We start from the raw sequence: 56,365 nt of genomic DNA on the forward strand, positions 1-56,365 counted from the left end.
CGGCGAGCGAGTACCCCGCGGACACCCCCCCGCGGGGCCCGGCCGCGCGCAGTTAGGCCCGGTCCGCGCCCGGGCGGCGGGGGGCCAGCCACTCCGGGTGCGCCAGCCCGACGACCAGGCCGGCCGCCGGGTCGTCGGGGACGACCCGGCCGGCCGGGACGTCCGGGACCGCTCGCGCCAGCCGATCGGCCTCGTCCCGCCACCGGCCGGCGGGGCCGCCGCGGGCACCGCGCAGCGCGCGCCACTCCGCGACCAGGTCGTCCGAGCGGGGTGCGACGTCGGCCGACAGCAGCGCCACCACCTCCGCGGCCCGGCGCCGGCCCACCAGCGGCGCGCCGTCGAGCAGTGCACGGGCCAGCCGGGGGTGCGCGCCGATCGCGGTGAGCGCGCGGCCGCGGGCGGTGACCCGGCCGGCGTCGTCGACCGCGCCCAGCTCGCGCAGCGCCGCCCGGGCCACCGTGAACGCGGCCTCGGGGGGCGCGTCGGGCAGCGCGAGCCCGGTGGCGTCGGGGGAGCCCCAGCAGGCCAGCTCGAGGGCGAAGCCGGTGAGGTCCCCGACGGCGATCTCCGGCTCGGCGGCGGCCGGCAGCCGGTCGTGCTCGGCGGCCGACCACAGCCGGTACACCCGCCCGGGCGCCTCCCGCCCGGCGCGGCCGGCGCGCTGCACCGCCGCGGCGCGGGAGACCCGCACCGTTCCCAGTGCGCCGAGGCCCCGGGCGACGTCGAAGCGGGGCACCCGGGCCAACCCGGCGTCGACGACCACGCGCACGCCGGGCACGGTCAAGCTGGTCTCGGCGACGTCGGTGGCCAGCACCACCCGCCGGCGCGGCCCCGGGGTGAGGGCGGCGTCCTGGTCGGCGGCCGGCAGCCGGCCGTGCAGCGGGCGGACGTCGGCATCGACCCCGGAGAGTCGGCCGGCCACCCCACCGATCTCCGCGGCGCCGGGCAGGAAGACCAGGACGTCGCCCGCGGTCTCGGCCAGCGCGCGCCGCACCGTGCCGGCGACCGCGTCGAGCAGCCGGGGGTCGACCCGGGTGCCGTGCGGGGGTGCCACCGCCGGCTCCGGCGGGCACCAGACGGTCTCGACGTCGTGCAGCGCCCCGGTGGCCTCGACCACCGGGGCGGGTGCCCCCTCGCCGCCCAGCAGGGTGGCGACCCGGCCGGCCTGGGCCGTCGCGGACATCGCCAGCACGGCCAGCTCCGGGCGCAGCGTGGCCCGCACGTCCACGCCGAAGGCGAGCGCCAGGTCGGTGTCCAGCTGCCGTTCGTGGCACTCGTCGAGCACGACGGCGGCGACCCCCGGCAGCTCCGGGTCGGCCTGCAGCCGGCGCACCAGCAGGCCGGTGGTGACCACCTCCACCCGGGTGGCGTCGCTGCGCCGGCTGTCCCCGCGCACGCTGTAGCCCACCGACCGCCCGACCGGTTCGCCGACCAGGGCCGCCATCCGCCGGGCGGCCGCCCGGGCCGCGACCCGGCGGGGCTCGGCGACCAGGACCCGCCCCGGCAGGCGGTCGGCGAGCGCGAGCGGGACCAGCGAGGTCTTGCCGGTGCCGGGCGGGGCCACCAGCACCGCGCTGCCCGCGGCCGCGAGCGCGTCGGCGAGCCCGGCCAGCACGGCGCGGACCGGGAGGTCGGCGCCCGGCGTCCCGGCGGGTGGCAGCACGCGGGACAGTCTCCCCGTCCCCGCGCGGCACCCCCGCCCCTTGTCCCGAGAAGTGATCCAGGCCACTCTGACCTCTCAGGGCGACGACGTCTGCGGGAGGTCTCGGTGGCCGGTCAGGGCAGGGAGAACGGCAGGGACCGGCCGGGCGCCCCCGCGCCCCGCTCACCGGACCGGGTGCGCAACGTCGCGCTGGTCGGGCGGGCGGGATCGGGGAAGACCACGCTGGCCGAGGCGCTGGCAGCGGCCACCGGGGCGGTGCCCCGCGCCGGGCGGGTGGAGGACGGCACCACCTGCCTGGACACCGACGAGGTGGAGGTCCGGCTGCAGCACTCGGTGACGCTGCACGCGGCCACCCTCGAGCACGACGGCCACCGGATCACCCTCTTCGACACCCCCGGCTCCCCGGACTTCCTCGGTGAGCTGCGAGCCGCGCTGCGCGCCGCCGACGCCGCGCTGTTCGTCGTCTCCGCCGTCGCCGGGGTCGACGCCGGCACGGTCCAGCTGTGGGACGAGTGCGCGGCCGTCGGCCTGCCGCGCGCCGTCGTCGTCACCCAGCTGGACCGGCCGCGGGCCGACGTCGCGGAGGCGGTGCGGGCCTGCGCGTCCCAGCTGGGCGCGGGCGTGCACCCGGTGCAGCTGGTCGAGGGCGGCGCCCTGGTCTCGCTGCTGGAACCGGGACCGGGCTCCCCGGAGGCCGACCGGCTGCGCGCCGAGCTCATCGAGGCGGTGATCGCCGAGAGCGAGGACGAGACGCTGATGGAGCGCTACCTCGACGGCGCCCCCATCGGCCTGGCCGAGCTGGTCGCGGACCTGGAGACCGCGGTGAGCAGGGCCGCCTTCCACCCCGTGCTCGCCGTGTCCCCGCTCACCGGGCTGGGCGTCGATGCCCTGCTGGACCTGCTGGTCACCGGCTTCCCCTCCCCGCTGGAGCGGCCCTGCCCGCCGGTGCTCCGCCCCGACGGCACCCCGGCCGGCCGCGTGGGCTGCGACCCCGACGGCCCGCTGGTCGCCGAGGTGGTGAAGACGACGACCGATCCGTACCTGGGCCGGGTCAGCCTGGTCCGGGTCTTCTCCGGGCGGCTGCGGCCGGACATGCCGGTGCACGTCTCCGGGCACGGGGAGGGGCACGGGTGGGGGAACCGCCACCCCGGCCACGACGCCGACGAGCGGGTGGGGGCGATCTCCTGCGCGCTCGGCAGCGTGCTCCGCCCGGTGGCCGAGTGCCTGGCCGGTGACGTGTGCGCGGTCGCGCGGCTGGCGACGGCGGAGACCGGTGACACCCTGTCCGCCCCGGACCGGCCGCTGGTCGTGCAGCCGTGGGAGCTGCCCGAGCCGCAGCTGCCGGTGGCGGTGGCGGCGGCCTCCCGCACCGACGAGGACCGCCTCGCCGCCGCGCTGACCCGGCTCACCCTCGAGGACCCCACCGTGCGGGTCGAGCGGCGCACCGACACCGGGCAGCTGCTGCTGTGGTGCCTGGGGGACGCCCACGCCGAGGTGCTGCTGGAGCACCTGCGCACCCGGTACGGGGTGTCCGTGGCGACCCCACCGGTGCGGGTCGCGCTGGTGGAGACGCTGGCGGGGGCGGCCACGGTCACCGCCCGGCACGTGAAGCAGTCCGGCGGGCACGGCCAGTACGCCGTCGTGGTCGTCGAGGGCCGGCCCGGCGCGCCCGGGTCGGGCATCACCTTCCACCAGCGGGTGGTCGGCGGCGCGGTGCCCGCTCAGTTCCACGGCAGCGTGGAGAAGGGCATCCGGGCGCAGGCCGAGCGCGGCGTGAGCGCGGACCGCCCGCTGGTCGACGTCGCGGTCACCCTGGTCGACGGGAAGGCGCACTCGGTCGACTCCTCCGACGCGGCCTTCGCCGCCGCCGGGGCGCTGGCCGTCCGCGAGCTCGCCGCCGCGGCGGGCACCCGGGTGCTGGAACCGTGGTGCCGGGTGGAGGTGACCGTGCCGGTCGACGCGGTGGGCCCGGTCCTCGGCGACCTGGCCGGGCGGCGGGCCCGGGTGACCGGCAGCGACGTCGGCCCCGGCCGGGAGGAGACGACCGTGCGGGCCGAGGTGCCCGAGCGGGAGCTGCTCGACTACGCCCGCGCCCTGCGCTCGCTCTCGCACGGCACCGGCCGGTTCCGCCGCGCACCGCTCGGCCACGAACCGGCGCCGGCCGCGGTCGCCGCCGAGCTGCAGCCGGCATGAGCGCCGACAGCGGGACCCGGGCGGTCCGGACCGGCTCCTCGGCCTCGCGGGCCGGGGAGCCGGTGGACGAGGACCAGCCCAACGTCACCGACACCTCGGTCCCGCCTCGGCGGCAGTGGGCCGGCCGGATCGGCGGGCCGGTCGCCGCGCTCGTCGTCTACGTCCTGCTCGCCCAGGACGACGCACTGAGCACCGCCGGGCGCACCACCGCGGCGGTCGGGGTGCTGCTCGCGGTCTGGTGGATGACCGAGGCGCTGCCGCTGCCGGCGACGGCGCTGGTGCCCATCGTGGCGTTCCCGCTGCTCGGGGTGCTCCCGGTCGGTGCGGCCACGGCGCCCTACGCCGACCCGAACATCTTCCTGTTCATGGGCGGCTTCATGATCGCGCTGGCGATGCAGAAGTGGGAGCTGCACCGGCGCATCGCGCTGCTGACCGTGCGGGCGGTCGGCACGAGGCCGAACCGGCTGATCGCCGGCTTCATGATCGCGACGGCCTTCCTCAGCATGTGGGTGAGCAACACCGCCACCACCGTGCTGATGCTCCCGATCGGGCTCAGCGTGCTGCTGCTCGTGCTGGACCGGGTGGGCGCCGGCGCGGACGCGGAGGCGGCCGAGGGGGTCGCCCGCGAGGCCACCGGCGGGACGGCGGCGGTCACCGAGGCCATCCGCGACCGGGACACCCGCAACTTCGCGGTCGCGCTCATGCTCGGCATCGCCTACGCCGCCAGCATCGGCTCGCTGGCCACGCTGATCGGCACCCCGCCCAACCTGATCCTGGCGGCCTTCGTCCGGCAGAACTACGACATCGAGCTCGGCTTCGGCGCGTGGATGCTGCTGGGCCTGCCGCTGGCGGTGGTCTTCCTCGGGCTGGCCTGGCTGGTGCTCACCAAGGTGGTCTTCCGCTCGTCGCTGCGGGAGATCCCCGGGGGCAGGCAGGTCATCCAGGCCGAGCTGGCGCAGCTGGGGCGGATGTCCCGCGGCGAGTGGACCGTGCTCGCGGTGTTCGTCACCACCGCGCTGCTGTGGGTGTTCCGGCAGCCGCTCACCGGGTGGGAGGCGCTCACCGACGTGCTGCCGTTCGTCGCCGAGCTGAGCGACCCGGCCATCGCGATCGCGGCCGCGGTCGCCCTCTTCCTCATCCCGGTGAAGGCCCGGGAGGGCGTCTCGGTGCTGGACTGGCACACCGCCCAGCAGCTGCCCTGGGGCGTGCTGCTGCTCTTCGGCGGCGGGCTCAGCCTGGCCGCGGCGGTCCAGGAGAGCGGGCTGGACGAGTACATCGGGGCCAAGGTCGGCTCCGTCGGCGCGCTGCCCGCCGTCGTGCTGGTGTTCATCACCGCGGCGCTGGTGCTCCTGCTGACCGAGGTCACCAGCAACACCGCCACCGCGGCGGCCTTCCTGCCGGTGCTCGGCGGGGTCGCGCTGGGCCTGGACCTGCTGCCCCTGGTCCTGCTGGTGCCCGCCGCCCTGGCGGCGACCTGCGCCTTCATGCTGCCGGTGGCGACCCCGCCCAACGCGATCGTGTTCGGCTCGGGCTACGTCACCATCGGGCAGATGCTGCGCGCCGGCGTCGTCCTCAACGTGATCGGCATCGTGCTGATCACCGCGGCGGTCTACCTGCTCGGCGGGGTCGCGCTCGGCATCACGTTCTGACCCGCGAGCCGGCCGCGCAGCAGCAGCACGCCGAACCCGAGGAGGCCGACGTGCGCGACCGCGACGGCGGCGTCCGGCAACGGCTCGACGGCCAGCAGGGTGGTCAGGTCGGCGAGGGCGTGCACGCCGACCAGGACCCCGATCCACCGGAAGCGCCACTGCCAGGCCGCCCAGGCGAATCCGGCCACCGCGGAGAGCCCGACGTTGGCCAGCACGTCGCCGAGCCGGCGGTCGGTCAGCGCCAGCGCGGACAGGTGCTGCAGCCCGAACAGCGCGGCGGTCAGGGTCACCGCTGCGGCGGGCCGGTACCGGGTGAGCAGACCGGAGAGGACGACGCCGCGGCTGGTCAGCTCCTCGTTCAGCCCGACGAGCAGCAGGGTGAGCACCCACAGCCCGAGCCCCGGATCGCGGTCGGACAACCCGCCGGGGACCGCCCAGCTCAGCGCTTCGGCCAGCAAGGGCAGCGCGGTGAGGGCGGCCGCCCACGACCGCCAGACCGTCGTCGCCCCGATCGCCCGCCACAGCCGCCGCCGGGTGACCAGGGCGACCGCGTAGCCGGTGGCCGCCGCGTTGGCCACCAGGCCCAGGTACCAGCCGGAGACCCCGAGCGCACCGCTCAGCTCCAGGGTCACCAGCACCACCAGGAACCGTCCCAGGTGGACGGCGACGGCGTCGGCCAGGGCGGGCAGGTGCACGGGCGACCTCCGGGGCGGGGGGTCATCCAGGGCTGAGTGTGCGCCGGGCCGGTGCTGCTGCCGGTGCCGCCGGGTGCACCGCGGCTGACCGCCCGGTGGCCGCCCGGTGGCCGGGTGCGTGTTTCCCGCGGCCCGGTCGCTGGGCAGGGGGCGCCGGGGCACGCACCCGGCGCGTCGACCCGCAGCACCCGAGCCGGGCGAGGAGGGGACCGTGGAGGACCTGCACCTGGGGTACGCCCTGGTCGGCAGCCTGGCGGTGGCGCTGGCCGCGCTGTCGGGCAAGATGCGCGAGCTGCCCTTCAGCGAGCCGCTGCTGGCACTGGTGCTGGGCGTGGTCGTCGGCCCGCAGGTCCTCGGCCTGATCGAGGTGGCCGAGCCCATGCGCTCGACCCTGGTCGAGGAGATGACCCGGGTGCTGCTGGCCGTCTCGTTGATCGGGGTGGCCCTGCGCTACCCGGTGCGCCGGCTGCGCCCGGTGGTCACTCCCACGGCTGTCCTGGTCACGGTGGGGATGGCCGGGATGGCCGCGCTCTCGGCCGGCCTGGCGTGGCTGGTGCTCGGCGTCCCGGTGGCCCTGGCCGTGCTCATCGGCGCCTGCATCAGCCCCACCGACCCGGTGCTCGCCTCCAGCGTGGTCACCGGGAAGCCGGCCGAGGAGCACCTGCCGGCCCGGACCCGCCAGCTGCTGTCCGCCGAGTCGGGCACCAACGACGGGCTCGCGCTGCCCCTCGTGCTGATCGGGATCGCGCTCGTGCTCGGCGAGTCCCTGGGCCGCGCCGCTCTCGACGGCGTCTACCAGGTGGTCGTCGCCGTGGTCATCGGGGCCGCGGTCGGGTTGATCGCCGGGCGCGCGGTCACCTTCGCCCTGAGCCGCAACGACGTCTCCGAGGGCGCGTCGCTGGTGTTCACGCTGGTGCTCGCCATCGCGGTGCTCGGCCTCGCCCGGATCGCCAACGCCGACGGCATCCTGGCCGTGTTCGCCGCCGGGCTGGCGTACAACGTCGCCGTCGGCCAGGACGAGGTCGGCCCGCAGAACACCATCGACGAGGGGATCAACCGGTACCTGGTGCTGCCGCTCTTCCTGCTGCTGGGCATCCTGCTGCCGTGGTCGGCCTGGGCCGACCTCGGCTGGGGGGCGCTGGTCTTCCCGGTGGCCGTGCTGCTGCTGCGGCGACTGCCCGTGCTGCTGGCACTGGCCCGCCCGCTGGGGCTGCGGCTGCGTGACTCGGTCTTCCTGGGCTGGTTCGGGCCGATCGGGGTCAGCGCGCTGTTCTACCTCTCCTTCAGCGAGGAGGAGGGCGTGACCGATCCCCGGCTGTGGGCGGCCGGCACGCTGGTGGTCGCGGCCAGCACGGTCGCGCACGGGATCACCTCCGCGCCCGGCCGCCGGCTCTACCGCCGGGCGGCGGGCACCTGATCCTCGCCGCCTGCCGGCGGATCAGCCCCCGGTCGTGGACCTGCACCTCCTCCTCGGGGCCGACGGCGGCGAGCACCTCGGCGCGCTCGTCGTCGGTGAGCTCGTCCAGGGTGACCTCGTCGCCGGCTGCTCTGACGTGCGATGACCCAGCGGGCTCGGATGACCACGGTCGGTGAGTCCTCGCCGCAGTCCCACCAGCCACGTGCGCCACACCCGGCCGCCTGAGCGGGCCTGTCCCACCCCGCGCCTAGCGTCGCCGCCCGAGGTGATCGAACAGATGAGTGACGAGCGAGAGGGCCAGGCCCCGGGACGGGCCGACCCCGGAGCCGGTGGCCGGGGCGGGGCGACCGCCCTCGCGGCGGAGCAGGGGACCGCTGAGCCGACGGCGGAGCCGGCGCCCCCGGTGGACGGGCAGGCGGTGGCCCAGCCGACGACGACGGCCGGCCCGGCGCCGGCCGCCGACGGGCCGCCGGCGGCTGCGCCGGTGGACCAGCCCGGACCGGCGCAGCCGCCGGTGGCTGCGCCGGCCGGCGCGGGGGAGGGCGCGCCCGCCCCGGACAGCAGCACGCCCTACCCGACGACGCCGGTCAACGTCCGTCCGCGGCCGCGCTTGCGCCGACCCGACCCGCTGACCCGGATGGGGCCCTGGGCGCCGGTCGCCGGAGCCGGGATCGGGTTCGTGCTCGGCCTGATCGTGGTGCTCTTCCTGGCACCGGCGGTCGAGACCTTCGCCGAGCGGCTGGCCGTCGTCTTCGTGGTGCTGGGCCTGTCGCTGCTGGGCGCCGGCGGCACCCTGCTCGCCGACGAGGTGCGGCTGATGCGCCGCGGGGCGTGGGCGGCCGAGGCCCGCTCCTCCGGTGCCGGGGTGATCGCCGGGCTGCTCAACGGGCTGACACCGGCGCGGCTGCTGATCCTGGCCAGCGCCTTCGTGCTGCTGCTCAGCGCCTACGTCACCAGCGGCAGCTGAGCCCGCGGCGCCCGGCCATACCGGCCGGGCGCCGCGGTCAGGCCTGCCCGTCGGCCCTGCCCGTCGGCCCTGCCCGTCAGCTCTGCCCGTCAGCGGGTCCCCGGAGGGCGTCCAGCGGGAGCCGGCCGGAGACCAGGTCCTCGGCCACGTCGTCCACCACCCGCCCCTGGGCGAACGCGTGGGCCTTCAGCATCGCCAGCGCGTCCTCGCCGTCCATCCCGTGGGCGACGTTCACCATGCCCATCGCCTGCCAGACCCGTGCCCGGCGCAGCGCGTCGGGGCCCTCCCACCAACCGCGGCCGGGATCGGGCTCGGTGTCGGCGGTGCTCCGGGCGGCGGCGGCCAGTTCCCGGGTGACCGCCGTGACGACGTCGGCCACCTCCGCGCGGTCGACCGCCGGCAGCGTCCCCGGGTCCCGCGCGTAGAGGTCGAGGACCACCAGCGGCCCCAGCGGGGGCAGCAGCGGCACCGAGAGCACCGCGCGGAACGGGGTCGTCGTCGTCAGCGCCTCGTGCAGCGAAGGCCAGTTGCGGGCGATGTCGGTCTCGTCGAAGGCGATGACCACGCCGTCGTCGTGCGCCTGGAGGCAGGGGCCCACGCCCTGGGTGAACTGCAGCCGCTCGGCCTGCGCCGCGGTCGGGTCGCTCGCGCCCAGCGGCGTCCGCAGCCCGCCCCTGGCGTGGATGCTGATCCCGGCGCCGTCCACCGGCAGTGCAGCGGCGCACGCGCGGGACAGCAGCACGCCGAGCAGCTCCGGCGAACGCAGCTCCGGTGGGGCCTGACCCAGCTCACGGGCGAAGCGGTCGGCAGCGGGGCCGGGCGCGGTCATCGGTCCTCCGTCGGTTCGGGCGCGGAGGGTGCCGCGCCGGGGAGGGGGGTGCCCCGGCGTGGGCGCGGCCATGCGGTCAGCCGAAGGCGTCGAGGCCCAGGTGGACGGCGAGTGCGAGGCCGGCGACGGCGATGACCCGGCGCAGCAGCCGCTGGGGGACCCGGCGGACCACCCGCGGCCCCAGCCGGCCGCCCACGAAGAACCCGATGGCCAGCGGCAGCGCGGCCAGCCAGGCGACGTCGGCGAACACCGCGTAGCCGATCGCCGCGACGAGGTTGGCCAGCCCGAGCACCAGGTTCTTCAGCGCATTGCCCCGGGGCACGCCCTCGCCGAGCACCAGCAGGTACATCGCCAGCATCAGCACCCCGGCCGCGGCGCCGAAGTAGCCGCCGTAGATCGCCACGAGGAAGGTGCCCAGTGCCAGCCCCCAGTGGTCCCGGGGTGGGGGACCTCCCTGCTCGGCGGCGCCCTCGGCGGCCAGTTCCCGCGGCGGCCGCTGCACGAGGATGGTCAGGGACGCCGCGGCGATGAGGAAGGGCACCAGCAGCTCGAAGGCGTCCGCCGGGGTGAGCAGCAGCAGGACGGCGCCCACCGTGCCGCCGAGCACCGCGGCTGCGCCCAGCCGGACCAGTCTCGGGCGCTGCCCGGTGAGCTCCGGGCGCGAGGCGCTCACCGAGCCGACGCTGCTGAGCACCAGCGCGACGGTGTTGGTGACGTTGGCCGACAGCGGCGACAGCCCGGTCGCCAGCAGGGCGGGGTAGCTGACCAGGGAGGCCAGCCCGGCGATGCTGCCGGTCAGGCCGGCGCCGACACCGGCGACCACGAGCAGGACGAACTCCAGTGCGTTCATCGGGCGAGCAGCACCCACAGCGCGACCAGGCCGAGCACGACGATCGCGCCGCGGAGCACGGGGGCGGGCAGCCGCCGGCCCAGCGTCGACCCGACGTACCCACCGACCAGCGAGCCGCCGGCGACCAGGGCGGCGGCGGTCCAGTCGATGCGGTCGGTGGCGACCACCACGTAGGCCAGCGCCGCCACCGCGTTCACCCCGAGGGTGAGCACGTTCTTGATCGCGTTGAGCCGCTGCAGCGGTTCGCGCAGCAGCAGCCCGAAGATGCCGATCTGCAGCACGCCCTGGCTCGCGGCGAAGTAGCCGCCGTAGGTGCCGGTCGCGTAGGCCCCGGCGAACAGTGCCGCCAGCCGTCCCCGGCCGACCCGCGGCGGCCCCTCCTCGGTCACCGGCCGGCGACGGCGCAGCCACCGCTGCAGCAGCGGCTGGACGGCGACCAGGACGACGGCCAGCGCGACCAGGCCGGGGACGATCGCCTCGAACGCCGCGGCCGGCAGGTGCAGCAGCAGGAAGGCGCCGGTGAGCGCGCCCAGCACCGACGCGGGGAGCAGCCGCAGCAGCAGGCCCCGCTGGCCCCGCAGCTCGCGGCGGTAGCCGATGGCGCCGGTCAGGTTGCCCGGCACCAAGCCGAGGGAGTTGGTGATCGTCGCCGTCACCGGTGGCAGTCCGACGGCCAGCAGCACCGGGAAGGTGACCAGCGTCCCGGAACCGACGACGGCGTTGATCGAGCCGGCGGCGAGCCCGGCGGCGGCGACCGCGACCATCTCCCACGCCGTCATGCGCTCATCGTCGCGAGGGTGTCACAGCGGGTCCGGTGAGCCGGCTCACGCCCCCGGCGGTGGTCTCAGCGGGCCGGCGCGGCCTCGGCGGCCGCGAACCGGGTGCGGTTGCGACCGTCGCCCTTGGCTGCGTACATCGCCACGTCGGCGCGCAGCAGGGCGTGGTCCCAGTCCGCGCCGGGCACCACCCGGGCGACGCCGATGCTGACCCCCACGCGGGCCGTGGCCGTGCCCCCGGCCAGCGGCACCGGCTCGGCGAGGACGGTGACCAGGCGGTCGCAGAGCGCGGCGGCGGCTGCCGCGTCGTCGGCCCGGACCAGCAGGGCGAACTCGTCGCCGCCGAGCCGGGCGCACACGTCCGGGCTGCGGACGGCAGTGGCCAGCCGGGCCCCGACCGCGCGGAGGACCCCGTCGCCGGCGGCGTGGCCGAGCTCGTCGTTGATCTGCTTGAAGCCGTCGAGGTCGGCGAAGAGCACCCAGGCGTCCTCGTCCCCGGAGGCGCTGGCCGCCGCCAGGGCGGCGCTGAACGCGGCCCGGTTGGCCAGGCCGGTCAGCGCGTCGGTCTCGGCCTGGGTGCGCAGCTCGCGGTGGACCGCGCAGATCCGCAGCGCCATGACCATCTGGTTGACCAGCGCGCGCACGGCGACCAGCGCCTCGCGGGCGGCGGGCCCGGCCGCCCCCACGAACAGGTACCGGCCCTCGTGGTCCGGGGTCGGGACGCACAGCCACTCGCCGGCTATGCCGGTCGCTGCGACCAGCGGCTGCGGGGCGGGAACCGGCCGGAGCACACCGGTCGACTCGGCCGCCGGGACGACGGTGCGGGGGAACGGTGACAGGTCCGCGGTCGCGACCCCGGCGCCGACGACGGCCCGCAGGGCCGGCCCGTCCGCCTGGAGGGCGAGGATCGCCAGGCCGGGAGTGGCCGCGCAGATGTCCCTGGCCGCCGCCCACCCACGCGCCGAGACCTCGACCTCGTCGGTCACGCCCAGCAGCCGGGTGCCCAGGGCGACCAGCGCCGCGTCGCGCGCCTGGGCCTGCTCGCGGGCGAAGAGCCCCAGCGCCAGGTGCCGGGCGACGACGGCGAGCAGGAAGGCCAGCGGCAGGGCCCCGAGGACGGGCCCGGCGGGCGCCGGCTCGTCGTGACCGGGCACCGACTGCCACCACACCAACGCCGCGACCAGCGCCACGCACTGGCCGGTGGCGTAGAGCCAGATGTCGCGGGTGCGGCCGTAGACCGCGCGGAACCACAGGGCGCTGAACGTGGCGCCGAAGGCGACCGCCGGCACCGGGCAGCCGAGGGCGAAGGCGGTCACCGCCACCACGTCGAGCAGGTCGAGGGCCGGTCGCGCACGCCGGGTCAGGTAGCGGTACGCCCACGAGGCGGTGAGCGCGACGGTGGCGCCGACCAGCAGCAGCACGCTGGCCGCCGACGCCCCGGGGAGGGCCCCGGCACAGGCGAGCGCCAGCGAGATCAGCGCGCAGACGCCGAACAGCCAGCGGGTGCCCTCGACCATCTCGTCGGGGCGGCGCAGGCGCGCGACAGCCCGTCGCGTCGGCGACGCGGCCACCAGTTCGGTCATCAGGCCCTTCCCTCTCGCCCGGCCCCGGCGCCGGGCGTCCGGTCAGGTCATCGACCGGACGGCGCCGGTGCTGCATGCCCCGGACGGGGGACCCGGCCTGCCGCTGGTCAGTCCTTGCGGCCGGCGTCCACCAGGCGGAGCACCACGGTGCCCTCCTCGTCGGAGGCATCCAGGTCGACCTCGGCGTCGAACCCCCAGTCGTGGTCACCGGCCGGGTCGTCGACGATCTGCCGCACCCGCCACAGCCGCGGCTCGTCCTTGTCGATGATCAGCAGCGCCGGGCCACGCGCGTCGGCGCCGGTGCCCACCTCCGCGTGCTCGGCGAAGTAGGCCTGCACCACCTCGCCCCACCGGTCGGCGTCCCAGCCGGCGCCGGAGTCCAGCTCGCCGAGGTCGTACCAGCGGCGGCGGGCCCACAGCTCGACGCGGCGGAACAGCTGGTTGCGCACCATCGCGGTGAACGCCCGCTCGTTGCCGGTGAGCGGCCGTGGCCGGGCCGGGACGGCGACCGGCGCGTCCAGCGGCTGGTCCGGGCTGGTGAGCTGCTCCCACTCGTCCAGCAGCGAGGAGTCGACCTGGCGCACCAGCTCACCGAGCCACTCGACGATGTCGGTGACCTCCTCGGTGCGTGCCTCGGTGGGCACGCCCGAGCGCAGCGCCTTGAACGCGTCGGAGAGGTAGCGCAGCACCGCTCCCTCCGAGCGGGTCAGCCCGTAGTGGTTGACCAGCTCGCGGAAGGTCATCGCCTGCTCCCACATGTCCCGCACCACGGACTTGGGGGACAGCTGCGCGTCCCGCGCCCACGGGTTGCCGGCGGAGTAGACCTCGAAGGCGTGGTCGAGCAGCTCCTTGAGCGGCTGGGGGTAGGTGACCTCCTCCAGCAGCTCCATCCGCTCCTCGTACTCGATCCCCTCGGCCTTCATCTGCGCGACGGCCTCGCCCTTGGCCTTGTTCAGCTGCGCGGCGATGATCTGGCGCGGGTCGTCCAGCGTCGCCTCGATCACCGAGACGACGTCGAGGGCGTAGGTGTCGGACTCCGGGTCGAGCAGCCCGATGGCGGCCAGCGCGAAGGTCGACAGCGGCTGGTTGAGCTGGAAGTCCGGTGGCAGGTCCAGGGTCAGCCGGTAGCGCCGTCCGTCGGGCTCGGGGACGTCCAGCCGTTCGACCACCCCGGCGGTGATCAGCGACCGGGCGATGCCGATCACCTCGCGGACGTGGCGCAGCTGCCGGGGGCGGGGTTCGTGGTTGTCGGTGAGCAGGTGCCGCAGCGCCGCGACCGGGTCGCCCGGGCGGGCCAGCACGTTGAGCACCATCCCGGTCGACACGCGGAAGTGGCTGCTCAGCGGCTCGGGCTCGGCGTTGATCAGCCGCTGCTGGGTCGACTCGCTCCACGGCACCATGCCCTCGGGCGCCTTGCGTCGCACCAGCTTGCGGCGCTTCTTCGGGTCGTCGGCGACCTTGGCGAACTGCTTGAGGTTCTCCACCTCGTGCTCGGGCGCCTGGACGACAACGGTGCCGGCGGTGTCGTAGCCCGCCCGGCCCGCGCGGCCGGCGATCTGGTGGAACTCCCGGACGGTGAGCATCCGCATGCGGGTGCCGTCGTACTTGCTGAGCGCGGAGAACACCACGGTGCGGATCGGCACGTTGATGCCGACGCCCAGGGTGTCGGTGCCGCAGATGACCTTCAGCAGCCCGGCCTGGGCCAGCTGCTCCACCAGCCGCCGGTACTTGGGCAGCATGCCGGCGTGGTGCACGCCGATGCCGTGCCGCACCAGCCGGGACAGCGTCGTCCCGAAGGCGGAGGAGAAGCGGAAGCCGCCGATCATGTCGGCGATCGCCTGCTTCTCCTCCTTCGTGGAGACGTTGACGCTCATCAGTGCCTGGGCCCGCTCCAGCGCCGAGGCCTGGGTGAAGTGGACGACGTAGACCGGCGCCTGCTTGGTGTCCAGCAGCTCCTGGATCGTCTCGTGCATCGGCGTGGTCGCGTAGTAGTGGTGCAGCGGCACCGGCCGCTCGGCGTGGGCGACCAGCGCGGTGGGCCGGCCGGTGCGCCGGGTGAGGTCCTCGCGCAGCGCCGTGACGTCGCCGAGGGTCGCGCTCATGAGCAGGAACTGCGCCTTGGGCAGCTCGATCAGCGGCACCTGCCAGGCCCAGCCGCGGTCGGGGTCCCCGTAGAAGTGGAACTCGTCCATCACCACGAGGCCGATGTCGGCGTCCGGACCCTCGCGCAGCGCGATGTTGGCCAGCACCTCGGCGGTGCAGGCGATGATCGGGGCGTCGGCGTTGACCGATGCGTCCCCGGTGAGCATCCCGACGTTCTGCGCGCCGAACACCCCGCACAGGGCGAAGAACTTCTCGCTGACCAGCGCCTTGATCGGGGCGGTGTAGAAGCTGACCCGGTCGTTGGCCAGGGCCGCGTACTGCGCGCCGGTGGCCACCAGCGACTTGCCGGAGCCGGTGGGGGTGGCGAGGACGACGTTCGCCCCGCTGACCAGCTCGATCAGCGCCTCTTCCTGCGCCGGGTACAGCGTCGTGCCGCCCTCGGCGGCCCACTCGGCGAAGTGGGTGAACAGCGCGTCGGGGTCACCGGCCAGCGACTGCAGCTCGGTGAGGTCGTCCGGGTCGCCGATCAGCGACCGCACGTCCGGGGCGGGGAGCGCGGCGGCGGGGGAGTCGGCCGGAGTGGCGTCGGTGCCGGCAGGAGTGAGCGTCATCGTGGTCAACAGCGTGCCCGATGCCCTGGAGCTTCCCGGCGTCCCGTCCCTCCGGCGTGGCTGCGGGCGTCCAGGTAACGAGATGGTCACGACTCCTCCAGTCGTGCATGGAACAGGTCGATGCGGGAGAGAAGGTGAACAGCAGGTAAACGAAAGGTGGATGGGACATGCGCGAACGCTTCTGCCCGGAGTGCCGCTGGACGTTGGTGACCGACCGGGACGGCCGTCGCCGGCTCGAGATGCGCTGGGTGCCGATCGGCGCGGAGACGCCGATGGCCCGCGCGGCCTGAGCGAGCACCCGCAGGACGACCCGACCCGGGCGGTAGGAGGGGCGCGCACCGGCGCGCGCCTCTCCCACCGCCCGGGTCGTGTGCTGTCCTGGGTCAGTCCTGCCCGAACACCCGGTCCAGCTGGTGGTCGAGCACCCGCTGGGCGTCGACCGCGCTGCGCTGCCCCCCCAGCACGCTGGAGGTCAGGCCGTTGACCAGGGCGAGCAGCAGCACCACCTCGGTCCGCGCGTCGAGGTCCCGAGGTGCGGTCCCCGCCTCCTGTGCCTGGGTCAACCGGGTGCTCAGGAAGGTCTCCAGGGCGTCGGGATGATCCGTGCCGCCGGGGACAGCTGTCGGGTCGGTGAGGGCCGCGGCGTAGAACGCCGTCCACGCGAGGGCGTCGGCCCGACCCGCGTCGTCACTGGGCAGGATGCTGCCGAGCACGGCGTCGAACAGGGCTCGCGGAGGACGCCCGCCGCCGGCCGACGCTGCCCGTTCCCGCACCCGGCGGTCCAACCGCGCGGTGAGCTCGGCTCGCCCGGCGGCCAGGAGAGCCGCCTTGTCGGTGAAGTAGTACTGCACGACGCGCAGGGACACCCCGGCAGTCGCGGCAACCTCCCGCATCGTCGCTGCCTGGAGCCCTCGGGTGCCGGCGACGTGCAGCAGGGCCGCGGTCAGCTCGCGGCGTCGCTGGTCGTGGTCGACGCGCTTGGGCACCGGGTCAGTCTGCGCCGGCCCCGGTGGGCGTGGCGCGCAGGATCCGGGCGACGACCAGCTCTGCCGCCTCCAGGGGGAGGGCGTGACCGGTGCCCGGGACCACCTCGACCCGCCAGTTCGGCACCACCCGGGCGATCCGTTCGGCGATGGTGGCGGGGTCGTGCAGGGCGCTGTCGGCGCCGAGCAGCAGGTGGACGGGTGCCCGCACCGCCCGGAGTTCGGCGTCGGTGGCCACCGGCGGGGTCGGCAGCCGGCGCCGGAAACCCCGCCCGGCGAGTCCCAGGGTCATCAGCTCGTCCTCACGCAGGGTGCCGTTGCGCAGCGGTCCGGCGGCTCGGTGACGCAGTCGTCGAGGGAGCAGTGCGGCCAGGCCGCCCAGGACGATCCAGCGGTAGAACCGGGCGTCCGGGCGGGCGAGGCCGGCCGGGTCGACCAGGGTCAGCGCCGCGATCCGCTGCTCGTCGTCGCGCTGGGCAGCGAGCAGTGCGGCCCAGCCGCCGAAGGACGACCCGACCAGATGGGCCCGGCGCACGTCGAGGGTGCTGAGCAGTTCCAGCAGCCAGCGAGCGACGTCCTCCCCGTCGGTGATCGGTGCGGTCGCCGTGGACCGGCCCGGCTCGCCGAGGGGGTCGATCGCCAGCACCGGGCGCCGCTGGCGGAGCGCGCCGACGTGCCGGTACCAGGACAGGGCGTTCCCGCCCGCACCGGAGAGGAGGACCACTGCGCCGTCCGCGGCGGGGCCGGCCCGGAGCAGGTGCACCTCGCCCATCGAGGTCGGCACCTGCACGGCGTCGACGGGCGCCGGCCAGAGTGCGGCGAGGGTCCGGTCGTACGCGGCCAGGAAGCGGTCGCGTGCGCGGTCGCCGGTGAAGCTCGACGGCTGGGCGGGTGTGGGCACGAAGGCTCCTCGCATCATGGTGCCGCCTGGCTCCGCGGCGTTGGGATACAAACGTATCCGAAAATGGTCGGGGTGGCATCGGGCAGGTTCCGGCCGCGCCGGACCGGGTAGGCGGGGGACGACGCGGCACCCGGCCGGCTCCTGTGCGAGCCGGCTCCCGCGAGCAGTGCGGAGGGTGCCGCCCGACCCAGCAGGAGGAACCACCGTGTCGTCGCCCCGCCCCGAGTCCCAGCCCGAGCAGCAGCAGACCCCGCCCGGCACCCTCGGCCAGATGGACCCCAAGCCCGACCACGGCGAGGAGAGCTACACCGGCTCCGGGAAGCTGACCGGCAAGCGCGCGGTCATCACCGGTGGCGACAGCGGCATCGGCCGCGCCGTCGCGATCGCCTTCGCCCGGGAGGGCGCCGACGTGCTCATCGCCTACCTCGACGAGCACGAGGACGCGCAGGAGACGGCGAAGTACGTGGAGCAGGCAGGGCGGAAGTGCGTGCTGGTGCCCGGTGACCTCGCCGACCGCGCACACCAGAAGACGATCATCCCCAAGGCCCTCGAGGAGCTGGGTGGGATCGACATCCTGGTCAACAACGCGGCGTTCCAGATGACCCACGAGACGATCGAGGAGATCTCGGACGAGGAGTGGGACCACACCGTCGCGCTGAACCTGACCGCGATGTTCACCCTGTGCAAGGACGCCATCCCGCACATGCAGCCCGGGTCGGCGATCGTGAACTCGTCGTCGGTGAACTCCGACATGCCGCGGCCCAACCTGGCGCCGTACGCGATGACCAAGGCGGGCATCGCCAACTTCACCGCCAGCCTCGCGCAGCTGTACGGCAGCAAGGGCATCCGGGCCAACAGCGTCGCCCCCGGCCCGGTGTGGACACCGCTCATCCCGTCCACCATGCCGCCGGAGAAGGTCGCCAGCTTCGGGTCGGAGGTGCCCCTGGGCCGCGCTGCGCAGCCGGCCGAGCTCGCCCCGGTGTACGTGCTGCTGGCGAGCGACGAGGCCAGCTACGTCTCCGGAGCCCGGGTCGCCGTGACCGGCGGCAACCCGATCCTGTAGAGCGATGGTCTTCGTCTGGGGATGGGGTGGCGGCGGACCGCGACGCCGCCGTGGCTTCGGCCGGCCGCGGCGCGGGTACGGCCCGGGCTACGGCCGCGGCTACGGGCCGCCGCCCGGCTACGGCGGCTACGGGCCCGGCTACGGCCGGGGGTACGGCCGCCGCGGCGACGACTCGTGCCTGCGCAACCTGTTCTTCCTGAACACCGGTTGCTGTCTGGCGCAGGCCATCGGCTGCGGCATGGACATGTTCCTGGTCGCGCCGACGACGCTGCGCCGGGTGCGGGCCGATGCAGGGGGCGGGCGCCTGGCCGACCGGCTGATCGCGGCGGTGCGGCTCTACCAGCGGGAGGTCAGCCCCCGCCGGCCGCCGTGCTGCCACTTCACGCCGACCTGCTCGACGTACGCGATCGAGGCGCTGGAGCGGCACGGCGCGCTGCGCGGCAGCTGGCTGACGCTGCGCCGGCTGGTCCGGTGTCGGCCCGGCGGCCGTCGCGGCGCCGACCCGGTGCCCGACTGACGGTCGGGTGGCCGGCCGAGTGTGCAGTTCCGGTCGCTAACGGCGGCGTGTCCGCGCGCGTCGGCGACCGGAACTGATCACTCGTGGGGTGTTCGTAGTGCCGTCGCGATCGCGGCGACGTCGTCCGGGCGCACCCGGCAGCAGCCACCCACCAGCCGGGCACCGGCGGCGGTCCACTCCGTGACGTCGCCGACCCCCGGCTGCCCGGTCCACCGGCGGGCGGCGGCGTCCCAGCGCTCACCGCTGTTGGGGTAGGCCGCCACCGGCTTCCCGCTCGCCTCGCCCGCAGCCGCCACGGCCGGGACCACGGCGGCCGGGTCGGTGCAGTTCACCCCCACGGCGATCACCTGCGCGACGCCCCGGGCCATCGCGGCGACCTCGGCCAGCGGCTCCCCGCGGCGAGTCCGAGGCACGCCGTCCGAGCCGGTCGTGCTGGTCAGCGACAGCCAGGCCGGGACGTCGAGCGCTGCCAGGTCGGCCAGCAGCGCCTCCACCTCGGCCGCGCCGGGCAGCGTCTCGACCGCCAGCACGTCGGCGCCGGCCTCGGCCAGCAGCGCCAGCCGCGGCCGGTGGAACTCGCGCAGCCGCGCCACGGAGACCTCGTCGAGGTAGCCGCCGGTGTACTCCGACCCGTCGGCCAGGTACGCCCCGTACGGCCCGACCGACCCGGCCACCCACCCGGTGCGTCCGGCCGCGGCGAGCCCGTCCCGGGCCAGCCGCACCGAGCCGGCGATCAGCGCCCGGGCGTGGTCACCGTCGATGCCGGCCACGGCGAAGCCGGGCAGGGTGGCCTGGTAGCTGGCCGTGGTCAGCACCTGGGCACCGGCCGCGGCGAAGGCGGCGTGCGCGTCGACGATCGCGGCGGGGTCGTCGCGCAGCAGCCGGGCCGACCACAGTGCGGAGCCGACGTCGTGGCCACGGGCCTCCAGCTCGGTGGACAGCCCACCGTCGAGGACGACCGGGCCGGCGGCGAGCGCCGCGGCGAGGGAGGTCACGCCCCCGATGGTGCCCGGCGGGTGGGGAGCCGCAGCCCCGGCACGCGCCGGTCGGCCGCGACGAAGGCGACGGCGGCGGCGAGCGGGACGGCACCGGCGATGCCGGTCACGGCCAGCACGTCGGCGAAGGAGGCGGAGGCGACGGGCGCCGAGGACAGCAGCGCCCAGCCCAGGCCGGTCAGCGGCACGGTGACCAGACCCGTGCCCAGGGCCAGCCGGACCCGCGCCGACCGCCCGGCGTCCGCGGCGAGGATCCCGGCGAGCACCGCCGGGACGAGCGGCACCAGGCAGCGGGCGAGCAGGTCACCGGGGCGCTCGCCGGCCGTGGTGAACGACGCCAGCGACAGCGCGGCGGTCACCGAGACAGCGGCCGAGCCCAGCAGCAGCCCCCACCACAGGTGCACCGCCCGGGCGTCGTCCAGCAGGGTGGCGGGCCGCACGAACCGTGCGCAGCAGAGGCAGAGCAGCGCGCAGATCAGCAGGAAGGACACCAGCGACGACGGCACGTCGGCCAGCCCGCCGCCGTCGCGGCCGGGCAGCTGCCAGGGCTGCCGGCCGAGCAGGGCGAGCACCACGGTCAGCCCGGCCAGCGCCGCGACCAGCCCGGCGGGACGCAGCGCGCGCGGCGTCGTCTCGGCGGCCACCCGGGCGTCGAGGGCCTCGGCCCGGCGCAGCAGGCCGGCCATCACTGGGTTCTCCGGGGTGAGGTCCTCGGCCGGGAGCGCGTCGTCGACCAGCGGGGCGACGGCGTTGCCGGCCACCAGGTGGAGTCGCGGCGAGGCGTCCTGGGTCACCTCCCGAGCGTCACACTCGGTGAGCGGCTCCGCGACCGGAGCGGCGGATCGTCACCGGACCGGGCGACACGGTCGTCACCGAACGGGGCCCGGCCCCCCGTCGCTCACCCGACCGGGGTGGGCCGGCGGTTCCCCGGCCGGGTGATCGCCAGCGCGATGAGCAGGGGGACGGCGCCGAAGATCGCGGCCGCGTACAGCGATCCGAAGAGGGCCTCCGTGAGCCCGGCGTCGCCGTAGAGCGCCCAGCCCAGGGCGAGCATCGGCAGGGTGAGCACGCCCATCCCCACCGTGGCCCGCAGGTGCGCCCGGCGGCCGAGCGACCGGGCGGCCACGCCGACCAGCAGCACCGGTACGAAGGTGAACAGCCAGTCGAACACCGGGATGACGCCGCCCTCGTCGCTCAGCGCGGCGAAGTAGACGTCGTTCCAGCCCTGCGCGAACGCCGCCGCCACTGCCAGCGCTCCCCAGGTCGCGGTGGCGGCCGTGGAACCCAGTGCCCAGGGACGGGTCAGGAGCGCGGCCACGGCGAGGCAGACCAGCGCGGCGCCGACGACCAGGGCCAGCAGGGACGCCGGCACGTCGGCGACCTGCCAGCCGGACAGCGTCCGCCGCGGCGCCGGCCAGTCCAGCGAGCCGACCACGCCGACGGCGGCGGTCAGCAGCACGGCAGCGGCGGCCAGGGGCAACGGGCCAGGACGGGCGGACCTCTCTCCGGTCATGGCCGCAGCCTGGCAGGTCGGTCCGGATCTCGGTCGTGGACCACGCGCCGGGCAGGCAAGATGGCCGGGTGCCCGGGGACGACGCGTTCGGTGACCTGCCGGTGACGGCGTCCCTCGTCGTGCCGTCGGGACTGCTGTCGTGGCGGTTCTCCCGCTCGTCGGGGCCCGGCGGGCAGGGCGTGAACACCGCCGACTCGCGGGTGGAGCTGTCGGTGGCACCGCTGGAGCTGCCCGGGCTGACCGACGCCCAGCGCGCCCGGCTGGCCGAACGTCTGCGGAACCGGCTGGTCGACGGTGTGCTCACCGTCGCCGCCAGCGAGCACCGGGCGCAGCTGCGCAACCGCGAGGCCGCCCGTGAGCGCCTGGCCGCCGTGCTCCGCGCGGCGCTCGCCCCGCCCGCGCCGGCCCGGCGGAAGACCAAGCCCACCCGTGGTTCCAAGGAGCGGCGGATCGCGGCCAAGAAGCAGCGCGGGGAGACCAAGCGCCTGCGCGGTCGGTGGGACTGACGCCGCCGGCGTGGTCCGGTGCGCCTCGTGCGGTGCGCGCCGGGGCGCTGACCGGGGTGGTGCTGCTGGCCTTCGGCACGGTGGTGCACGTCGTCCACCTGCTCGACGCGGGGACAGCGGTGTACGCAGGGCAGCCCGGGTGGCTGCGGCTGTACTTCGTCTCCCTGACGGCGCTCGACCCCATGGCCGCGGTGCTCCTGGCCCGGGCCCGGCGCGCCGGGGTCGTCCTCGCCGTCGTCGTCCTGGTGACCGACGCGGCGGCGAACGGGTGGGCCAACCACGTCGTCGACAGCTCCGCCGGGGTCACGGCCGGCCGGGTTGGCCAGGCGGTGATCACCCTGCTCGCGGTCGCGGCGCTGGTCTGGGCGCCCGCCGCGTGGCGCTGGACCCGGGGCGCCGGTCCGGGGCGTCAGGGGGCCGGCAGCACCTCGACGTCCACCCCGTAGCCGCCGCAGCCCGCCCCGCCGTCGCCGCACGCCGGCAGGCGGCTGCCCTCGACGGCCAGCCAGCCCGCCCGCCCCGGTGGGGGCGTCCGCGGGGACGCCGAGCCGTGCGCTGAGCGAGCCGTCGGACCCCACGGGGACCGACCCGAGATCCACGGTGACCCCGCATCCAGGTCGAGCAGCGAGATGTCGAACGTGGCACCCCGTGGGTAGGTGACCCCACAGGTGGAGGGCCCGCTGCTCAGGGTGACGTCGCCGCCCGCGCGCACGGCGGCCGGCTCGATGCCCAGGGGTGGCGGGAGGCAGTCGGCTGCCGGGGTCGGGGTCGGCCCACCGGAGCCGCACCCGGCGGCGAGCAGGGCGGCGACTGCAGCGGGCACGCGACCGCGCACATCAGCGGCGGCGGGCGACGCGGGTGCCGACGAGGACGCCCATCAGCGACCAGAAGGCGCCGACGCCCACCCCGGCCAGCACCACCCAGAACGGCACCCGCATCTCGTCGGTCGCCGCCGCCACCAGCCGCTCCTGCACGCTCGGTTCCATGGATGCAGCCTGGCCGATGACAGGCGCGACGTCACCCCCGGAAGCTCGTGCTCTGCCCACCACCGGTGGGCAGAGCACGAGCTTCGGCGCCACCTCCGCCGACCCGCCGCACGGACCGCTCCGAACGGGTGTGCGGTCGACGGAACGCGACCTTGACCTGACCGCAGCCACCGGGAAACGGCGTCCCCGCAGGCTCGGGATGTGTCCGCCGCCGTCTCGTTGCCCACCCCCGGGGTCGGCACGCGCACCACCGAGACCCACTGCCCCTACTGCTCCCTGCAGTGCGGCATCACCATGACCGCCGGCGACCGGCCCGCGACGGTCGTGCCGGCGGACTTCCCGGTCAACCGCGGCGGCCTGTGCTCCAAGGGCTGGTCGGCCGCCGAGCTGCTCGACCACCCCGAACGGCTCACCCGCCCGCTGGTCCGCGCCGACCCCGCCGACCGCACCAGCCCCCTGGTCGAGACGAGCTGGGACGAGGCGCTGGACCGGGTGGTCGCCGCGATCCGCCGCACCCAGGCCGCGCACGGCCGCGACGCCGTCGGCTGCTTCGGCGGCGGCGGTCTGACCAACGAGCAGGCCTACCAGTTCGGCAAGTTCGCCCGGGTCGCGCTGCGCACCAGCGCCATCGACTACAACGGCCGGTTCTGCATGTCCTCCGCAGCCGGCGCGGCGATGCGGGCCTTCGGCCTGGACCGCGGCCTGCCCTTCCCGATCAGCGACCTGGCCGAGGCCGACGTGGTCGTGCTGGTCGGCAGCAACCCGGCCGACACCATGCCCCCGGCGATGCAGTACTTCGACGCCGGGCGTGCCGCCGGCGCCGAGCACATCGTCATCGACCCGCGCCGCACCAACACCGCGAAGAACGCCGACCTGCACGTCCAGCCGCTCCCGGGCACCGACCTCGCGCTGGCCAACGGGCTGCTGCACATCGCGGTCGCCGAGGGGCTGGTCGACGAGGCCTACGTCGCCGCCCGCACCACCGGGTTCGCCGAGGTCAAGGCGGGCGTCGCCGGGTACTGGCCGGACCGGGTCGAGCGGCTCACCGGGGTGCCGGTCCAGCAGCAGCGGCGGATCGTCTTCGCGCTGGCCCGCGGCCGGCGGTCGATCATCCTCACCGCGCGCGGCGCCGAGCAGCACCGGCACGGCACCGACACCGCGACCGCCTGGATCAACCTCGCGCTCGCCCTCGGGCTGCCCGGCCGCCCGGGCAGCGGCTGGGGCACCGTGACCGGGCAGGGCAACGGGCAGGGTGGCCGCGAGCACGGGCAGAAGGCCGATCAGCTGCCCGGCTACCGGAAGATCACCGACCCGGCCGCCCGCGCGCACGTCGCCGCCGTCTGGGGCATCGACCCCGACGACATCCCCGGCCCCGGGCGCAGCGCCTTCGAGCTGCTCGACGCCCTGGGCACCGACGGCGGGGTGCGCACGCTGCTGGTGCTGGCCTCCAACGTCGCCGTCTCCGCGCCCGACGCCCGCCGGGTGATCAGCCGGCTGCGCGACCTGGACTTCCTCGCGGTCAGCGACTTCTTCCTCTCCGAGACGGCCGAGCTCGCCGACGTCGTCCTGCCCAGCGCCATGTGGGCGGAGGAGGACGGCACGATGACCAACCTGGAGGGCCGGGTGATCCGCCGCCGCCGGGCGCTGCCGCCGCCGGGTGAGGTGCGCGACGACCTGCAGCTGCTCGCCGAGCTCGCCGACCGGCTGGGCGTCGGCGGCTTCAGCGGCGACGCCGGGACGGTCTTCGCCGAGCTGGGCCGGGCCAGCGCCGGGGGAGTGGCCGACTACTCCGGCCTGAGCCACGACCGGCTCGACGCCGACCAGGGCCTGTTCTGGCCCGTCCCGGCTGCCGACCACCCGGGCAGCCCCCGGCTGTTCACCGAGCGTTTCGCCCACCCCGACGGGCGGGCCCGGTTCACCCGGGTCGAGCACGTGCCCGCGCACGAGGAGCCCGACGCCGAGTACCCCTACGTGCTCACCACCGGCCGGGTGCTCGCCCAGTACCAGTCGGGCACCCAGACCCGCCGGTCGCGCAGCCTGCAGCTGGTCGCCCCCACCGCGCGGGCCGAGCTGCACCCCGACCTCGCCCGCCGGCTCGGCATCACCGCCGACGACGTCGTGGAGCTGACCACCCGGCGCGGGCGGGCCCGGTTCCACGCCACGGTCACCGACGCCGTCCGGCCCGACGTCGTCTTCGCGCCGTTCCACTGGGGTGGCGCCTCCTCGGCCAACGCGCTCACCGACCCGGCGCTGGACCCCACCAGCCGGATGCCCGCCTTCAAGGTCTGCGCGGTCGCCGTCTCCCGGGTCGGCGGCCCCGAGGAGCTCATCGACCCACCCCACCCGGCCGGCCAGCCGCAGCCACGCGCCCACCAGAGCCCGACGTCCCCCACCCCGCACGCCCCGTCCCGGAGGAGGACCACCCGAGTGAAGAGCAGCCCGCGCTTCCTGCAAGGCGTCTACCCGATCACCGGCGAGGGGTTGGCCAAGCCCGGCCCGCTGGACCCCGCGCTCCGCTACGAGGTGCCGCAGGGCAAGTCCGCTCAGGCGCTGTACTTCCGCGGCGGCAACTCCACCGCCGAGCTGATCTACCTGCTGCTGCTCCGCGACGGGCAGCCGATGCGCTGGTTCCCCATCGGGGCCAAGGGCGACGTGCACGTCCCGCTGCGGGTGGTCGAGGACCTCGACGGCGGCACGGTGGTGGAGCTGCACGTGGCCGCCCCGGAGGGCGTCACCGGCGACGTCGTCGTCGACCTCGGGCTGGTGGAGGTCTGATGGGCGGGTCGGGTCGGGAGATGGAGAAGGTCCTGGGCGGCCGCCCGGCGGGGATGACCGCGCTGCACATCGCGCTGGACGACGCCGACGGCGTCGACGCCCGGCAGCGGCTGGTCGTCGTGGGCAACGGCATGGCCGGCGCACGGCTGGTCGAGGAGGTGCTCGAGCGCGGCGGCGGCGAGCAGTTCGCGATCACCGTCTTCGGCGAGGAGCCGCACGGCAACTACAACCGGATCATGCTGTCGCACGTGCTGGCCGGCGAGGAGCACGAGGACGACATCGTCCTCAACAGCCACGACTGGTACGCCGACAACGGCATCACGCTGCGGGCCGGCGTCCGGGTCGAGCGGATCGACACCCACGCCAAGCTCGTCTACGCCACCGACGGGACGGCGACGCCCTACGACCAGCTGGTCATCGCCACCGGCAGCCGCTCGTTCGTGCCGCCGATGGACGGCATCCGCACCACCGACGGCGCCCTGCTGCCCGGCGTGCTGGGCTTCCGCACCATCGACGACACCCGTCAGATGCTCGCCGCGGCGGCCGAGCACGAGAAGGCGGTCGTCGTCGGCGGCGGGCTGCTCGGGCTGGAGGCCGCCCGGGCGCTGCAGGGCCACGGCCTGGCCGTGGAGGTGGTGCACGCCGGCACCCACCTCATGAACCAGCAGCTCGATCCCGACGGCGGCGCGATTCTCAAGCAGTCGGTGGAGGACCTCGGCATCGTCGTCCACCTGGCCACCCGCACCACCGAGGTGATCGGCCGCGACCGGGTGCGCGGCGTGGTGCTGGCCGACGGTCGTGCGATCGACGCCGACCTGCTGGTGCTCGCCGCCGGCATCCGCCCGGTCACCGAGGTCGCCCTGATGTCGGGCATCGAGGTCGAGCGGGGCATCGTCGTCGACGACCAGCTGCGCACCGACGACCCCGACGTCTACGCGGTGGGGGAGTGCGCCCAGCACCGCGGCGAGCTCTACGGCCTGGTCGCCCCGGTGTGGGAGCAGGCCCGGGTGCTCGCCGACGTGCTCACCGGCACCGACCCGGACGCGGAGTACCACGGCTCGCGGACGGCGACGAAGCTCAAGGTCGCCGGGGTCGACGTCGCCACCATGGGCGTGAACCGGCCCGAGCGGGACGCCGACGAGTTCCTGGTCATCTCCGAGCCCCGCCGCGGGGTGCACCTGTCGGTGGTCATCCGCGACGACAAGCTGATCGGCGCCACGCTGCTCGGCGACACCCGCAAGGTCGCCTTCCTCACCCAGGCCTTCGACCGCGGCACCCCGCTGCCGGAGGAGCGGATCCGGCTGCTGGTCGACCTCTCCGACGGCGCGGCCGAGGTCGGCGTCGCCGAGCTGCCCGGCGAGTCGCAGGTGTGCAACTGCAACGGCGTCACCAAGCAGGCCATCTGCGACACGGTCGCCGGTGGGTGCGCGAGCGTCAGCGGGGTCATGGACGCCACCCGCGCGGGCAAGGGCTGCGGCTCGTGCAAGGGCCTGGTGCAGCAGATCGTCGAGTGGGCCGCCGGCGGCGACGTCGTCGAGGACCCGTCGGCGAGCTGGTACGTGCCGGGCATCCCGCTGGCCAAGCCCGCGCTGATGGCCGAGATCCGCTCCCGTGGGCTGCGCAGCGCCTCCGCGGTCTTCGCCGCGCTCGCTCCCGGCGGCGCGGAGGACGCCAAGTCGAAGATGGGCCTGACCTCGCTGCTGCGGATGATCTGGGGCAGCGACTACGAGCAGGAGAACGACGCCAAGTTCATCAACGACCGGGTGCACGCCAACATCCAGCGCGACGGCACCTTCTCCGTCGTCCCGCAGATGAAGGGCGGGGTGACGACGGCGGCCCAGCTGCGGAAGATCGCCGACGTCGCGGAGAAGTACGAGGTGCCGATGATCAAGGTCACCGGCGGCCAGCGGATCGACCTCCTCGGCGTCCGCAAGGAGGACCTGCCCGCGATGTGGGCCGACCTCGGCATGCCCTCGGGCTACGCCTACGGCAAGAGCATGCGGACGGTGAAGACCTGCGTCGGGTCGGACTTCTGTCGGTTCGGCCTGGGCGACTCCACCCAGCTCGGCATCGACCTGGAGACCCGGTTCCAGGGCATCGAGAGCCCGGCGAAGATCAAGATGGCCGTGGTCGGCTGCCCGCGGAACTGTGCCGAGGCCTACGTGAAGGACGTCGGCGTCGTGGCGGTCGGCAACGGCAAGTGGGAGGTGTACGTCGGGGGCGCCGCGGGGGCCAGCGTCCGCAAGGGCGACCTGCTGGCCACGGTCGACTCACCGGAGGCGGTGATGGAGCTGACCGGGCGGTTCCTGCAGTACTACCGGGAGAACGCCAACTGGCTGGAGCGCACCTACGACTTCGTGCCCCGGATGGGGCTGGAGACGATCAAGCAGGTGCTGCTGGAGGACAGCGAGGGGATCGTGGTCCACCTCGACGAGGGCATCCAGCGCTCGATCGACGCCTACACCGACCCGTGGGCGCAGGACCGCGCCGAACCCGCCACCCCCGGCCAGTTCCGCCCGTCGCTGCCGCTGGTCGAGCTGCCGAAGGTCCCGGTCCGATGAGCGTCACCCACTCCGATGCGCCCCAGGCGCCGACCACCCCGGGCACCGGCACCGGGACGCCCGCCACGGGGGTGACCGCGCCGGGCACCGAGGCGGCGCAGCAGGGCCGGGCGCACGTCGTCGGCCGGGTGGAGGACGTGCCGCCGGGGGAGGGTCGGGCCTTCGTCGCCGGCGACGTCCAGGTGGCGGTGTTCCGGCTGCGCGACGGTTCGCTGCACGCCACCCAGGCGGCCTGCCCGCACGCCGGCGGACCGCTGGCCGACGGGCAGACCGACGCCCGGGTGCTGGTCTGCCCGCTGCACCTGTACGCCTACCGGTGGAGCGACGGCGCCCCGACCAGTGGCGGCAACGCACCGGTGCGGGTCTACCCGGTGCAGGAGCAGGACGGCGCCCTCGTCGTCACCGTCTGAGTGGTCACCGTCTGAGGCCGTCCCGCTCAGCGACCGGCCGGCTGCGCGGCGGCTGGCGTGGGGGACGAGGTGCGCGCCTGGCGACCCGGCGTCCCCGGGCGGACCGGCACTTCCGCCGGACGCTCGGGACGACGCCGGCGGCCTACGCCCGCTCCGCCTGAGGCTCAGGGAGCCGGCACCTCGACCGTGGCCTGCATCGGGCCGCCGCACTCCTGGCTGCCGCCCACCCGGACCCAGTCCAGGTCGGCCTCGTGCGAGGTCAGCACCGTGCCGTCCGCGGTCAGCACCGTGGCCGTCACGGAGTCCGGGATGGTCATGGGGAGGGCCACGGACGCCGTGCTGCCGGACACCTCGGCGGTGAGCTCCCGCCCTTCCACGGGCTCCTGGTCCTCCCGGAACTCCAGCGCGCACGGGAGCGGGCAGGTCACGCGGACCGACGCCGGGGTGCCCGTCGTCCACTCCCCGGTCAGCTCGACCCGGACCGACGGTACGTAGCCGATCGCCGGGCACGCCATCGGCACGCCGCCGTCGCAGGCGGTCAGCAGCCCGGCGAGCAGTGCGACGCCGGCGGCGCCCCTCACCGTGCTCCCTCCGCCGGCAACGGCGCGGGCGTGGGGCGTGGCCGGACCGAGCGGCGGCGGGAGGGGAGGTTCCCGCGGGAACGCGCCTCCTCGGCCAGCTGGCGGGCGGCGACGACCGATGCGGGCTCCACGGCGGTCACGTCAGTCGCCCCAGTCCGCGTGGCCCATCACCGGCGTGCGGGCCACCGTGCGGCCGGTCGCATCGACCGTCTCCACCCGCGCCACCTGGTCAGGAGCGGGGACCACGGCGACCCCGTCGGTGAGCGGGAACTCGTCGACCACGGCACCGTCGGCGTCCAGCGCCCGGGCCGTCACCGCCGTCGCCGGCCCGACGACGACCAGACTGCTCACCGCCTCGGGGTCGAGGCTGAAGTCGGTCGCGTCGCAGCGCAGCACGAAGGTCTGCTCGGGCAGCGGCGGACCGGCGGGGCGGAGTTCGGTCCCGCACATCGTCCCGGCGACGGAACCGTCGGCCATTGCCTGGTGCAGCAGCGCCTCGGTGTAGCTGGCCCCGGACGGCAGCGTCGCCGTGACGAGGTGAACGCCCGCCGGCTCCGGCATGGGCGACGGGACGTCCCCGGCCCAGACGACGCTGACCTCCGCCTCCTCGGGGGACGCGCCGGTGCGGGCGAGCAGCTCCTGGGGCCGGCCCTCGAGCACGCGGTCGACCTCCGAGGCGGTGGGTCGGTCCCGGAGCCAGGTCACCGGTACCTCGGCCGCGACGGCGTCCGGGTTCCACCGGCTCCACGGACCCGACGTCAGCACCTCCTGCCCGTCGCGCTGCACCCGGAAGCTCAGCGCCTGCGAGTAGCCGGAGAGGGTCGGGTTGGGCGGGAGCTCGACCACCGCGACTCCGTCCGGGGCGTCGACCGGCTGCCAGGTCCGGCTCACGGTGGCGTCCGCAGCCACCTCGGGGCGCGCGGACACCGCCACCTCGTCGCCCGGTGCGGTGATGACCACCAACGCACCGGTGACGCCGTCGGCCAGCGCCTGCGGCTGGCTCGGGTCGACCGGCTGCGGGCCGACCAGTTCCATCTGCTCCACGGTCGCGCCGGGCGGGCCGACGAACCAGGCGATCGCCGTGTCACCGAGCGCACCCAGGTCGGTCTGCCGCTCCGGTGCGTCGTAGGGCGGTTGCGGGCGGGCGGTGTTCTCCCCGGCGACCAGCGCCCACCGGCCGCCGGCGACGTCCCCGGCGAAGACGACCCACCGGGTCTCCTCCGGAGGGTCGGGCACACCGGGATAGCCGTTCCCGGCCGCCGGCTCGTCGCCGGTCGTCCAGGCGAGCTGGCGCACTCCCTCGACGAAGGCGCGGTCGCCGGCCAGCGAGCCACGGGTCGGTCCGGCGAGCACGTCCGCACCGAACCGCTGCATCGCGGGCGACGCCGACGACACCGCCGTCGGAGGCGAGCCGGTCAGCAGGGTCGGCGCCGCCACCACCACGGCGGCGACGGCGGCGGCGACCGCGGTCAGTGCCAGGGCCTGCCGCCGCTGGGTCCGGTGCCGGGTCGCCACGACCTCGGCCAGGTCGTGGCGCGGGGGCGGCGCGGTGCGCTCGGCCAGCCGGTGCAGCCGGTCGTGCAGATCGGTGGATTCCATCAGGCTCGCTCCTCCCCGAACGCGTACGCGGGTGGGGTCAGCAGCTCACGCAGCCGGGCGATGCCGCGCGTGGTCTGGGTGTTCACGGTGCTGGCCGAGCAGCCCATCGCCTCGGCGGTCTGCTGCTCGGAGAGGTCGGCGTAGTAGCGCAGGACGACGGCGGTGCGCATGCGCAGGGGGAGGGCGCGCAGCGCGGTCCGCAGCTCCTCGTCGTCCTCCGGTGCCGCCGGGGCGGCCCGGTCGGGCAGCTGCTCGACGACCTGCTCGGTGGTCGACAGCCGCCGTCGCCAGCTGGTGTGGCTGGTCACCAGGACCCGCCGGACGTAGGCGGTGGGGTCGCCGGCGCGGGTGACCCGCCCCCAGTGTCGGTAGCTCTTCAGCAGGGCCGTCTGCACCAGGTCCTCCGCATGACCTCGGTCCCCGGCCAGCAGGACGGCGAGCCGCAGCAGCCCAGCCTGCTCCCGGGACACGAAGCCCTCGAAGCTCAGCCCGTCCACCCGTTCCCCTCCCGCCGGTCGCTCACCCCTCTACACGCGGTGAGCGGCACAGCGGACCCACAACCGTGGTCACGAACCGGTCACGGTTCGGCCCCGGCGGCGCCCGTTCCCCTCACCGACGCCTGTTCTCCCGCACCGATGCCGCTGCGGGAGGACAGGCGGTGATCAGGTGACCTGATCACTCCCGGAGCGGCGCGGAGGTGAGGTCAGGTGGCGGGCAGGCCCAGCTCGCCGACCGCGGCGGCGATGTCGGCATCGCGGACGAAGTCCAGCGCGAGCAGCCGGTGCACCAGCACGCCGCGGCGGGTCAGCCGCAGATCGGCGGGCCGGAGCCGCGGGCGGACGGCCCCCGGCCGGGCGTCGACCGGCGGTGGGTCGAGCAGATCGGCGCGCTGCAGGTCGGCGACGTCCTCGCGGGCACCCCACGCCGTCCAGGCGCGCGGCTCGTCCTCCAGCGCCCCCATCGGCAGCGGTGCGCGGTCCCGGCGGCCGACCGCGGCGAGGAAGACCAGCTGCCGCCAGCTGCACGACTCGGCCAGCTGCAGCGCCCGGGTGGCGAGCGCGGGGTCGATGTCGGGGGAGACGGCGGTCTCGGCCAGCAGGTAGCCCAGGTGCCGCACCTGCCGCTCCTCCGGGGTGCGGCAGGCAGCCTGCACCACCGACTCCGCCAGCCGCTCGGCGGCCGAGCGGGTGGCGAGGGTGGCGGCGAAGAAGCCGTCCCGGCGGACGTGCCGGCCCTGCTGACCGCGGGTCACCGAGAGCTCGGCGGCGAAGGCCAGGGCGGCGCCGGCCCGGGCGCGCTCCCACAGCAACGGGAGGGCGGCCGCGCCGGTGGCCGCGTCCCGCAGGCAGGCGGCCAGCCGGTCGTCGAGGCGGACGGCGCCGGGCCCGTCGCCGAACAGCAGCGCCGCGACCGCGTGGCTCATCGACCCGGCCACCAGTTCGCCGGTCTCCACCAGCGACCGGGCGGGCGGCGTCTCGCCGTCCAGGGAGTCCCTCACGCGGTGATCATCGCCGCTGGCCGCCGTCGGCGCACCTGCCGGCGGCGGCCGTCTCCCCACCGCGGGGCAGCCGGGGACCGCGCTGCCCCGCGATGGCTCAGACCCCGGCCTGCTGCATCAGGGTGCCGCGGCGCAGGTAGACGAACCAGGTCACCGCGACGCAGACGACGTAGAAGGCGCAGAAGGCCCCCAACGCGGTCTCGACGCCGCCGGTCGCGCTGTAGGACTCGGAGATGATGCGCGGGATGAAGACCGCCCCCAGCGCGCCGACCGCGGAGATGATGCCCACCGCGGCGGCGGTGTCCCGCCGGGCGCGGTACATCGTCTGCGCCGCGGTCTCACCCGTGCTGCTCGCGGCGGCCTCGGCCCGGTAGATGATAGGGATCATCCGGTAGGTCGAGCCGTTGGTCAGGCCGACGATGCCGAACAGCACCAGGAAGCTGAGCAGGAACCCGGTGAAGCTGCCGGCGTGCACGAACGCGATGGCCACGCCGATGGCCAGGGCCTGACCGACGAAGGTCACCACGGTGATCCGCGCCCCGCCCACGCGGTCGGCCAGCAGCCCGCCCAGCGGCCGGGTGAGCGAGCCGACCAGCGGACCGAGGAAGGCGTACTGGTACGTGTTCGCCGCGAACTCGTTGGCCAGCACCAGCGGGAAGGCGCCGGAGAAGCCGATGAACGAGCCGAAGGCACCGATGTAGAGCAGGGACATGAGCCAGGTCTGCTTCCGGCGGGCGATCGCCGCCTGCGCCCCGATGTTGGCCCTCGCACCCGAGAGGTTGTGCATGCCGAACCAGGCGCCCGCCATCGCCAGCAGGACGAACGGGACCCAGATCAGCGCCACGTTCTGCACGTACCGCTCCGCGCCGGCCTCGGTGGTGCCGGTGGCCCCGCCGACCACGGCGAGCGCCCCCGCGCCGGCGGCCAGGGGCCCGATCAGCTGGATGATCGCCACGCCGATGTTGCCGCCGGCGGCGTTGAGCCCGAGGGCGAACCCCTTCTCCTTGTCCGGGTAGAAGAAGGAGATGTTGGCCATCGACGAGGCGAAGTTGCCGCCGCCGAACCCGCAGGTGATGGCGGTGAGCACCCAGAACCAGTAGGGCTGGCCGGTGGTCGCGGCGATCACCAGCAGGGTGATCGGGACCAACAGCAACGCGGCGCTGACCACGGTCCAGTTGCGCCCGCCGAACAGCGCCGGCATGAACGTGTAGGGCACCCGCATGATCGCTCCGACCAGGCCGGCGGTGGCGACCAGCCAGAACAGCTGGTTGCTGGTGAAGCCGTAGCCGATCGAGGCGAGCACCGCGGTCGAGACGCTGAACAACTGCCACACGCTGAAGCCGATGTTCTCCGCGAACACCGACCAGACGAGGTTCCGGCGGGCGACCGGCTTGCCCTGTGCGGAGGCCCAGAACGCCGGGTCCTCGGGGTCGTAGTGGTCGATCCAGCGGCCGCCGACCCGGGCCACCGGGCCGCTGCCGGCCGGCGGCGTGGGAGCGGGTGCGACGGCGACGCCGGCGCGGTCGAGCTGGGTGTCGGTCATGGCGTCATCCCCTGGGTGCAGAGCCGGTGGGTGCAGAGCCGATCGGCGGCGGGTCCGCCGGGCCTGGGACGACGCTAGGAACCGGCCGTTTCCGTCCGGGCGCGGCCACGTGACCGGGGCGGAACATGTGCCGCACGCCGCCCGCCCGGTGGCCGTGAGACCGGTCCGGGGGAGACGGCTGAGGGCGGCCCACCCCGGTCGGGTGGACCGCCCTCGGGGGACGGAGCAGAGGTCAGCGCATGCCGGCGGGGGTCGTGTCGGCCGGCACTGCCACCTCCGGGGGGAGGTCGCTGCTCAGCAGCGGCTTGCGGCTGGCACCGGTCCGCGCGTGCGTGGCGTAGAGCGTGAGCCCGACGAAGGCGAGCCCGCCGACCAGGTTGCCGATGACGGTCGGGATCTCGTTCCAGACCAGGTAGTCACCGACCGAGAAGTCCCCGCCCAGCAGGAGACCGGAGGGGAACAGGAACATGTTCACGATCGAGTGCTCGAACCCCATGTAGAAGAAGAGCATGACCGGCATCCACATCCCGATGACCTTGCCGGAGACCGAGGTCGACATCATCGCCGCGACCACGCCGGTGGAGACCATCCAGTTGCACAGCACGCCGCGCAGGAACAGCGTCAGCATCCCGGCCGCGCCGTACTCGGCGTAGCCGACCGTGCGGCCCTCGCCGATCGTGCCGATCGCCTGGCCCACCTCGTTCGGCGGGATCGAGAAGCCGTAGGTGAAGATCACCGCCATCATCACCGCGACGGTGAAGGCGCCGGCGAAGTTGCCGGTGAACACCAGGCCCCAGTTGCGCAGCATGCCGCGCACGGTCACCCCGGGCCGCTTGTCGAACAGCGCGAGCGGCACCAGCGTGAAGACGCCGGTGAGCAGGTCGAAGCCGAGCAGGTAGAGCAGGCAGAACCCGACGGGGAACAGCAGCGCGCCGAGGATCGGCTGGCCGGTCTGCACGGTGACGGTGACGGCGAACGCGGCGGCCAGGGCGAGGATCGCACCGGCCATGAACGCGCGGATCAGGGTGTCGCGGGTGGACATGAAGACCTTCGCCTCGCCGGCGTCGATCATCTTGGTGACGAAGTCCTTGGGTGCCACGTAGGACATGCGGGTGCTCCTCGGCTGAGCAGGGGTGGGGAAGAGGGGGCGCTCAGTGCGCCGGGGTCACCAGCGGTAGTCCAGGAACTTGCCGTCGAGGGTGATGACCACCCGGTCGCCGTCGGGGTCGGGTCGGCGGGCGATGTCGACGCGGAAGTTGATCGCGCTCATGATCCCGTCGCCGAACTCCTCGTGGATGAGCTCCTTCAGGGCCGGGCCGTAGACCGACAGCGCCTCGGTGAACCGGTAGATCGTGGGGTCGGCCATCCGCGCCGGGTCGGTGCCGCGCGACGGCTGCAGCTGCAGGCTCTCGGCCACCGCCTCGTCGAGCCCGAGCAGCTTGGTGGCCACCTCGGCCTGGTGCTGGTTCATCGGGTGCTGGCCGAGCAGCGCCGCGGTGGTCCACACCACCGGGGCGCCGATCTCCTCGGCGAGCTGGGCCCAGGTCAGGCCGCGGCGGATCCGGGCGGCCACCACCAGGTCGGCGGCGTCGGACTTGGACAGGATCGGGGTCATCGCGCTCCTCGTGGAACCGGTGGCGGTGGCCACCGCGGACGGGATGCGAGAACGCTAGGAACGGGGCGTTTCGGCCCCGGCGCGCGGCGATGACCGCTGCGGAACAGTCACCGCACACCGGCTGGATGCCTGCTGTGAGGTGCCGTGCGGCCCTCCTGCAGGGTCCCGATGCGAGCTCGCGAGCGTCGGGGGGCAGGAGGGTCCTTCGTCAGACCGCGAGGCGGTAGCCGCGCTTGACCACGGTCTCCACCACCGGCGCCCCGAGCGCCGCGCGCAGCCGGGTCACCGCCATCTCGACCGCGTGCGCGTCGCCCCCGCCGGAGAGCTCGGCCAGCAGGTCGGGGCGGGAGACGACGACCCCGGGTCGCCGGGCCAGCGCCCGCAGCACCGCCATCGGCCCCGGAGGCAGCTCGACCAGCCGGCCGTCGAGCACCGCGGCGTGCCCCCGCACCTGGAGGGTGTGCGCGCCGGAGGACAGCACCGGGTGCCGGGCCGGCAGCTGGGCGACCACCTCGCGGGCCAGCGCGCCGAGGCGGGCGCGGGTGGGCTGCACCGAGTGGATCCCGGCGGCCGCCAGGGGGGCGGCGGTGACCGGCCCGACCGCGACGGCCAGGACGGCGTCGGCGAAGGCGGCGAGCACGCCGGCCCGCACGCCCTCGTCCGCGGCCACCTGCAGCAGGCTCGCCGCGGCCGGTGCGCTGGTGAAGGTGACGGCGTCGACGCCGCGGGCGGCGATCACGGTGACGAGCCGGCGCAGCGGGGCGGTGTCCTCCGGCAGCACCCACCGGTAGACCGGCACGCGCACCACCTCGGCACCGGCCCGCTCCAGGCCGGCCACCAGCTCCGGCAGCGGGTCCCCGTGCAGCTGGACGGCGATCCGGCGGCCCGGCAGCGGGCCCTCGGCGCCGGACAGCAGGTGGGAGAGCACCTCGGCGGAGCTCTCCGACTCCGGTGACCAGGCGTCGACCAGCCCGGCGCCGCGGATGGCCCCCCGGGCCTTGGGGCCGCGGGCGAGCACCCGGGCGCCCTGCAGGTGCTCCCGCAGGGGCAGGTCCCAGGCCTCGGCCGCCTCCAGCCAGCCGCGGAAGCCGACGCCGGTGGTCGCCACCACCAGGTCGACCGGGGCGGCGAGCACCTCGCGGGTGGCGGTGACCAGGTCGGCGTCGTCGGAGAGCGGGACGATCCGGATCGCCGGGGCGTAGAGGACCCGGGCACCCCGGCGGTCGAGCAGCGCGCCGAGCTCCTCGCTGCGGCGCGCGGCGGTCACCGCCACCGTGTACCCGGCCAGCGGCAGCAGCTCCTCGACCACGGCGTCGTCCTGCGGGGGGTGGTCGAGCGGGCTCTCGGTCACACCCCCATGGTGCGCGTTCGGTGTTCCATCCGTGTGACACGGAACCCCACCGACACCAAACGGGAGCGGCGCGGTGCCTGCCCGGCGGTGCAGGATGGAGCCGTGCCCGAGACCTCTGAGCCCGAGACCTCTGAGCCCGGGGTCGCCGCGTCCGCCCCGGTCACCGCCGTCCCGCGCCGGCTGCGCCTGGTCACCGCACTGGCCGCGGCCGGGCTGGTCGGGGTGATGGTCGTGGTGGCCGTCCTGCTGAAGGAGTCCTCCACCGGTGTGGTCGCCTTCCAGACCGCCGACCAGATGGCGATGGTGGGCCTGGGGCTGGCGCTCGGTGCCGGCGTGCTGGTGCTGGGCCGATCCCGCGTGCAGGCCGACGCCGAGGGCATCCGGGTGCGCAACATGCTCATCGAGCACCAGCTGCCGTGGGCGGCGGTGCGTGCGGTCCGGTTCGACGAGCACTCGCCCTGGGCGAGCCTGCTGCTCACCAACGGCGACGAGCTCGCGGTGACCGCGGTCCAGGCCACCGACGGGGTGCGGGCGGTCGCGGCCGTCCGGGGGCTGCGGGCGCTGCTCGCCGACCACCAGGAGCGCACCGCCACACCGGCTCCGGACCTGCTCTACCCCTGGGAATGACGTCGCCCCCCGGGACGCTGTAGAGTGAGCGCGCCTCCCCCCGCTACATCGAGGCGCGTGAACCACGGTGACCGGGATCCAGCATCCCGGGCACTGACCAAAGAGGAGCCCGCTCCCACCTGGCGCCGTCACAGGCACCCAGGTCCCCGGATCACGCAGGTCGGCCCCGTGCCGTCCCGCGTGAACCGCACGAGCATCCCCGCCCCGGGGTGCTCCGTGTGGCGACCGGCGAGTGGGCCCCGTGAGCAGCAGCTCGCGGGGCCTTTGTCGTCCGGCGCCCGGGTGGGCCAGCGAACTCCTCACCGCAGCAGCAGAGGAGAGGCCATCACCGAGCCCCGCATCAACGACCGTATCCGCGTCCCCGAGGTCCGCCTGGTCGGGCCCGAGGGCGAGCAGGTCGGCATCGTGCCGATCGGCGAAGCGCTGCGCCTGGCGCAGGACAGCGAGCTCGACCTGGTCGAGGTCGCCCCCATGGCCCGGCCGCCCGTCGTCAAGCTCATGGACTACGGCAAGTTCAAGTACGAGACGGCGCAGAAGGCCCGCGAGGCCCGGCGCAACCAGGCGCTCACCGTCATCAAGGAGATGCGCCTGCGCCTGAAGATCGATCCGCACGACTACGAGACCAAGAAGGGCCACGTCGAGCGCTTCCTCAAGGGCGGCGACAAGGTCAAGATCACCGTGATGTTCCGCGGTCGCGAGCAGTCCCGCCCGGAGATGGGCTACAAGCTGCTGCAGCGGCTGGCCGGCGACGTCGCCGACCTCGGGGTGGTGGAGTCCAACCCCAAGCAGGACGGCCGGAACATGGTCATGGTGATCGCACCGCACCGGAACCAGGCGGCGACGGACTCGGCGCGGCGCACCGCGAAGGCGGAGAAGCAGGCGGCCAACGACGCGACCGCGGAGCAGGCGCCCCCCGCCTGACCCGGCGGAGCACCACACCGACGCACCCGCGCCGGGCAGCAGTTGCTGCCCGGCGCCGGGCAGACACGAACAGGACGTCTACAGATGCCGAAGAACAAGACCCACAAGGGCGCCGCGAAGCGGATCCGCGTCACGGGCAGCGGGAAGCTGGTCGCCGAGCACCAGAACAACCAGCACAAGTTCGAGCACAAGTCGGGCTCCCGGAAGCGCCGCATCAGCGGCACCGGTGTGCTGTCCCCGGCCGACACCAGCCGGATGAAGAAGCTGCTCGGTCGCTGACCGTCCCCTCTCCGTAACCAGAAGACAGGAGCTCTCACGTGGCACGCGTGAAGCGGGCGGTCAACGCCCAGAAGAAGCGTCGTACGACCCTCGAGGCGGCCAGCGGTTACCGCGGCCAGCGCTCGCGGCTGTACCGCAAGGCCAAGGAGCAGATCCTCCACTCGGCCACCTACAACTACCGCGACCGCAAGGTCCGCAAGGGTGACTTCCGCAAGCTGTGGATCACCCGGATCAACGCCGCGGCCCGGCAGAACGACATGACCTACAACCGGTTCATGCAGGGCCTGAAGCTCGCCGGCATCGAGCTGGACCGTCGCGTGCTGGCCGAGCTCGCCGTCTCCGAGCCGGCTGCCTTCACGGCACTGGTGGAGTCCGCCCGGGCCGCGCTCGCCGCGAACCCCGAGGCGACCGGCGCCGCCGCAGCCGCCTGAGCCGCAGCACTGCACCGCACGACGGCGTCGTCGTCTGTCCGCCCATCCCCGAGAGGACCCTCGTGCCCGACGTCCTGACCGAGCGCTCGGCGCGGGTCGTGGCTGCCCGCAAGCTCACCCGCCGCAGCGGCCGGGACGACGCCGGGGCCTTCCTGGCCGAGGGGCGGCAGGCGGTCAGCGAGGCGCTGGCCGAAGCCGTGGCGGACCCGGACGCCGTCCGTGAGGTGTTCGCCACCGAGGCCGCCGCGGCCGCGCACCGGGAGCTGCTCGCCGCCACCCGGGTCCCGGTCCGGCTGGTCACCGACAAGGCCGCGGCGTCGCTGTCGGAGACGGTCACGCCGCAGGGGCTGGTCGCCGTCTGCCGGCTCCGCGACGTCCCCGCCGAGACGCTGGTGACCTCCCCACCGCGGCTGTCCGTGGCGCTGGCCGAGCTGAACGACCCGGGCAACGCCGGCACCGTGCTGCGGACCGCCGACGCCTGCGGCGCCGGCACCGTCGTCTTCGGCGCCGGGTCCACCGACCCCTACCACGGCAAGGTCGTACGCAGCAGCGCCGGCAGCCTCTTCCACGTCGACGTCGTGCGCAGCGCCCCGCTGGACCGGCTCGTCCCCGAGGCGCAGGCCGCCGGGGTGACCGTGCTGGCCGCCGACGGCGGGGGAGAGGTGCCGCTGGACGCCGCCGACGGTGAGGGGCTGCTCGCCGCGCCGGTGCTGTGGCTGTTCGGCAACGAGGCCCGCGGACTCGACCCGGCGCTGGCGGCGCTCGCCGACGCCCGGGTGCGGGTGCCCATGCGCGGGCGGGCGGAGAGCCTCAACCTCTCGGTGGCCGCCTCGATCTGCCTCTACGTCACCCAGCTCGCCCAGGGCTGAGCCGCCGCCCGGTGGCGGCGGGCGCCCACCGGGCGGGCACGATGGCCCGGTGGGACGGGTCGCGGTCATCGGGGACGTCGGCGGGCACTCGGCACAGCTGACCGCGGCCCTGGTCGCGCTCGGCGCCGATCCCGGTAGCGGCCGGCTGCCGGCGGACCTGCAGGTGGTGCAGGTCGGCGACCTCGTCCACCGCGGGCCGGACTCGGCCGGGGTGGTCGCGCTGGTCGACCGGGTGCTCGCCGAGCAGCCGGACCAGTGGCACCAGCTGGTCGGCAACCACGAGGGCCAGTACGTCGACACCCCGGCGTTCGACTGGCCGGAGGTGCTGCCCGACGAGGTCCAGGCCACGCTGCGGCGCTGGTGGCGCACCGGCCGGATGCGCGTCGCCGCCGCGGTGACCGGTGCCGACGGTGCACAGCTGCTGGTGACGCACGCCGGCCTGACGGCGGGCCTGCACCGCCGGCTGGGCCGCCCGGCAACCGCGGACGGCGCCGCCGCGGCGCTCAACGCCCTGCGGGAGCAGGACCCGGAGACGCTCTGGCGCGCGGGGACGATGCTCGGCGGCGGGGAGCCGGACCACTCGGCGGGCCCGGTGTGGGCCGAGGCGGGGGCCGAGCTGGCGGCGTCCTGGGTCGCGGACGAGCCGCTCGGCGTGCGGATGCCGTTCAGCCAGGTGCACGGGCACTCCAGCGTCGTCGTCTTCGACCGCGGGGAGCCGCTGCTGCGCGCGCCCGAGCTGCGCGACCGGATCCAGCTGCAGCGGGCCGACCGGCACGTCGCGGTGAGCGCGGCGGGTGGGCTGCTGATCGGCGTCGACCCCGGCTTCGGTTCGCGCGCGCACCGGCAGTGGGCACCGCTGGTCCTCCCCGACGCGGCCGTCACCGGCTGATCGGGGAACCCGGGGTCAGCGGGCCGCGGCCTCCTGCTCCTCGTCCTCGTCCTCGAGCTGGTGGAACGGGGTCACGGTGCCGTCCTTGACCAGCTGACCCGTGCGGCGGCCGTGCCGGACGAAGAGCCCGAGCGCGAGCAGCCCGTACAGAGCCGAGAGCACCTGGATCACCAGCCGGTCGACCTCCGTGGACAGCGCCACGCTGGCGACGAACTGGACGACGAACAGCGTGAGCAGCGCGGTGGCCCCCCGCCAGGTCAACCGCAACGTCACCAGCAGGCTCACCGCGAACAGCGACTGGGCCGCGGTGAGCAGCAGCTCCAGTCGCTGCTGGGTGTTCAGGGGCAGTCCGTGCAGGCTCGTCGAGGAGATCGCGAAGACGATCGGGATGGTGCCCACCAGCAGCGTCCACTGGTTGACCTTGCTCGACAGCAGCGTCCCCAGGGAGTCCGAGGCCTTGAGCCGCCAGGCGTACAGGCAGGCGACGATCAGCTCGGGGGACTCGCTGGCCAGCGGCGCCAGCCACTGCACCAGCACGAACTCGTCGACCCCCAGCGCCGACCCCGTCTCCACGAGCGCATCGGCGAAGTGCTCGGCGCACAGCAGGATCACCACGCCGGCGACGGCGAACACGGCCTCGACCCACACCCGGCGGGGGCGGCGCTCGTGCCCGGCGATCCACGCCGAGGTGCCGATCAGGTCCGGGTCCTCGGCCGGGGCCTGGGCCAGCCGCCAGGCGTAGACGGCGAAGACCGCGACCAGCACCCCCGCGTCGACCAGGGTCAGCGAGGACCGCAGCGGGAGCGTGAGGGAGTACAGCGTGGCGAAGCCGAGGAAGACCACCTCGGTGGACATGGTCGGCTTCAGGTCCACCCGGCCCGGTGCGGGCACGCTCGCGGTGTGCTGGGCCGCCTGCCGGTGCCGCCGCGCCGACCACGCTGCCACCAGCACCAGCAACGGCCAGCCGATGCCGACCAGCACCCGGTTGGCGCCGGTCATGTTGGCCAGGGCCAGCGAGCACGGGTTGCTGCCGTCGCCACCGCCGGCCGGCACGCACTGGCCCTCGGCGGCGTAGACCTGCCCGGCCTCGAAGGTGAACACGAAGTCCACCGCGTACTCGGGCAGCACGGCGACGAGCGCCAGGACGGCGAGCGCCAGGCCGGCGCTGACGTCGACCTGGATCGCCTCGGCCGCCCAGGACAGCAGGAACGCCGCGCCGATGATCGCCGTCCCGAAGAGGACGGCCAGCACGTAGGGCGGGAACCCGGGGGTGGTGCCCAGGTAACTGAGCGCCCCCAGCACGGCGCCGGGCAGGGTCACCGCGGCCGCGGCCAGCATCGGGACCGGTGGGCGGGAAGACGATCGGGCCTGCGACACGAGGGCTCCTGGGCTCCAGGGTCGGGTGGGCTGTCCGGGGCCGTACGGCCCCCGCGACCTGACCGGCCCGGGGCGCGTCCGCAGCCGGCAGTCACTTCACCCGGCGGGCCCGTCGGCAAACCCGGCGGCGCGTGTCGGGACCAGCCAGGCAGAATGGCGTCCCGTGTCTGGCGCCAACGACCCCTACGACCCCAAGCAGGTCGCCGCGCTGAGCGCGGAGGCCCTCGACGCCGCCGTGCAGGCGGCTGCCGAGGCGTTCGCCGGGGCCGGTGACCTGGCGGCGCTGGCCGCCGTCCGGCCGGCCCACCTGGGTGACCGCGCACCGGTGCTGCTGGCCCGCCGGGAGCTCGGTGCGCTGCCCCCGGCAGCCCGGGCCGATGCCGGCAAGCGGGTGAACGCCGCCCGGGTCGCGGTCGCGGACGCCTACGCCGCCCGGCTGGCCGTGCTGGAGGCCGAGCGCGACGAGCGGGTGCTCGCCGAGGAGCGGGTCGACGTCACCCTGCCCTGGGACCGCACCCCCCGGGGTGCCCGGCACCCGCTGACCACGCTGACCGAGCGGATCGCCGACGTGTTCGTCGGCATGGGCTACGAGGTCGCCGAGGGCCCCGAGCTCGAGGCGGAGTGGCTGAACTTCGACGCGCTCAACACCGGCCCGGACCACCCGGCCCGGTCGCTGGCCGACACCTTCTTCGTCGCACCCGAGGACTCCGGCCTGGTGCTGCGCACCCACACCAGCCCGGTGCAGGCCCGCACCATGCTGGAGCGCACGCCGCCGATCTACGTCGTCGCCCCCGGTCGGGTCTACCGCACCGACGAGCTGGACGCGACGCACACCCCGGTGTTCCACCAGGTCGAGGGCCTGGCCGTCGACCGCGGGCTGACCATGGCGCACCTGCGCGGCACGCTGGACCACCTGGCCCGGGTGCTGTTCGGCCCCGACGCGCAGACCCGCTGGCGGCCGCACTTCTTCCCGTTCACCGAGCCCTCGGCGGAGTTCGACGTGTGGTTCCCCGAGCACCGCGACGGCCCGCGGTGGGTCGAGTGGGGAGGCTGCGGGATGGTGAACCCGCGGGTGCTGCGCGCCTGCGGCATCGACCCCGAGGAGTACACCGGGTTCGCCTTCGGCATGGGCATCGAGCGGGCCCTGCAGTTCCGCTCCGGCGTCGGCGACATGCACGACATCGTCGAGGGCGACGTCCGGTTCACGAGCGCGTTCGGAGTGCAGGCATGAAGGTCCCCGTCAGCTGGCTGACCGAGCACGTCGACATCCCCGCCGGGACGACGGTGGAGGAGCTGGACGAGGCCTTCGTCCGGCTCGGCTTCGAGGTCGAGGACGTCCTCCGTCCCCCGGTCACCACCGGGCCGCTCGTCGTCGGCCGGGTGCTGGAGATCGAGGAGCTCACCGGGTTCAAGAAGCCGATCCGGTACTGCCAGGTCGACGTCGGTGAGGAGGCACCCCGGGGCATCGTCTGCGGCGCCCGGAACTTCGCCGTCGGCGACCTGGTCGTGGCGGCGCTGCCCGGTGCGGTGCTGCCCGGCGACTTCGCCATCGCCGCCCGGAAGACCTACGACCACGTCTCCGACGGGATGATCTGCTCGGTCCGCGAGCTCGGCATCGGCGAGGACCACGCCGGCATCCTGGTGCTCGGGCAGGGCGGCTTCGAGCCGGGCACCCCGGCCCACGGCGTGCTGGGGCTGGACGACGTCGTCTTCGACCTGGAGGTCACCCCCGACCGCGGCTACGCGATGAGCCTGCGCGGCATCGCCCGCGACCTGGCCGCCGCCCTCGGCGTCGACTGGCGCGACCCGGCTGCGCTGACCCCGCCGGCCTGGTCCGGTGCCCCGGCCTGGCAGGTCACCGTCGCCGACGCCGGCCGCTGCGACCGGTTCTCGATGGTCGCCATGGAGGGCCTGGACCCGGCCGCGCCGAGCCCCTGGGCGCTGCGCCGACGGCTGGCCCAGTGCGGGATCCGCAGCATCTCGCTGGCCGTCGACGTCACCAACTACGTGATGCTCGAGCTGGGCCAGCCGATGCACGCCTTCGACCGGGACGCCGTCACCGGCCCGATCACCGTCCGCCGGGCGCGGGCGGGGGAGCGGCTCACCACGCTGGACGGCGTGGACCGGGCCCTCACCGACGACGACCTGCTCATCGCCGACGAGTCCGGCCCGATCGGACTGGCCGGCGTGATGGGCGGTGCCTTCACCGAGATCGGGAACGCGACCACCGCCGTGCTGCTGGAGGCCGCGCACTGGGAGCCCACCGGCATCGGGCGCGGCGTGCGCCGGCACAAGCTGCCCAGCGAGGCGGCCAAGCGCTTCGAGCGGGGCACCGACCCCGACGTCACCGTGGTCGCGCTGGCCCGCGCCGCCGGGCTGCTGGCCCAGCACGGCGGCGCCGCCGTCGTCGGCGCGCCGGTCGACCTGGACGCCCGGGCGCCGCGTCCGGTGATCGCCCTGGACGCCGGCCTGCCGGGCCGGATCGCCGGTGTGGCGTACCCGCCGTCGCAGGTCGTCGAGGTGCTCCAGGCCATCGGCGCGACGGTCGAGGGTGACGGCGGGCAGCTGCAGGTGACCCCGCCGTCCTGGCGCGCCGACCTCACCGACCCGGCCGACCTGGTCGAGGAGGTCGTCCGCGCCGTCGGCTTCGACGAGATCCCCTCCGTGCTGCCCACCGCCCCGCCCGGGCGTGGCCTGACCGAGGGGCAGCGCCGCCGGCGCAGCATCGGCCGGGCGCTGGCCGACGCCGGCTACGTGGAGGCGCCGTCCTACCCGTTCGTGGGCACCGCCCAGCTCGACGCGCTCGGCCTGCCGGACGACGACGAGCGGCGGACGCTGATCACGCTGCGCAACCCGCTGTCGGAGGAGGCGCCCGCGCTGCGGACCACGCTGCTGCCGGGCCTGCTGGCCACCCTGGCCCGCAACATCGCCCGGGGCCAGCGCGACCTGTCGGTCTTCGAGCACGGCGCGGTGTTCCCGGGCGGGCTGACCGGCTCGGCTCCGGTGCCCGGCGTCGATGCCCGCCCGGACGACGCGACGCTGGCTGCCCTGCTCGGCGCGGTGCCGGTGCAGCCCTGGCACGTCGGGGTGGCGCTGACCGGGCAGCGCGAGCCGCGCGGCTGGTGGGGCCCGGGCCGTGCGGCCGAGTGGGCCGACGCGGTGCAGGCCGCCCGCACCGTCGCCGACGCCGCCGGCGTGGAGCTGACCGTGCGGGCGGGGGAGCGGGCGCCGTGGCACCCCGGCCGCTGCGCGGAGCTGGTCGTCGACGGCCGGGTCGTCGGGTACGCCGGGGAGCTGCACCCGCGGGTGTGTGCCGCCCTGGAGCTGCCGGCGCGCACGTCGGTGATGGAGCTGGACGTCGACGCCCTCCCCGCCGCCGGGGTGCCGGTGGGGCCGCACGTCTCGACCTTCCCGCCGGTGCACATGGACGCCGCCCTGGTGGTGCCCGAGCAGCAGCCGGAGGCCGCCGTCCGCCGGGCGCTGGCCGAGGGCGCCGGGGAGCTGCTGGAGGAGCTGCGGCTCTTCGACGTCTACGCCGGCTCGCAGGTGCCCGAGGGGCACCGCTCGCTGGCCTACGCGTTCACGTTCCGGGCACCCGACCGCACGCTGACCGGCGAGGAGGCCAAGGCGGCCTTCGACCGGGCCGTGGCGCTGGCCGGCGAGTCGGTCGGGGCGGTGCTCCGTGGCTGATGAAGGACCCCGTCCTCCCCACCCTTCGCGAGTTCAGGGCGGGCCCCTGGACGGGGCCGGTGCCAACCGGAGAACAGAGTTGTCCGGCACGGTCGCGCTGGTCACCGGGGCGTCGGCCGGCATCGGCCGGCACCTGGCGCAGGGGCTGGCCGCCCGCGGCGCGGCGGTCGCCGGGCTGGCCCGCTCGGCCGACCGGCTGCGGACGGCGATGGACGAGGTGGCCGCGGCCACCGGCGCCCGCACGCTCGCCGTGCCGGCCGACGTCACCGACCGGGCGGCGGTGGAGGCCGCGGTCGCCCGGGTGACCGCGGAGCTCGGGCCGGTGACCCTGCTGGTCAACAACGCCGGCCTGATCGATGCCGCAGAGGTGTCCCTCTGGGAGGCCGACCCCGACCAGTGGTGGTCGGTGGTGGAGAGCCAGGTGCGCGGGCCGTTCCTGCTCTCCCGGGCAGTCCTCCCCGGGATGATCGCCGCCGGCGGCGGTCGGGTGATCGGGCTGGCCAGCGGGCTGGGCACCCGGGGGAGCGACGTCTACAGCGCCTACTCGGCCGGCAAGACCGCGCAGATGCGGATCACCGAGGGCATCGACCTGGCCGGTGCCGCGTACGGGGTACGGGCCTTCGACCTGGCGCCCGGGGTGATCGACACCGAGATGACCCGGGCGATGCCGATGCACGCCGGGCGCACCGAGTGGACCCGGCCCGAGGACGTCGTGGCGCTGGCCGTGGCGCTCGCCGCCGGCGAGCTGGACCAGTGGTCGGGCCGGTTCCTCCGAGCGGGCGCCGACGACCTGGACACCCTGCGCGCCACCACGCCCGAGGGCACCGCCCGTCAGCTGCGGCTGCGGCCCTACGGCGACTCCGACCCCATCGGCTGACCGCGCAGCTCCCGGCGCATCAGCCAGCGGGTCAGCCCGGCGCTGCGCGCGGCGGTCGCCGTCGTCCGGGTGAAGCCGGCCGCCTCGAACATCGAGGTGGTGCCGACGTAGGCCAGGGAGCCGCTGACCCTCCCGCCGGCCGGGTCGACCGGGTACCCCTCCAGCGCCGGCGCGCCGTGTGCCGCGGCGTGGTCGACGGCGCCGGCGAGCAGCGCCCGGGCGACCCCGCTGCGCCGGTGTGCCGGTGCGACCACGAAGCAGACGACGCTCCACACCGGCAGCTCGTCGACGCGCGGGATCGTCCGGGACCGCGCCAAGCGGCCCATCTGCGCCCGCGGCCCCACGGCGCACCAGCCGACCGGCTCCCCGTCCCGGTGGGCCAGCAGACCGGCGGGCACCGGGCCCTCGCACAGCTCGCGCAGCCGGGCCGGGCGGTCCGCGCCGGTGAGCGCGGTGTTCTCCGCCGACGGCGTCCAGTAGGCGAGGCACCAGCAGGCCGGCGACTCGGGACGGCGCGGCCCGAGGAGCGTGGTGACGTCGTCGAACCGGTCGGCGGTGGCGGGGACGAGGTGCAGCTCCGCCGGGCGGTCGCCCTGAGGTCGGGCGGTCATCGTCGTCCCCTTCTCGTGCATCGGCGTCGGAACGTCCCGGACCCTGCCGCGGGGCTCCGACAGGACCGGCTGACCGGGGGCGCCGGTCAGCCGGCCTGCTCCGCCTCGACGATCCACACGGTGTTGCCGTCCGGGTCGTGCACGGGGAACAGCAGGGGAGCGCCGGGCAGCCGGACCGGCGCCGGGCCGACGTCCAGGTCGCCCCGGGCCGCCAGCCGGGCGTGCTCGGCCAGCACGTCGGTCGACTCCACGCCGATCACCCCGCGGCCGGGCGTGCCGTCCATCGGCGGGTTGAGGGCCAGCCGGGCCGTGGACCCGGCAGGCGCGACCTCGAGCCAGCGGTGCTCGCCGTGCTCGCCGAAGCGCTGGTCGCCACGCACCTCGAACCCGAGCACGTCGGTGTAGAAGGCGAGGGCGGCGTCCTGGTCCCGGACGTCGAACATGGCGGTGGCGATCGAGGTGAGGGTGGTGGCCGGAGCCTGCATCTGCGTCATGCCGGTGAGACCGGCGCCGTCCCCGGAACTCATCGCTGCCCGGGGTCGGACCGGCGGGAGCTCAGCCCACCTGGGCGAACAGCGGTGCGGCCCCGGTCGCCTCGACGAGCCGCCGGACGCCGGGGGAGGGGCGGCGCAGCTCCGGGAGGAGGCCGGCGCGGCGGGCGGCTGCGGTCTCGCGGACCAGCAGCCGCAGCCCCCGGCAGTCCAGGAACGTGGCGCGGGACAGGTCGACCGCCTCCGCGGGGCGCGCGCCCGGTACGGCGGCCGTGTCCCAGGCCTCGACGACGAGGGTGTCCACCTCGCCGTGCAGCCGGAGGACCGGGACGCCACCCTCCTCGACCAGGTCGATCCGGCCGGTCGCCCACTGCCGTGCCTGCGTCATCGTCGTCCTCCCCCTACCGGCTCCGACCGCCGGGCACCTCGCACTCTGCACCGGGGGTCTGACAGAACGTGGTGACCCGATTCGGGCGCCCCTGTGCGCCCCGGTGCCTCGTCGGTGCGCCCCGGCAGACGCGGCGTCACCGGATCGAGCTGGTCTGCCCGTCCACGCCCCGGTCCCGGTCGCCCCGGTCCCGGTCGTCCTGGGCTCGGCACGAGTGGCCCCGGCGGTAGGCGAGGCGGACGGCGAGAGCTGCCGCCACGGCAGCGGCGCTGAGCCAACCGGTGACGTCGCCGGCGGGTGCGCCGGCCAGCCCGGTGACGGTCGAGGCGATGAGGAGCACGAGGGCGACGCCGACGGCCGTGCCCAGCTGGGCGGCGGTGTTGAGCAGTCCGGCCGCGGTGGCCTCCAGGTCCTCGGAGACGTCCGTGCCGAGCGTGGTGGCGGCCACCGAGGACAGGCCGATGCCGAAGCCGGCCACGGCCACGGCGACGGGGGCCGCCCAGGCCGCACCGGGCACGGTCACCAGTGCGGCGGTGCCGACGGCGATGCCCGCCAGGCCGACGGCGGCCGTGCGATGCCGGCCCAGTGGCCGCAGCAGGCGGGGGCTCAGGGCGGAACCGGCGACCACCAGCACGCTGAAGGGCAGCAGTCCGAGGGCGGCGGCCGTGGACGTCTGGCCGGCGCTCTCCTGCAGGTGCAGGGTCGCCAGGATCACCGCCGAGCTGGTGGACGCGGTGTTGACGAACGACACCAGGCATCCCGTGCGCAGGTCCCGGTGGCGGAGGGCGGCCCGGGGCAGCAGGGGCGCGGAGGACCGCTGCTCGACCCGGCGCAGGAGCAGGCCCAGCGCAGCCGCGAGCACGACCAGGCCGAGGCCCGCGAGGCGGCGCCCCGGCTCCTGCACCAGGCTCGCGCCGGCGATCAGCGAGGCGATGGCGAGCGTGAGCACGACGGCTCCGGGCGCGTCCAGCGATCCGGTACCACCGGCCCCGGCACGCGGTCGGGTCCCGGCACGCCGCGCGTCGGGAACCGCCCGGTGCACGGCGACGAGCAGGCCGCCCCCGAGGGCGACGGAGAGCCAGAAGAGCGCACGCCAGCCGAGGAGATCGGTCAGCACGCCGCCCAGGACCAGGCCTGCGCCTCCGGCCAGCGCCCCCGACGCGCTCCACGCGGCGAGCGCCCGGCGGCGGCTCTCCGCACCGTGGCTCACCGCCAGCAGGAGACGCAGGGCCGGCGGAACGGAGACGGCCGCGGCGGCACCGAGGAGGCAGCGGCCGACGACGAGGACGACGAGCGAGGGTGCCAGCGCGGTCAGCGCCGATGCGCAGGTGAAGCCGACGACGCCGAGCCGGAGCACCCGGCGGTGCCCGAACCGGTCGCCCAGCCGCGCGCCGAGGACCAGGAGCGCGCCGAAGAAGACGGCGTACGCGGGGGCCACCAGCGAGGCCGCCGTCGGGGAGGCGTCGAGGTCGGCGAGCATCGGCGGCAGGGCGGCGATGACCAGGGTGGTGGTCATGACGTCGACGAACTGGACGGCGCATAGGGTCCAGACCGCAGCGGTCGACGCCCTGCCCGCAGTCGAGCCGGATGACGGGTCGGCAGCGCCCACCGGGCCTCCTTCATCGATGAAGTGACACCATTGAGGCATGGCCGGATCGCGGGCGCAACGGGTGACGCTGCAGTCGATCGCCGACGAGCTCGGGGTGTCGGCGAAGACGGTGTCCAACGCCTACGGCCGGCCCGACCAGCTCTCGCCCGAGCTGCGGCAGCGCATCCTGGCCGCCGCCGAGCGCCTGGGGTATCCCGGCCCCGACCCGGTGGCCGCGGGGTTGCGCCGCGGGCGGGTCGGGGCGGTCGGGGTCGCCTACGACAACGGGCTCGCCTACGCCTTCGACGATCCGGTGTCGGTCGAGCTGCTGGCCGGGGTGAGTGGCGTGGTGGAGCCCGCCGGCGCCGGTCTCCTGCTCATCCCGGGCTCCGCCGACGACGACCGGCGGACCGCGGCGCTGGGCTCGGCACTGCTGGACGGGCTGGTGCTGTCCTCGGTCGCCGACGACGACCCGCTGCTGTCGGCCGCCGTCGCGCGCCGGACCCCGCTGGTGGTCGTGGACCAGCCCCGTCCCGGCCGGTTGGCCGAACTGGCCCCGCGTGGGGTGGCCTGGGTCGGGGTCGACGACGAGGCGGCCGCGGTGGCGGCGTGCCGGCACGTGCTCGCTGCCGGCCACCGGCGCCTGGCCGTGCTGTCGTTCGGCATGCACCGGCTGCCCATCGATCCCGGCCTGGTCGGCCTCCAGGAGCAGGGGGGCGCCACCTACGCGGTCACCCGGGACCGGCTGGCCGGGTACCGGCAAGCCGCCGAGGCGGTGGGTGTCGACTGGTCGTCGGTCCCGGTCTTCCACGCCCCGGACAGCACCCCGGACGACGGGGCGGCCGGTGCGGAGGTGCTGCTCGGCCTGACCCCTCGTCCCACTGTGTTGCTGTGCCTCAGTGACCGCCTCGCCGAGGGAGCGCTGCGGGTCGCGGCGGCCCGGGGGATCCGCGTGCCCGGGGACCTGTCGGTGCTGGGTTTCGACGACGCCCGGAACGCGGCGGAGCTCGGGCTGAGCACCGTGCGCCAGCCGACCCGGGAGAAGGGCGAGCGGGCCGCCCGCGCCCTGCTGGAGCTGATCCGCGGTGGCACCCCCGACCGGACCCCGGTCGTGCTGCCCACCGATCTGGTCGTCCGGGGGTCCACCGGCGCCGCTCCCGGATGAGCGCGGCGCCACCCGACCCATGAGCGCACATCCATGCACCACCGTGTATGTTCATGCATTGTGAGCACTGGGCAGACGTGGACGGTCGGGGTCACCGGCGCCACCGGGTACGCCGGAGGTGAGGTGTGCCGGCTGCTGGCCGGGCACCCGCAGCTCCGGCTGACCGGGGTGCATGCCAACTCGAGCGCCGGCCGACGCCTGGGGGAGCTGCAGCCCCACCTCCACCCGTACGCCGACCTGGTGGTGCAGCCCAGCGACGCCGCCGCCCTCGCGGGGTACGACGTCGTCGTCCTCGCCCTGCCACACGGGGAGTCCGCGGCGATCGCCGCCCAGCTTCCCGACGACGTGCTGGTCATCGACTGCGGCGCCGACCACCGGCTCAACGACCCCGCCGCCTGGGCGCGCTGGTACGGGGGCGAGCACGCCGGGCACTGGCCCTACGGGTTGCCCGAGCTGCCCGGCCAGCGGGGGCAGCTGGCCGGAGCCCGGCGCATCGCCGTCCCCGGCTGCTACCCGACCTCGGTCACCCTGGCGATGGCCCCTGCGCTGGCCGCGGGCCTGGTCGAGCCCGACGTCGTCGTGGTCGCCGCCTCGGGCACTTCCGGCGCCGGCAAGTCGGCCAAGCCGCACCTGCTGGGCAGCGAGGTGATGGGCTCGGTCAGCGCCTACGGCGTGGGCGGTGTCCACCGGCACACCCCGGAGATGGTCCAGAACCTGTCACAGGCGGCCGGTAGGACGGTCGGCGTGAGCTTCACCCCGACGCTGGTACCGATGAGCCGCGGCATCCTGGCCACCTGCTCCGCGCCGCTGGCCCCGGGGGTCGACGCCGCGACCGCCCGAGCCGCCTACCAGGAGGCCTACGGCGACGAGCCGTTCGTGCACCTGCTGCCCGAGGGGCAGTGGCCGACGACCGCCGCGGTCCTCGGTGCCAACACCGTGCAGCTGCAGCTCGCCGTCGACCCCGACGCCGGCCGGCTGGTCGTGATCGCCGCCGTCGACAACCTCACCAAGGGCACCGCCGGCGCCGCCCTGCAGTGCGCCAACCTCGCCCTCGGCCTTCCCGAGACCACCGGTCTCCCGCTCGTCGGAGTCGCACCGTGACCGTCACCCACCCGCAGGGCTTCCGGGCCGCCGGCGTCGCCGCCGGGCTCAAGGCCTCGGGCAACCCGGACGTCGCCCTGGTCGTCAACGACGGGCCGGACGACGCCGCGGCCGCCGTCTTCACCACCAACCGCTTCCCGGCCGCGCCGGTGCAGTGGAGCCGGCAGGTGCTGGCCACCGGCAGGCTCAAGGCCGTGGTGCTCAACTCCGGCGGGGCCAACGCGTGCACGGGCCCCGAGGGCTTCTCCGACACCCACGCCACCGCCGAGCACCTGGCAGCCGAGCTCGGGATCGGCGCGATCGACGTCGCGGTCGCCTCCACCGGGCTGATCGGCGTCCGGCTGCCGATGGAGAAGCTGCTGCCCGGCGTCACCACCGCAGTCGCGAAGCTGTCCGCCGACGGTGGTATCGCCGCCGCGCAGGCGATCATGACGACCGACACGGTGCCCAAGACGACCGTGCAGGCCGGGAGCGGCTGGGCCGTCGGCGGGATGGCCAAGGGCGCGGGCATGCTCGCCCCGTCGCTGGCCACCATGCTCGTCGTCCTCACCACCGACGCGATCGTCGACCCCGCCGTGCTGCAGCGGGCCCTCGCGGCGGCCACCAGCGTGAGCGTGGAGCGGGTCGACTCCGACGGCTGCCTCTCCACCAACGACACGGTCATCGCCATGGCCAACGGCGCCAGCGGCGTGACGCCGTCGGAGGCCGAGCTCACCGCGGCCCTCACTGCGGCAGCCACCGACCTGGCGATGCAGCTGCTCGCCGACGCGGAGGGCTCCACCAAGGACATCGCGATCACCGTCCGCAACGCCGCGACGGTGCGGGACGCGCTCACCGCGGGCCGCGCCTGTGCGCGCAACAACCTGCTCAAGACCGCGCTGTTCGGCAACGACCCCAACTGGGGACGGGTGCTGGCGGCGATCGGCACCACCGACGCGGCGTTCGAGGCCGACCAGGTCGACGTCACGATCAACGGCGTCACCGTCTGCCGCGGCGGCTCGATCGGCGACCCGCGCGAGGGCGTCGACCTCGCCGGCCGGGAGATCACCATCGACGTCGACCTGAGGGCCGGCACCGAGCAGGCCACCATCTGGACCAACGACCTGTCCATCGCCTACGTGCACGAGAACTCGGCCTACTCCACATGAGCAACGACGCCCCGGACCCTGAGCTGGACCCCGCGCAGGACCCCACCCCGCCCGACCTCGCCCCCGACCAGGTCGCCCCGGCCGGGGTCGCCGGCCGGCAGGACCCGACCCCACCGGACGTCCGCCCCGACGACCTGTCGCCCGCCGGCCGGCGCGCGATCGGCACCCGCCGGGTGATGCGCACCCACGACCCGGAGGGCGACGCGCGCAAGGTCGCCGTCCTCACCGGTGCGCTGCCCTGGCTGCAGGAGTTCCACGGCAAGGTCGTGGTGATCAAGTACGGCGGCCACGCGATGGTCGACGAGGACTGCCGGCGGGCCTTCGCCGAGGACATGGTCTTCCTGCGGACCTGCGGGATCCTCCCGGTGGTCGTGCACGGCGGCGGGCCGCAGATCAGCGCCATGCTCAACCGGCTGGGCATCGCCAGCGAGTTCCGCGGCGGCCTGCGGGTCACCACCCCGGAGACGATCGACGTCGTCCGGATGGTGCTCACCGGCCAGGTCGGGCCCGAGGTCGTCGGGCTGATCAACTCCCACGGCCCGCTCGCCGTCGGGCTGTCCGGGGAGGACGGCGGACTGTTCACCGCCGCCCGCACGCACGCCGTCGTCGACGGTGAGCCGGTCGACGTCGGGCTGGTCGGTGACGTCGTGGCGGTCGACCCGGCGCCGGTCACCGCCCTCCTGGACGCCGGGCACATCCCGGTCGTCGCCACTGTCGCCCCGGACGCCGACGGCCAGGTGCACAACGTCAACGCCGACACCGCCGCTGCCGCGCTGGCCGTGGCGCTGGGCGCGGTGAAGCTCGTCGTCCTCACCGACGTCGAGGGGCTCTACGCCAACTGGCCCGACCGTGACTCCCTGGTCGAGCAGATCGACGCCACCGAGCTGGCCGAGATCCTCCCCGACCTGGACGCCGGGATGATCCCGAAGATGGCCGCCTGCCTGCGGGCGGTCGAGGGCGGGGTGAAGCGCGCGACCGTCGTCGACGGCCGGCTGCCGCACGCCCTGCTGCTGGAGATGTTCACCACCGAGGGCACCGGGACGATGGTCGTCCCCGCCGCGGCCGATCAGGAGGAGGGGGCGACAGCATGACGACGCACACCGAGGAGCTGTCGGCCCGCTGGTCGACGGTGATGATGGGCAACTACCGGACCCCGCCGGTCGCGCTGGCCCGCGGCGCCGGCGCCACCGTGTGGGACGTCGACGGCCGCGAGTACACCGACCTGCTCGGCGGCATCGCGACGACGATCCTCGGCCACGCCCACCCGGCGGTGGTGCACGCGATCACCGCGCAGGCGCAGCTGCTGGGGCACGTCTCCAACCTGGCGATGCACGAGCCCGGCGTCCTGCTGGCCGAGCGGCTGCTGGAGCTGGCCGGGCGGCCGGGGCGGGTGTTCTTCTGCAACTCCGGCGCCGAGGCGAACGAGGCCGCCTTCAAGATCAGCCGGCTGACCGGCCGGCCGGAGGTGGTCACCGCGCTGGGGTCGTTCCACGGCCGGACCATGGGCGCGCTGGCCCTCACCGGCCAGCCGGCGAAGGCCGCGGCGTTCGCCCCGCTGCCCGACGGTGTCCAGCACGTCCCCTACGGCGACCCCGACGCGCTGCGGGGCGCCGTGGGCGACCGGACGGCGATGGTGCTGCTCGAGCCGGTGCTGGGGGAGGGTGGGGTGCTGCCCGCCCCGGCCGGCTACCTCTCGGCCGCCGCCACCGCGGCCGCTGGCGCCGGTGCGCTCTTCGCCCTCGACGAGGTGCAGACCGGGATCGGCCGCACCGGGCACTGGTTCGCCTCCCAGGCCGACGGCCTGCAGCCCGACGTCATCACCCTGGCCAAGGCGCTGGGCGGCGGCCTCCCGCTGGGCGCGGTCCTGGCGTTCGGCGGCGCTGCCGACCTGCTGACGGCCGGGTCGCACGGCTCCACCTTCGGCGGCAACCCGGTCGCGGCCGCCGCCGCGCTGGCGGTGCTGGACACCATCCGCGACGAGGGCCTGCTGGAGCGCGCCAAGGAGATCGAGCACCGGGTCACCGCCGCGGTCGAGGCGCTCGGCCACCCGGGCATCGCCGGGGTGCGGGGGAGGGGCGCGCTGCTCGGCATCGTGCTCACCGCCCCGGTCGCCGCCGCGGTGGAGGCACGGCTGCGGGCCGCGGGCTTCCTCACCAACGCCGTCGCCACCGATGCCGTCCGGCTGGCCCCACCGCTGGTGGTCACCGACGCCCAGCTCGACGCGTTCGTCGCGGCCGTCCCGGCCGCGCTGGACGCCGCACTCCAGGAGACCGACCAGTGACCCGGCACTTCACCAAGGACGACGACCTCACCCCGGCCGAGCAGGCTGAGGTCCTCGCGCTCGCCGCCCAGCTCAAGACCGGCCGGCACACTGCGGAGGCGCCCACGCCGTTGCGCGCGCCCAACGGGGCGCCGAAGCCGGTGGCGGTGCTGTTCGACAAGCCGTCCACCCGCACCCGGGTCAGCTTCTCGGTCGGGATCGCCGAGCTCGGTGGCTTCCCGCTGGTCGTCGACGCGGGGGCCAGCCAGCTCGGCCGGGGCGAGTCCGTCGAGGACACCACCCGGGTGCTGGACCGGCAGGTCGCGGCGATCGTGTGGCGGACCTTCGGCCAGGACCGGCTGGAGACGATGGCAGCGGCCAGCTGGGTCCCGGTGGTCAACGCCCTCACCGACTCCTACCACCCGTGTCAGATCCTGGCCGACCTGCAGACCGTGGCCGAGCGCAAGGGCCGGCTGGCCGGCCTGACCTTCAGCTACCTGGGCGACGGCGCCAACAACATGGCGCACTCCTACCTGCTCGGCGGCGCGCTGGCCGGCATGCACGTGCGGATCGGCTCGCCGGAGACCTTCCAGCCCGACCCGGGCGTGCTGAAGCGGGCCGCGGAGATCGCCGCGGAGACCGGCGGCTCCGTGCAGTGGACCGCCGACCCGGCGGCCGCCGCCGACGGCGCCGACGTGCTGGTCACCGACACCTGGGTCTCGATGGGCCAGGAGGACGAGTACGCCACCCGGACCGCGCCGTTCCAGCCCTACGCCGTCGACCAGGCGGCGGTGGACCGCGCCGCCGGCGACGCCGTCGTCCTGCACTGCCTGCCTGCCTACCGCGGCAAGGAGATCGCCGCGGAGGTCATCGACGGCCCGCAGAGCGCGGTGTGGGACGAGGCGGAGAACCGGCTGCAC

The 56,365-nt window shown here is 75.3% G+C and carries 53 protein-coding genes (1 of these 53 cut by a window edge); 27 read left to right on the plus strand and 26 right to left on the minus strand.

What is annotated here, in order from left to right:
• Positions 1–52: 52 nt before the first annotated feature.
• Positions 53–1,663 carry a helicase-related protein gene (locus ACI795_RS16590; protein ID WP_457076645.1) on the minus strand — a complete coding sequence of 537 codons (1,611 nt, stop codon included), beginning with the start codon at positions 1,661–1,663 and terminating at the stop codon, positions 53–55.
• 105 nt (positions 1,664–1,768) lie between these two features.
• Here ACI795_RS16590 and ACI795_RS16595 point away from each other — a divergent pair, with 105 nt between their 5' ends.
• Both ACI795_RS16595 and ACI795_RS16600 read left to right on the plus strand, forming a co-directional pair.
• Complete coding sequence (locus ACI795_RS16595) at positions 1,769–3,856, plus strand: elongation factor G-like protein EF-G2 (RefSeq protein WP_457076646.1); 2,088 nt, start codon at positions 1,769–1,771, stop codon at positions 3,854–3,856.
• Positions 3,853–5,505, plus strand: a complete 1,653-nt coding sequence (locus ACI795_RS16600) for an SLC13 family permease (RefSeq protein ID WP_457076647.1) — start codon at positions 3,853–3,855, stop codon at positions 5,503–5,505. Before ACI795_RS16595 ends, ACI795_RS16600 begins: the two co-directional genes overlap by 4 nt.
• On the opposite strand, the gene ACI795_RS16605 is transcribed toward ACI795_RS16600, so the two are convergent.
• Entirely contained in the window at positions 5,466–6,200 is a 735-nt protein-coding gene (locus ACI795_RS16605; RefSeq protein ID WP_457076648.1) for a CPBP family glutamic-type intramembrane protease, read from the minus strand. The genes ACI795_RS16600 and ACI795_RS16605 overlap by 40 nt on opposite strands.
• 211 nt (positions 6,201–6,411) lie before the next feature.
• On the opposite strand from ACI795_RS16605, the gene ACI795_RS16610 reads away from it, so the two are divergent.
• Both ACI795_RS16610 and ACI795_RS16615 read left to right on the plus strand, forming a co-directional pair.
• Positions 6,412–7,617 (plus strand): cation:proton antiporter domain-containing protein, encoded by a 1,206-nt coding sequence (locus ACI795_RS16610; protein WP_457076649.1) that lies wholly within the window; start codon positions 6,412–6,414, stop codon positions 7,615–7,617.
• A 277-nt stretch (positions 7,618–7,894) separates the two neighbouring features.
• Entirely contained in the window at positions 7,895–8,584 is a 690-nt protein-coding gene (locus tag ACI795_RS16615) for a hypothetical protein (protein WP_457076650.1), read from the plus strand.
• Between the two features lie 76 nt (positions 8,585–8,660).
• Here the strand turns inward: ACI795_RS16615 and ACI795_RS16620 are convergent, their stop codons facing one another.
• From ACI795_RS16620 to ACI795_RS16640, 5 genes are all read right to left on the minus strand, one after another.
• On the minus strand, positions 8,661–9,413 hold the full coding sequence (locus tag ACI795_RS16620; protein ID WP_457076652.1) for an ANTAR domain-containing protein: 753 nt from the start codon (positions 9,411–9,413) through the stop codon (positions 8,661–8,663).
• A 76-nt stretch (positions 9,414–9,489) separates the two neighbouring features.
• Positions 9,490–10,263, minus strand: coding sequence for a sulfite exporter TauE/SafE family protein (locus ACI795_RS16625; protein WP_457076653.1), 774 nt, complete (start codon positions 10,261–10,263; stop codon positions 9,490–9,492).
• Positions 10,260–11,042, minus strand: a complete 783-nt coding sequence (locus tag ACI795_RS16630; protein ID WP_457076654.1) for a sulfite exporter TauE/SafE family protein — start codon at positions 11,040–11,042, stop codon at positions 10,260–10,262. The genes ACI795_RS16625 and ACI795_RS16630 overlap by 4 nt, the downstream gene beginning before the upstream one ends.
• A 65-nt stretch (positions 11,043–11,107) precedes the next feature.
• Entirely contained in the window at positions 11,108–12,622 is a 1,515-nt protein-coding gene (locus ACI795_RS16635; protein WP_457076655.1) for a diguanylate cyclase domain-containing protein, read from the minus strand.
• Between the two features lie 107 nt (positions 12,623–12,729).
• Positions 12,730–15,336, minus strand: a complete 2,607-nt coding sequence (locus tag ACI795_RS16640) for a DEAD/DEAH box helicase (protein ID WP_457076656.1) — start codon at positions 15,334–15,336, stop codon at positions 12,730–12,732.
• Positions 15,337–15,503: 167 nt separating this feature from the next.
• Between ACI795_RS16640 and ACI795_RS16645 the strand changes: the two genes are divergently transcribed.
• A complete protein-coding gene (locus ACI795_RS16645; protein WP_457076657.1) occupies positions 15,504–15,626 on the plus strand; it encodes a hypothetical protein in 123 nt (40 codons plus the stop codon).
• Positions 15,627–15,719: 93 nt separating this feature from the next.
• Here ACI795_RS16645 and ACI795_RS16650 read toward each other — a convergent pair whose 3' ends face one another.
• Positions 15,720–16,322 (minus strand): TetR/AcrR family transcriptional regulator, encoded by a 603-nt coding sequence (locus ACI795_RS16650; protein WP_457076658.1) that lies wholly within the window; start codon positions 16,320–16,322, stop codon positions 15,720–15,722.
• Between the two features lie 4 nt (positions 16,323–16,326).
• A complete protein-coding gene (locus ACI795_RS16655) occupies positions 16,327–17,220 on the minus strand; it encodes an alpha/beta fold hydrolase (protein ID WP_457076659.1) in 894 nt (297 codons plus the stop codon).
• Positions 17,221–17,425: 205 nt separating this feature from the next.
• Here ACI795_RS16655 and ACI795_RS16660 point away from each other — a divergent pair, with 205 nt between their 5' ends.
• Both ACI795_RS16660 and yidD read left to right on the plus strand, forming a co-directional pair.
• Positions 17,426–18,283 carry an SDR family oxidoreductase gene (locus ACI795_RS16660; RefSeq protein WP_457076661.1) on the plus strand — a complete coding sequence of 286 codons (858 nt, stop codon included), beginning with the start codon at positions 17,426–17,428 and terminating at the stop codon, positions 18,281–18,283.
• A gap of 4 nt (positions 18,284–18,287) precedes the next feature.
• Positions 18,288–18,800, plus strand: a complete 513-nt coding sequence (gene yidD, locus ACI795_RS16665) for a membrane protein insertion efficiency factor YidD (RefSeq protein WP_457076662.1) — start codon at positions 18,288–18,290, stop codon at positions 18,798–18,800.
• A 77-nt stretch (positions 18,801–18,877) separates the two neighbouring features.
• Here yidD and mmuM read toward each other — a convergent pair whose 3' ends face one another.
• The 3 genes from mmuM to ACI795_RS16680 form a co-directional block, all read right to left on the minus strand.
• Positions 18,878–19,795 (minus strand): homocysteine S-methyltransferase, encoded by a 918-nt coding sequence (mmuM, locus tag ACI795_RS16670; protein WP_457076663.1) that lies wholly within the window; start codon positions 19,793–19,795, stop codon positions 18,878–18,880.
• Complete coding sequence (locus tag ACI795_RS16675; protein ID WP_457076665.1) at positions 19,792–20,589, minus strand: hypothetical protein; 798 nt, start codon at positions 20,587–20,589, stop codon at positions 19,792–19,794. Before ACI795_RS16675 ends, mmuM begins: the two co-directional genes overlap by 4 nt.
• Positions 20,590–20,693: 104 nt before the next feature.
• Positions 20,694–21,308, minus strand: a complete 615-nt coding sequence (locus tag ACI795_RS16680; protein ID WP_457076666.1) for a hypothetical protein — start codon at positions 21,306–21,308, stop codon at positions 20,694–20,696.
• 68 nt (positions 21,309–21,376) lie between these two features.
• Here ACI795_RS16680 and arfB point away from each other — a divergent pair, with 68 nt between their 5' ends.
• Positions 21,377–21,814, plus strand: a complete 438-nt coding sequence (gene arfB / locus ACI795_RS16685) for an alternative ribosome rescue aminoacyl-tRNA hydrolase ArfB (RefSeq protein WP_457076668.1) — start codon at positions 21,377–21,379, stop codon at positions 21,812–21,814.
• Positions 21,815–21,846: 32 nt separating this feature from the next.
• Positions 21,847–22,260 carry a hypothetical protein gene (locus tag ACI795_RS16690; RefSeq protein ID WP_457076669.1) on the plus strand — a complete coding sequence of 138 codons (414 nt, stop codon included), beginning with the start codon at positions 21,847–21,849 and terminating at the stop codon, positions 22,258–22,260.
• Between the two features lie 390 nt (positions 22,261–22,650).
• Here the strand turns inward: ACI795_RS16690 and ACI795_RS16695 are convergent, their stop codons facing one another.
• Positions 22,651–22,800, minus strand: coding sequence for a hypothetical protein (locus ACI795_RS16695; RefSeq protein WP_457076670.1), 150 nt, complete (start codon positions 22,798–22,800; stop codon positions 22,651–22,653).
• 201 nt (positions 22,801–23,001) lie between these two features.
• On the opposite strand from ACI795_RS16695, the gene ACI795_RS16700 reads away from it, so the two are divergent.
• From ACI795_RS16700 to ACI795_RS16710, 3 genes are read left to right on the plus strand one after another with little or no spacing between them, the layout of a single operon-like run.
• Positions 23,002–25,575, plus strand: a complete 2,574-nt coding sequence (locus ACI795_RS16700; protein WP_457076671.1) for a molybdopterin oxidoreductase family protein — start codon at positions 23,002–23,004, stop codon at positions 25,573–25,575.
• Positions 25,575–28,136 carry a nitrite reductase large subunit NirB gene (gene nirB, locus ACI795_RS16705; RefSeq protein ID WP_457076673.1) on the plus strand — a complete coding sequence of 854 codons (2,562 nt, stop codon included), beginning with the start codon at positions 25,575–25,577 and terminating at the stop codon, positions 28,134–28,136. The genes ACI795_RS16700 and nirB overlap by 1 nt, the downstream gene beginning before the upstream one ends.
• Complete coding sequence (locus tag ACI795_RS16710) at positions 28,133–28,546, plus strand: Rieske (2Fe-2S) protein (protein ID WP_457076674.1); 414 nt, start codon at positions 28,133–28,135, stop codon at positions 28,544–28,546. The genes nirB and ACI795_RS16710 overlap by 4 nt, the downstream gene beginning before the upstream one ends.
• A 164-nt stretch (positions 28,547–28,710) precedes the next feature.
• On the opposite strand, the gene ACI795_RS16715 is transcribed toward ACI795_RS16710, so the two are convergent.
• The 8 genes from ACI795_RS16715 to ACI795_RS16750 all read right to left on the minus strand — a co-directional run bounded on the left by ACI795_RS16715 (position 28,711) and on the right by ACI795_RS16750 (position 36,733).
• Positions 28,711–29,127: a hypothetical protein gene (locus ACI795_RS16715; protein ID WP_457076675.1), complete on the minus strand. Its 417-nt coding sequence runs from the start codon at positions 29,125–29,127 to the stop codon at positions 28,711–28,713.
• Between the two features lie 141 nt (positions 29,128–29,268).
• A complete protein-coding gene (locus ACI795_RS16720; RefSeq protein WP_457076677.1) occupies positions 29,269–30,726 on the minus strand; it encodes a hypothetical protein in 1,458 nt (485 codons plus the stop codon).
• Positions 30,726–31,223 carry a SigE family RNA polymerase sigma factor gene (locus tag ACI795_RS16725; RefSeq protein WP_457076678.1) on the minus strand — a complete coding sequence of 166 codons (498 nt, stop codon included), beginning with the start codon at positions 31,221–31,223 and terminating at the stop codon, positions 30,726–30,728. The genes ACI795_RS16720 and ACI795_RS16725 overlap by 1 nt, the downstream gene beginning before the upstream one ends.
• 206 nt (positions 31,224–31,429) lie before the next feature.
• Positions 31,430–32,224 (minus strand): hypothetical protein, encoded by a 795-nt coding sequence (locus ACI795_RS16730; RefSeq protein ID WP_457076679.1) that lies wholly within the window; start codon positions 32,222–32,224, stop codon positions 31,430–31,432.
• Positions 32,225–32,321: 97 nt separating this feature from the next.
• Positions 32,322–33,767 (minus strand): MFS transporter, encoded by a 1,446-nt coding sequence (locus ACI795_RS16735; protein WP_457076680.1) that lies wholly within the window; start codon positions 33,765–33,767, stop codon positions 32,322–32,324.
• A gap of 232 nt (positions 33,768–33,999) precedes the next feature.
• A complete protein-coding gene (locus tag ACI795_RS16740; protein WP_457076681.1) occupies positions 34,000–34,875 on the minus strand; it encodes a formate/nitrite transporter family protein in 876 nt (291 codons plus the stop codon).
• A 57-nt stretch (positions 34,876–34,932) separates the two neighbouring features.
• Positions 34,933–35,382, minus strand: a complete 450-nt coding sequence (gene cynS, locus ACI795_RS16745; RefSeq protein ID WP_457076682.1) for a cyanase — start codon at positions 35,380–35,382, stop codon at positions 34,933–34,935.
• 208 nt (positions 35,383–35,590) lie between these two features.
• A complete protein-coding gene (locus ACI795_RS16750) occupies positions 35,591–36,733 on the minus strand; it encodes a uroporphyrinogen-III synthase (protein WP_457076684.1) in 1,143 nt (380 codons plus the stop codon).
• A gap of 102 nt (positions 36,734–36,835) precedes the next feature.
• Between ACI795_RS16750 and ACI795_RS16755 the strand changes: the two genes are divergently transcribed.
• The 6 genes from ACI795_RS16755 to ACI795_RS16780 all read left to right on the plus strand — a co-directional run bounded on the left by ACI795_RS16755 (position 36,836) and on the right by ACI795_RS16780 (position 40,749).
• Entirely contained in the window at positions 36,836–37,360 is a 525-nt protein-coding gene (locus tag ACI795_RS16755) for a PH domain-containing protein (protein WP_457076685.1), read from the plus strand.
• A gap of 282 nt (positions 37,361–37,642) precedes the next feature.
• Positions 37,643–38,281 carry a translation initiation factor IF-3 gene (infC, locus tag ACI795_RS16760; protein ID WP_457076686.1) on the plus strand — a complete coding sequence of 213 codons (639 nt, stop codon included), beginning with the start codon at positions 37,643–37,645 and terminating at the stop codon, positions 38,279–38,281.
• A gap of 84 nt (positions 38,282–38,365) precedes the next feature.
• The gene (gene rpmI / locus ACI795_RS16765) at positions 38,366–38,560 is read left to right on the plus strand and encodes a 50S ribosomal protein L35 (RefSeq protein ID WP_457076688.1); all 195 of its coding nucleotides are present in this window, start codon (positions 38,366–38,368) and stop codon (positions 38,558–38,560) included.
• 38 nt (positions 38,561–38,598) lie between these two features.
• Positions 38,599–38,991, plus strand: coding sequence for a 50S ribosomal protein L20 (gene rplT, locus ACI795_RS16770; RefSeq protein ID WP_457076689.1), 393 nt, complete (start codon positions 38,599–38,601; stop codon positions 38,989–38,991).
• A 62-nt stretch (positions 38,992–39,053) separates the two neighbouring features.
• Positions 39,054–39,860, plus strand: coding sequence for a TrmH family RNA methyltransferase (locus ACI795_RS16775; RefSeq protein ID WP_457076690.1), 807 nt, complete (start codon positions 39,054–39,056; stop codon positions 39,858–39,860).
• A 49-nt stretch (positions 39,861–39,909) separates the two neighbouring features.
• Positions 39,910–40,749 (plus strand): metallophosphoesterase, encoded by an 840-nt coding sequence (locus tag ACI795_RS16780; RefSeq protein WP_457076692.1) that lies wholly within the window; start codon positions 39,910–39,912, stop codon positions 40,747–40,749.
• Positions 40,750–40,764: 15 nt separating this feature from the next.
• On the opposite strand, the gene ACI795_RS16785 is transcribed toward ACI795_RS16780, so the two are convergent.
• Positions 40,765–42,126, minus strand: a complete 1,362-nt coding sequence (locus ACI795_RS16785; RefSeq protein WP_457076694.1) for a hypothetical protein — start codon at positions 42,124–42,126, stop codon at positions 40,765–40,767.
• Positions 42,127–42,289: 163 nt separating this feature from the next.
• Between ACI795_RS16785 and pheS the strand changes: the two genes are divergently transcribed.
• From pheS to ACI795_RS16800, 3 genes are all read left to right on the plus strand, one after another.
• Positions 42,290–43,357 carry a phenylalanine--tRNA ligase subunit alpha gene (gene pheS, locus ACI795_RS16790; RefSeq protein ID WP_457076695.1) on the plus strand — a complete coding sequence of 356 codons (1,068 nt, stop codon included), beginning with the start codon at positions 42,290–42,292 and terminating at the stop codon, positions 43,355–43,357.
• Entirely contained in the window at positions 43,354–45,816 is a 2,463-nt protein-coding gene (gene pheT / locus ACI795_RS16795; RefSeq protein ID WP_457076696.1) for a phenylalanine--tRNA ligase subunit beta, read from the plus strand. The genes pheS and pheT overlap by 4 nt, the downstream gene beginning before the upstream one ends.
• A 79-nt stretch (positions 45,817–45,895) precedes the next feature.
• Positions 45,896–46,693 carry an SDR family NAD(P)-dependent oxidoreductase gene (locus ACI795_RS16800; protein ID WP_457076697.1) on the plus strand — a complete coding sequence of 266 codons (798 nt, stop codon included), beginning with the start codon at positions 45,896–45,898 and terminating at the stop codon, positions 46,691–46,693.
• On the opposite strand, the gene ACI795_RS16805 is transcribed toward ACI795_RS16800, so the two are convergent.
• From ACI795_RS16805 to ACI795_RS16820, 4 genes are all read right to left on the minus strand, one after another.
• Positions 46,666–47,304, minus strand: a complete 639-nt coding sequence (locus ACI795_RS16805; protein ID WP_457076698.1) for an N-acetyltransferase family protein — start codon at positions 47,302–47,304, stop codon at positions 46,666–46,668. The two genes, ACI795_RS16800 and ACI795_RS16805, sit on opposite strands and share 28 nt — an antisense overlap.
• Positions 47,305–47,390: 86 nt before the next feature.
• Positions 47,391–47,798 (minus strand): glyoxalase superfamily protein, encoded by a 408-nt coding sequence (locus ACI795_RS16810; RefSeq protein ID WP_457076699.1) that lies wholly within the window; start codon positions 47,796–47,798, stop codon positions 47,391–47,393.
• A 61-nt stretch (positions 47,799–47,859) separates the two neighbouring features.
• Entirely contained in the window at positions 47,860–48,183 is a 324-nt protein-coding gene (locus tag ACI795_RS16815; protein ID WP_457076700.1) for an STAS domain-containing protein, read from the minus strand.
• 136 nt (positions 48,184–48,319) lie between these two features.
• Positions 48,320–49,831: an MFS transporter gene (locus tag ACI795_RS16820; RefSeq protein WP_457076701.1), complete on the minus strand. Its 1,512-nt coding sequence runs from the start codon at positions 49,829–49,831 to the stop codon at positions 48,320–48,322.
• On the opposite strand from ACI795_RS16820, the gene ACI795_RS16825 reads away from it, so the two are divergent.
• The 6 genes in view from ACI795_RS16825 to argF are tightly spaced (at most 60 nt apart) and all read left to right on the plus strand, a layout consistent with a single transcriptional unit that may run on beyond the window.
• Positions 49,830–50,936: a LacI family DNA-binding transcriptional regulator gene (locus ACI795_RS16825; protein ID WP_457076702.1), complete on the plus strand. Its 1,107-nt coding sequence runs from the start codon at positions 49,830–49,832 to the stop codon at positions 50,934–50,936. The genes ACI795_RS16820 and ACI795_RS16825 overlap by 2 nt on opposite strands.
• Before the next feature lie 60 nt (positions 50,937–50,996).
• Entirely contained in the window at positions 50,997–52,037 is a 1,041-nt protein-coding gene (gene argC / locus ACI795_RS16830) for an N-acetyl-gamma-glutamyl-phosphate reductase (protein ID WP_457076704.1), read from the plus strand.
• A complete protein-coding gene (gene argJ / locus ACI795_RS16835) occupies positions 52,034–53,185 on the plus strand; it encodes a bifunctional glutamate N-acetyltransferase/amino-acid acetyltransferase ArgJ (RefSeq protein ID WP_457076705.1) in 1,152 nt (383 codons plus the stop codon). The genes argC and argJ overlap by 4 nt, the downstream gene beginning before the upstream one ends.
• Complete coding sequence (gene argB, locus ACI795_RS16840) at positions 53,182–54,276, plus strand: acetylglutamate kinase (RefSeq protein WP_457076706.1); 1,095 nt, start codon at positions 53,182–53,184, stop codon at positions 54,274–54,276. The genes argJ and argB overlap by 4 nt, the downstream gene beginning before the upstream one ends.
• Positions 54,273–55,466 carry an acetylornithine transaminase gene (locus ACI795_RS16845; protein WP_457076707.1) on the plus strand — a complete coding sequence of 398 codons (1,194 nt, stop codon included), beginning with the start codon at positions 54,273–54,275 and terminating at the stop codon, positions 55,464–55,466. Before argB ends, ACI795_RS16845 begins: the two co-directional genes overlap by 4 nt.
• Positions 55,463–56,365 carry the 5' portion of an ornithine carbamoyltransferase gene (argF, locus tag ACI795_RS16850; RefSeq protein WP_457076708.1) on the plus strand. The gene runs 45 nt beyond the window's last position, so the window shows 903 of its 948 coding nt (coding positions 1–903); the start codon lies at positions 55,463–55,465; the stop codon falls past the right edge of the window. Before ACI795_RS16845 ends, argF begins: the two co-directional genes overlap by 4 nt.

The sequence above is a fragment of the Modestobacter sp. SYSU DS0290 genome, from assembly GCF_054050955.1.

Excerpts from the sequence above, each read along its gene's own strand:
- ACI795_RS16600 (WP_457076647.1), top strand. The coding sequence starts at position 3,853 with ATGAGCGCCGACAGCGGGACCCGGGCGGTCCGGACCGGCTCCTCGGCC.
- ACI795_RS16615 (WP_457076650.1), top strand. The coding sequence starts at position 7,895 with ATGAGTGACGAGCGAGAGGGCCAGGCCCCGGGACGGGCCGACCCCGGA.
- ACI795_RS16620 (WP_457076652.1), bottom strand. The coding sequence starts at position 9,413 with ATGACCGCGCCCGGCCCCGCTGCCGACCGCTTCGCCCGTGAGCTGGGT.
- ACI795_RS16625 (WP_457076653.1), bottom strand. The coding sequence starts at position 10,263 with ATGAACGCACTGGAGTTCGTCCTGCTCGTGGTCGCCGGTGTCGGCGCC.
- ACI795_RS16630 (WP_457076654.1), bottom strand. The coding sequence starts at position 11,042 with ATGACGGCGTGGGAGATGGTCGCGGTCGCCGCCGCCGGGCTCGCCGCC.
- ACI795_RS16635 (WP_457076655.1), bottom strand. The coding sequence starts at position 12,622 with ATGACCGAACTGGTGGCCGCGTCGCCGACGCGACGGGCTGTCGCGCGC.
- ACI795_RS16640 (WP_457076656.1), bottom strand. The coding sequence starts at position 15,336 with ATGACGCTCACTCCTGCCGGCACCGACGCCACTCCGGCCGACTCCCCC.
- ACI795_RS16645 (WP_457076657.1), top strand. The coding sequence starts at position 15,504 with ATGCGCGAACGCTTCTGCCCGGAGTGCCGCTGGACGTTGGTGACCGAC.
- yidD (WP_457076662.1), top strand. The coding sequence starts at position 18,288 with ATGGTCTTCGTCTGGGGATGGGGTGGCGGCGGACCGCGACGCCGCCGT.
- ACI795_RS16680 (WP_457076666.1), bottom strand. The coding sequence starts at position 21,308 with ATGACCGGAGAGAGGTCCGCCCGTCCTGGCCCGTTGCCCCTGGCCGCC.
- ACI795_RS16695 (WP_457076670.1), bottom strand. The coding sequence starts at position 22,800 with ATGGAACCGAGCGTGCAGGAGCGGCTGGTGGCGGCGGCGACCGACGAG.
- nirB (WP_457076673.1), top strand. The coding sequence starts at position 25,575 with ATGGGCGGGTCGGGTCGGGAGATGGAGAAGGTCCTGGGCGGCCGCCCG.
- ACI795_RS16710 (WP_457076674.1), top strand. The coding sequence starts at position 28,133 with ATGAGCGTCACCCACTCCGATGCGCCCCAGGCGCCGACCACCCCGGGC.
- ACI795_RS16720 (WP_457076677.1), bottom strand. The coding sequence starts at position 30,726 with ATGGAATCCACCGATCTGCACGACCGGCTGCACCGGCTGGCCGAGCGC.
- ACI795_RS16735 (WP_457076680.1), bottom strand. The coding sequence starts at position 33,767 with ATGACCGACACCCAGCTCGACCGCGCCGGCGTCGCCGTCGCACCCGCT.
- ACI795_RS16740 (WP_457076681.1), bottom strand. The coding sequence starts at position 34,875 with ATGTCCTACGTGGCACCCAAGGACTTCGTCACCAAGATGATCGACGCC.
- cynS (WP_457076682.1), bottom strand. The coding sequence starts at position 35,382 with ATGACCCCGATCCTGTCCAAGTCCGACGCCGCCGACCTGGTGGTGGCC.
- rpmI (WP_457076688.1), top strand. The coding sequence starts at position 38,366 with ATGCCGAAGAACAAGACCCACAAGGGCGCCGCGAAGCGGATCCGCGTC.
- pheT (WP_457076696.1), top strand. The coding sequence starts at position 43,354 with ATGAAGGTCCCCGTCAGCTGGCTGACCGAGCACGTCGACATCCCCGCC.
- ACI795_RS16805 (WP_457076698.1), bottom strand. The coding sequence starts at position 47,304 with ATGACCGCCCGACCTCAGGGCGACCGCCCGGCGGAGCTGCACCTCGTC.
- ACI795_RS16810 (WP_457076699.1), bottom strand. The coding sequence starts at position 47,798 with ATGACGCAGATGCAGGCTCCGGCCACCACCCTCACCTCGATCGCCACC.
- ACI795_RS16815 (WP_457076700.1), bottom strand. The coding sequence starts at position 48,183 with ATGACGCAGGCACGGCAGTGGGCGACCGGCCGGATCGACCTGGTCGAG.
- ACI795_RS16825 (WP_457076702.1), top strand. The coding sequence starts at position 49,830 with ATGGCCGGATCGCGGGCGCAACGGGTGACGCTGCAGTCGATCGCCGAC.
- ACI795_RS16820 (WP_457076701.1), bottom strand. The coding sequence starts at position 49,831 with ATGCCTCAATGGTGTCACTTCATCGATGAAGGAGGCCCGGTGGGCGCT.
- argB (WP_457076706.1), top strand. The coding sequence starts at position 53,182 with ATGAGCAACGACGCCCCGGACCCTGAGCTGGACCCCGCGCAGGACCCC.
- ACI795_RS16845 (WP_457076707.1), top strand. The coding sequence starts at position 54,273 with ATGACGACGCACACCGAGGAGCTGTCGGCCCGCTGGTCGACGGTGATG.